The 44,774-nt window shown below is 69.4% G+C and carries 51 protein-coding genes and 3 pseudogenes (1 of these 54 only partly in view); 19 read left to right on the plus strand and 35 right to left on the minus strand.

Annotated features, from left to right (window positions below):
• Positions 1–1,298, minus strand: partial view of an FAD-binding protein gene (locus tag AB0J69_RS24180; protein WP_364121167.1) — the start only. 2,419 nt of this gene lie to the left of the window's left edge; only the first 1,298 of its 3,717 coding nucleotides appear in the window; its start codon is at positions 1,296–1,298; its stop codon lies off the left edge, out of view.
• Between the two features lie 188 nt (positions 1,299–1,486).
• On the opposite strand from AB0J69_RS24180, the gene AB0J69_RS24185 reads away from it, so the two are divergent.
• Positions 1,487–1,657: a hypothetical protein gene (locus AB0J69_RS24185; protein ID WP_364121170.1), complete on the plus strand. Its 171-nt coding sequence runs from the start codon at positions 1,487–1,489 to the stop codon at positions 1,655–1,657.
• A 9-nt stretch (positions 1,658–1,666) separates the two neighbouring features.
• On the opposite strand, the gene AB0J69_RS24190 is transcribed toward AB0J69_RS24185, so the two are convergent.
• From AB0J69_RS24190 to AB0J69_RS24215, 6 genes are all read right to left on the minus strand, one after another.
• A complete protein-coding gene (locus AB0J69_RS24190; RefSeq protein ID WP_364121173.1) occupies positions 1,667–2,050 on the minus strand; it encodes a hypothetical protein in 384 nt (127 codons plus the stop codon).
• Positions 2,051–2,078: 28 nt separating this feature from the next.
• Entirely contained in the window at positions 2,079–3,077 is a 999-nt protein-coding gene (locus tag AB0J69_RS24195; RefSeq protein WP_364121176.1) for a CU044_5270 family protein, read from the minus strand.
• Complete coding sequence (locus AB0J69_RS24200) at positions 3,070–3,660, minus strand: RNA polymerase sigma factor (RefSeq protein WP_364121178.1); 591 nt, start codon at positions 3,658–3,660, stop codon at positions 3,070–3,072. Before AB0J69_RS24200 ends, AB0J69_RS24195 begins: the two co-directional genes overlap by 8 nt.
• Before the next feature lie 321 nt (positions 3,661–3,981).
• A complete protein-coding gene (locus AB0J69_RS24205) occupies positions 3,982–4,206 on the minus strand; it encodes a hypothetical protein (protein WP_364121181.1) in 225 nt (74 codons plus the stop codon).
• 387 nt (positions 4,207–4,593) lie between these two features.
• Positions 4,594–4,737, minus strand: coding sequence for a hypothetical protein (locus AB0J69_RS24210; protein WP_364121184.1), 144 nt, complete (start codon positions 4,735–4,737; stop codon positions 4,594–4,596).
• Between the two features lie 147 nt (positions 4,738–4,884).
• Positions 4,885–6,063 (minus strand): HAMP domain-containing sensor histidine kinase, encoded by a 1,179-nt coding sequence (locus tag AB0J69_RS24215; protein WP_364121187.1) that lies wholly within the window; start codon positions 6,061–6,063, stop codon positions 4,885–4,887.
• A 113-nt stretch (positions 6,064–6,176) separates the two neighbouring features.
• On the opposite strand from AB0J69_RS24215, the gene AB0J69_RS24220 reads away from it, so the two are divergent.
• The 3 genes from AB0J69_RS24220 to AB0J69_RS24230 all read left to right on the plus strand — a co-directional run bounded on the left by AB0J69_RS24220 (position 6,177) and on the right by AB0J69_RS24230 (position 8,001).
• The gene (locus AB0J69_RS24220) at positions 6,177–6,362 is read left to right on the plus strand and encodes a hypothetical protein (RefSeq protein WP_364121189.1); all 186 of its coding nucleotides are present in this window, start codon (positions 6,177–6,179) and stop codon (positions 6,360–6,362) included.
• Between the two features lie 84 nt (positions 6,363–6,446).
• Entirely contained in the window at positions 6,447–7,037 is a 591-nt protein-coding gene (locus AB0J69_RS24225) for an RNA polymerase sigma factor (protein ID WP_364121192.1), read from the plus strand.
• Entirely contained in the window at positions 7,030–8,001 is a 972-nt protein-coding gene (locus AB0J69_RS24230; protein WP_364121195.1) for a CU044_5270 family protein, read from the plus strand. Before AB0J69_RS24225 ends, AB0J69_RS24230 begins: the two co-directional genes overlap by 8 nt.
• 136 nt (positions 8,002–8,137) lie before the next feature.
• On the opposite strand, the gene AB0J69_RS24235 is transcribed toward AB0J69_RS24230, so the two are convergent.
• From AB0J69_RS24235 to AB0J69_RS24260, 6 genes and pseudogenes are all read right to left on the minus strand, one after another.
• Entirely contained in the window at positions 8,138–8,530 is a 393-nt protein-coding gene (locus AB0J69_RS24235) for a hypothetical protein (protein WP_364121308.1), read from the minus strand.
• 385 nt (positions 8,531–8,915) lie between these two features.
• A pseudogene (locus AB0J69_RS24240) lies at positions 8,916–9,248 on the minus strand (hypothetical protein); the annotation flags it as partial.
• Positions 9,149–9,442 carry a transposase gene (locus tag AB0J69_RS24245; protein ID WP_364121198.1) on the minus strand — a complete coding sequence of 98 codons (294 nt, stop codon included), beginning with the start codon at positions 9,440–9,442 and terminating at the stop codon, positions 9,149–9,151. The gene AB0J69_RS24245 and the pseudogene AB0J69_RS24240, both read right to left, overlap by 100 nt.
• Positions 9,354–9,788 (minus strand): transposase family protein, encoded by a 435-nt coding sequence (locus AB0J69_RS24250; RefSeq protein WP_364121201.1) that lies wholly within the window; start codon positions 9,786–9,788, stop codon positions 9,354–9,356. Before AB0J69_RS24250 ends, AB0J69_RS24245 begins: the two co-directional genes overlap by 89 nt.
• Positions 9,789–10,034: 246 nt before the next feature.
• Entirely contained in the window at positions 10,035–10,418 is a 384-nt protein-coding gene (locus AB0J69_RS24255; RefSeq protein ID WP_364121204.1) for a tyrosine-type recombinase/integrase, read from the minus strand.
• Between the two features lie 11 nt (positions 10,419–10,429).
• Positions 10,430–10,528: pseudogene (locus AB0J69_RS24260) on the minus strand (site-specific integrase); the annotation flags it as partial.
• A gap of 55 nt (positions 10,529–10,583) precedes the next feature.
• Between AB0J69_RS24260 and AB0J69_RS24265 the strand changes: the two are divergent.
• Positions 10,584–10,850: a hypothetical protein gene (locus AB0J69_RS24265; RefSeq protein WP_364121207.1), complete on the plus strand. Its 267-nt coding sequence runs from the start codon at positions 10,584–10,586 to the stop codon at positions 10,848–10,850.
• A gap of 433 nt (positions 10,851–11,283) precedes the next feature.
• Positions 11,284–11,466, plus strand: coding sequence for a DUF1918 domain-containing protein (locus AB0J69_RS24270; protein ID WP_364121210.1), 183 nt, complete (start codon positions 11,284–11,286; stop codon positions 11,464–11,466).
• Between the two features lie 331 nt (positions 11,467–11,797).
• Here AB0J69_RS24270 and AB0J69_RS24275 read toward each other — a convergent pair whose 3' ends face one another.
• From AB0J69_RS24275 to AB0J69_RS24285, 3 genes are all read right to left on the minus strand, one after another.
• Positions 11,798–11,962, minus strand: a complete 165-nt coding sequence (locus tag AB0J69_RS24275; protein WP_364121212.1) for a hypothetical protein — start codon at positions 11,960–11,962, stop codon at positions 11,798–11,800.
• Positions 11,963–11,991: 29 nt separating this feature from the next.
• The gene (locus AB0J69_RS24280; RefSeq protein WP_364121215.1) at positions 11,992–12,312 is read right to left on the minus strand and encodes a histidine phosphatase family protein; all 321 of its coding nucleotides are present in this window, start codon (positions 12,310–12,312) and stop codon (positions 11,992–11,994) included.
• 232 nt (positions 12,313–12,544) lie between these two features.
• The gene (locus tag AB0J69_RS24285) at positions 12,545–13,780 is read right to left on the minus strand and encodes a GDSL-type esterase/lipase family protein (protein ID WP_364121218.1); all 1,236 of its coding nucleotides are present in this window, start codon (positions 13,778–13,780) and stop codon (positions 12,545–12,547) included.
• 998 nt (positions 13,781–14,778) lie between these two features.
• On the opposite strand from AB0J69_RS24285, the gene AB0J69_RS24290 reads away from it, so the two are divergent.
• Positions 14,779–16,905, plus strand: coding sequence for a Tn3 family transposase (locus AB0J69_RS24290; RefSeq protein WP_364121220.1), 2,127 nt, complete (start codon positions 14,779–14,781; stop codon positions 16,903–16,905).
• On the opposite strand, the gene AB0J69_RS24295 is transcribed toward AB0J69_RS24290, so the two are convergent.
• A complete protein-coding gene (locus tag AB0J69_RS24295) occupies positions 16,859–18,292 on the minus strand; it encodes an MFS transporter (protein WP_364121223.1) in 1,434 nt (477 codons plus the stop codon). The two genes, AB0J69_RS24290 and AB0J69_RS24295, sit on opposite strands and share 47 nt — an antisense overlap.
• An 89-nt stretch (positions 18,293–18,381) precedes the next feature.
• Between AB0J69_RS24295 and AB0J69_RS24300 the strand changes: the two genes are divergently transcribed.
• The gene (locus tag AB0J69_RS24300) at positions 18,382–18,951 is read left to right on the plus strand and encodes a TetR/AcrR family transcriptional regulator (RefSeq protein ID WP_364121226.1); all 570 of its coding nucleotides are present in this window, start codon (positions 18,382–18,384) and stop codon (positions 18,949–18,951) included.
• 508 nt (positions 18,952–19,459) lie between these two features.
• Here AB0J69_RS24300 and AB0J69_RS24305 read toward each other — a convergent pair.
• A complete protein-coding gene (locus AB0J69_RS24305; RefSeq protein WP_364121228.1) occupies positions 19,460–20,398 on the minus strand; it encodes an RNA polymerase sigma-70 factor in 939 nt (312 codons plus the stop codon).
• Positions 20,399–20,611: 213 nt separating this feature from the next.
• Here AB0J69_RS24305 and AB0J69_RS24310 point away from each other — a divergent pair, with 213 nt between their 5' ends.
• The 4 genes from AB0J69_RS24310 to AB0J69_RS24325 all read left to right on the plus strand — a co-directional run bounded on the left by AB0J69_RS24310 (position 20,612) and on the right by AB0J69_RS24325 (position 23,850).
• Positions 20,612–21,109, plus strand: coding sequence for a carboxymuconolactone decarboxylase family protein (locus AB0J69_RS24310; RefSeq protein WP_364121231.1), 498 nt, complete (start codon positions 20,612–20,614; stop codon positions 21,107–21,109).
• A gap of 15 nt (positions 21,110–21,124) precedes the next feature.
• Positions 21,125–21,883, plus strand: a complete 759-nt coding sequence (locus AB0J69_RS24315; RefSeq protein ID WP_364121234.1) for an NAD(P)H-binding protein — start codon at positions 21,125–21,127, stop codon at positions 21,881–21,883.
• A 153-nt stretch (positions 21,884–22,036) separates the two neighbouring features.
• A complete protein-coding gene (locus AB0J69_RS24320) occupies positions 22,037–22,621 on the plus strand; it encodes an isochorismatase family protein (RefSeq protein WP_364121236.1) in 585 nt (194 codons plus the stop codon).
• Positions 22,622–22,656: 35 nt separating this feature from the next.
• Positions 22,657–23,850 carry a cytochrome P450 gene (locus AB0J69_RS24325; RefSeq protein ID WP_364121239.1) on the plus strand — a complete coding sequence of 398 codons (1,194 nt, stop codon included), beginning with the start codon at positions 22,657–22,659 and terminating at the stop codon, positions 23,848–23,850.
• A 596-nt stretch (positions 23,851–24,446) separates the two neighbouring features.
• Here the strand turns inward: AB0J69_RS24325 and AB0J69_RS24330 are convergent.
• From AB0J69_RS24330 to AB0J69_RS24380, 11 genes and pseudogenes are all read right to left on the minus strand, one after another.
• The gene (locus AB0J69_RS24330; protein WP_364121241.1) at positions 24,447–24,764 is read right to left on the minus strand and encodes a hypothetical protein; all 318 of its coding nucleotides are present in this window, start codon (positions 24,762–24,764) and stop codon (positions 24,447–24,449) included.
• 491 nt (positions 24,765–25,255) lie between these two features.
• Positions 25,256–26,419, minus strand: a complete 1,164-nt coding sequence (locus tag AB0J69_RS24335; RefSeq protein ID WP_364121243.1) for a SagB/ThcOx family dehydrogenase — start codon at positions 26,417–26,419, stop codon at positions 25,256–25,258.
• A 162-nt stretch (positions 26,420–26,581) separates the two neighbouring features.
• Positions 26,582–27,208, minus strand: a complete 627-nt coding sequence (locus tag AB0J69_RS24340; protein WP_364121302.1) for a S8 family serine peptidase — start codon at positions 27,206–27,208, stop codon at positions 26,582–26,584.
• Positions 27,203–27,472: pseudogene (locus tag AB0J69_RS24345) on the minus strand (ATP-binding cassette domain-containing protein); the annotation flags it as partial. The pseudogene AB0J69_RS24345 and the gene AB0J69_RS24340, both read right to left, overlap by 6 nt.
• 253 nt (positions 27,473–27,725) lie before the next feature.
• The gene (locus tag AB0J69_RS24350) at positions 27,726–28,493 is read right to left on the minus strand and encodes a glucose 1-dehydrogenase (RefSeq protein WP_364121246.1); all 768 of its coding nucleotides are present in this window, start codon (positions 28,491–28,493) and stop codon (positions 27,726–27,728) included.
• Between the two features lie 343 nt (positions 28,494–28,836).
• Positions 28,837–31,053: a xanthine dehydrogenase family protein molybdopterin-binding subunit gene (locus AB0J69_RS24355; protein WP_364121249.1), complete on the minus strand. Its 2,217-nt coding sequence runs from the start codon at positions 31,051–31,053 to the stop codon at positions 28,837–28,839.
• Positions 31,050–32,027 carry a xanthine dehydrogenase family protein subunit M gene (locus tag AB0J69_RS24360; protein WP_364121252.1) on the minus strand — a complete coding sequence of 326 codons (978 nt, stop codon included), beginning with the start codon at positions 32,025–32,027 and terminating at the stop codon, positions 31,050–31,052. The genes AB0J69_RS24355 and AB0J69_RS24360 overlap by 4 nt, the downstream gene beginning before the upstream one ends.
• 1 nt (position 32,028) lies before the next feature.
• Complete coding sequence (locus AB0J69_RS24365; protein WP_364121255.1) at positions 32,029–32,703, minus strand: 2Fe-2S iron-sulfur cluster-binding protein; 675 nt, start codon at positions 32,701–32,703, stop codon at positions 32,029–32,031.
• A 61-nt stretch (positions 32,704–32,764) separates the two neighbouring features.
• Positions 32,765–33,787 carry a zinc-dependent alcohol dehydrogenase family protein gene (locus AB0J69_RS24370; RefSeq protein ID WP_364121258.1) on the minus strand — a complete coding sequence of 341 codons (1,023 nt, stop codon included), beginning with the start codon at positions 33,785–33,787 and terminating at the stop codon, positions 32,765–32,767.
• 64 nt (positions 33,788–33,851) lie between these two features.
• Entirely contained in the window at positions 33,852–34,253 is a 402-nt protein-coding gene (locus AB0J69_RS24375; protein WP_364121261.1) for a cupin domain-containing protein, read from the minus strand.
• A 1-nt stretch (position 34,254) separates the two neighbouring features.
• Entirely contained in the window at positions 34,255–34,581 is a 327-nt protein-coding gene (locus AB0J69_RS24380) for a carboxymuconolactone decarboxylase family protein (protein WP_364121264.1), read from the minus strand.
• Between the two features lie 229 nt (positions 34,582–34,810).
• On the opposite strand from AB0J69_RS24380, the gene AB0J69_RS24385 reads away from it, so the two are divergent.
• Positions 34,811–35,740 carry a helix-turn-helix transcriptional regulator gene (locus tag AB0J69_RS24385; protein WP_364121266.1) on the plus strand — a complete coding sequence of 310 codons (930 nt, stop codon included), beginning with the start codon at positions 34,811–34,813 and terminating at the stop codon, positions 35,738–35,740.
• Positions 35,741–35,763: 23 nt separating this feature from the next.
• Here AB0J69_RS24385 and AB0J69_RS24390 read toward each other — a convergent pair whose 3' ends face one another.
• Positions 35,764–35,979, minus strand: a complete 216-nt coding sequence (locus tag AB0J69_RS24390; protein ID WP_364121269.1) for a hypothetical protein — start codon at positions 35,977–35,979, stop codon at positions 35,764–35,766.
• Positions 35,980–36,025: 46 nt separating this feature from the next.
• Here AB0J69_RS24390 and AB0J69_RS24395 point away from each other — a divergent pair, with 46 nt between their 5' ends.
• A complete protein-coding gene (locus tag AB0J69_RS24395; RefSeq protein ID WP_364121272.1) occupies positions 36,026–36,376 on the plus strand; it encodes a cyclophilin-like fold protein in 351 nt (116 codons plus the stop codon).
• Positions 36,377–36,852: 476 nt separating this feature from the next.
• Here the strand turns inward: AB0J69_RS24395 and AB0J69_RS24400 are convergent, their stop codons facing one another.
• Positions 36,853–37,071, minus strand: a complete 219-nt coding sequence (locus AB0J69_RS24400; RefSeq protein WP_364121275.1) for a hypothetical protein — start codon at positions 37,069–37,071, stop codon at positions 36,853–36,855.
• Positions 37,072–37,078: 7 nt separating this feature from the next.
• The gene (locus AB0J69_RS24405) at positions 37,079–38,287 is read right to left on the minus strand and encodes a cytochrome P450 (protein WP_364121277.1); all 1,209 of its coding nucleotides are present in this window, start codon (positions 38,285–38,287) and stop codon (positions 37,079–37,081) included.
• A 103-nt stretch (positions 38,288–38,390) separates the two neighbouring features.
• Between AB0J69_RS24405 and AB0J69_RS24410 the strand changes: the two genes are divergently transcribed.
• The 3 genes from AB0J69_RS24410 to AB0J69_RS24420 all read left to right on the plus strand — a co-directional run bounded on the left by AB0J69_RS24410 (position 38,391) and on the right by AB0J69_RS24420 (position 40,081).
• Positions 38,391–39,053 (plus strand): helix-turn-helix domain-containing protein, encoded by a 663-nt coding sequence (locus tag AB0J69_RS24410; RefSeq protein ID WP_364121280.1) that lies wholly within the window; start codon positions 38,391–38,393, stop codon positions 39,051–39,053.
• Positions 39,054–39,309: 256 nt separating this feature from the next.
• Positions 39,310–39,507 (plus strand): hypothetical protein, encoded by a 198-nt coding sequence (locus tag AB0J69_RS24415; protein WP_364121283.1) that lies wholly within the window; start codon positions 39,310–39,312, stop codon positions 39,505–39,507.
• Positions 39,508–39,781: 274 nt separating this feature from the next.
• A complete protein-coding gene (locus AB0J69_RS24420; RefSeq protein ID WP_364121285.1) occupies positions 39,782–40,081 on the plus strand; it encodes a hypothetical protein in 300 nt (99 codons plus the stop codon).
• A 357-nt stretch (positions 40,082–40,438) separates the two neighbouring features.
• On the opposite strand, the gene AB0J69_RS24425 is transcribed toward AB0J69_RS24420, so the two are convergent.
• Both AB0J69_RS24425 and AB0J69_RS24430 read right to left on the minus strand, forming a co-directional pair.
• Positions 40,439–40,612, minus strand: a complete 174-nt coding sequence (locus AB0J69_RS24425) for a hypothetical protein (RefSeq protein ID WP_364121287.1) — start codon at positions 40,610–40,612, stop codon at positions 40,439–40,441.
• A 25-nt stretch (positions 40,613–40,637) separates the two neighbouring features.
• Positions 40,638–41,699, minus strand: coding sequence for a hypothetical protein (locus tag AB0J69_RS24430; RefSeq protein WP_364121289.1), 1,062 nt, complete (start codon positions 41,697–41,699; stop codon positions 40,638–40,640).
• Positions 41,700–42,036: 337 nt separating this feature from the next.
• Here AB0J69_RS24430 and AB0J69_RS24435 point away from each other — a divergent pair, with 337 nt between their 5' ends.
• Complete coding sequence (locus AB0J69_RS24435) at positions 42,037–42,291, plus strand: helix-turn-helix transcriptional regulator (RefSeq protein WP_364121292.1); 255 nt, start codon at positions 42,037–42,039, stop codon at positions 42,289–42,291.
• 909 nt (positions 42,292–43,200) lie between these two features.
• Positions 43,201–43,767 (plus strand): hypothetical protein, encoded by a 567-nt coding sequence (locus AB0J69_RS24440; RefSeq protein ID WP_364121294.1) that lies wholly within the window; start codon positions 43,201–43,203, stop codon positions 43,765–43,767.
• Between the two features lie 153 nt (positions 43,768–43,920).
• Here the strand turns inward: AB0J69_RS24440 and AB0J69_RS24445 are convergent, their stop codons facing one another.
• Positions 43,921–44,427, minus strand: a complete 507-nt coding sequence (locus AB0J69_RS24445) for a hypothetical protein (RefSeq protein WP_364121297.1) — start codon at positions 44,425–44,427, stop codon at positions 43,921–43,923.
• Positions 44,428–44,774 lie beyond the last annotated feature (347 nt).

Below are 44,774 nucleotides of genomic sequence, written 5' to 3' on the forward strand. Positions count from 1 at the left end.
TCGCGCCCCGACGACATCAGCGACACCAGGCGGTCGCGCTCGGCGTCGGTGACCGCGTGGACGCGGCCGCAGGCGTGCGCGTGGATGATCCGGGTCGACAGCAGGTGCACGTCGGTGAAGGTGGTGATGCCCTCCGGCCCGGCCGGCGCGGGGGCGTCCCGATGATCCAGGGGTGAGTCGCACAGCACATGCAGCACCGTGCGCAGCATGACGGCCTTGAGCTGCCCGCGCCCGGCGGTGCCGCCGCTGGCCGCCGGCGGCAGGCCGACGGCCATGTCCAGGGCGCGATCGGCCATGCCCGCCGGGTCGAGGCAGGCGTCGATCAGCAGGGCGTCCACCCGGCTCGCGCCGGGCCGGCCCTCTTTCAGGAACCGGGTCAGCCGGTCCTGCTCGCCGGGTTCGCTCCCTTGTTTGCGCAGCAGGGCCAGCAGCAGGGCAGATTCCAGCACGCGGCTGCCGCACCGGTCGTCCACGATGCCGCCTGCGTCCACGGCGACGGCCAGGTGTTGCGCGAGTGCGCGCACGCCCCGCTCGTGATCGTCGGCAGTCATGCCGGAGCCTGGCGGGTTGCGGTGGGTTTCTCGCTGCCAGGCCAGGGATCCGTCCCGGACCTGGCGGATCGGCGCGGCCCGATCGCCGCGCGCGGCGCGGTCGAAGTCGTCCATGCGCTCGGCCAGCATGCCCCGGGCCCGCGCCGCGGCCTCCGACCGGCTGCATCGGTGGTGGCGGGCGAGCACGCCGACGAGGTTCTCGGTGCCCTCGTCCAGATCTTGCGGCGCGGAGCGCAGGTCGTTGGTCCAGGCGATGATGTCGGCGGTCGCCTCCCGCAACTCGTCGAGCTCGTCTGCCGGGGGCAGGGTTCGTTCCACGACGGCCAGCAGCGGCAGCAGGGTGATGGTGCGGCGGCGCAGCGTCAGGTAGTCGTCGAGCCCGAGCTGTTCACCGCGGGCGCGCAGCCGCGTCTCGGTGCAGGTGGCCTCGGCGAAGTCCCGGTAGAGGGCGAGGAAGCGGCTGCTCCATCCGGGCCGGGCCGAGACCTTGGTGTGCTGCCACAGATCGGTGAGCGCGCGCACCGCGGGCACCGGGTGCCGGGTTCCGTCCGCGCCGCCGAGCACGTCGAGCAACTGGTCCAGCAGGGCCCGCACCTGCTCCGGCGACTGGCCGTGCCGATCGAAGCCGTCGTCGACCAGCGCGATGTACGCTCCCCACTGCGCGAGCAGAGCCAGCTCCGCCGGCCCGGCCAGCGGGGCCAGCCATCCGGCCATGCGCCCGTGCCCCATCCGGGCCAGTCGCCGCATCTCCTCCTGGCCGGTGATCAGGCCGTGCCGCGCCGACCAGGAACGGGCCTGGCGTTCGGCGTGGACCCAGCCAGGACTGCAAGTAATTTTTTCACTACATTGAGTAATCATTTTTTGGCAGGCTACCAGATGCTGATCGGCTTCAGCCATGCCGTGGTCTGCGCGGTCGGCGAAGGCGTCACCCCTTCATGACCTCCCATGCTGGCCTGGACGAGCTCATCGCCGTGATCAATGAGACTTCCGACGACGTCAATGACCTCCTGCTGCTGGGCGGCAACCCCGGCATCCAGGCTGTGGCTGACGCCCTGGTCGGCGAGGCCGAAGGCGACCTGCTGGCCAGGATGAACCGAGCGGCGTGAGCTGCCCGGCTATACGACGCTGGATGAGATGACCAAGAAGATCCGCACCGAGGTGAATCGCGGGTTCTTCGTGCTGGTGTCCGGCCGGTTGGCGTCGGAGCGCGGGCGAGGTTGGCCCGGCTGCTGCTGGTCGACTCGATCACCCGGCGCAGCGAGTTCGACGGGTTGAAGGACGTGGCGCAGGCCGCGTCGCTCAACAAGTTCAAGGGCCGTCTGGCGTTCCTGCGCGAGCTGGACGGCCTCGGGCCGACCGAGGAGTGGAAGACGCTTTTCGACAGCGTCGGTTGTCATGGGCTGGCCACCGCGGCGGCCGGGGAAGAGCCAGCGGGAGTCCCGATTGGTGGCGGTGGTCAGGTTGAGACGCTGGTCGATCGGGCAGACGGTCCCTGCCATGCCGTCTGCCCGGGCCCCGTCGCGCCGTCTAATCCACGATCGGCGGGCTGTCGGCGACGCTCACCTTCAACTGCGCGCTCGACGACACCACGCTCCCCACCGGAGCATTGGCCAGCTTGGCGTCCACGACCACCCCCCGGCAGCCGAGATAGTCGTAGGTCTTCCGGTCGAAGATGTACTCCTCCCTGACCCCGTTGGGCGACACCATCGCCGCGGCTATGCCCTTGCGCCCCGCGGCGTCCTGCGCCTCCTTCACCGTCACCACCCCGGGAATCGTGGCCGCCGCGCGGAAGAGCGCGGCCCGCTGCGCGGCGGGCAGATAGGACTCCCCGAGCAGCCCGCCGACCCGGTTCCACGCCTCGTAGTCCTGCAACCCGTCGAAGGGCACCTGCGTGTAGAGGTGCCTGCGCATGCCTTCGGTATCGGTCGGCAGCTTGCTGACGTAGGCGTAGTCGTTGCGCAGGAACTCGGCGCGGTCATCGAAGTCAGCGGCCCGTTCAGGACGACTGGGCTTGCCCACCTGCTCCTGCTCCCGCTGCGCCAGCGGCGGGAGCGTGTGCCCCGGATACGGCAGAGGCGCCAAGATCTCATTCTGCAGGAACGCCTTGACCGAACTGCCCTCGACCGGCTGCCAGAACGTGCGCCGGGCACGCGACAGCCAGATCTGCCCTTCCCCTTCGGCCGAGTTCATGCTCTGCGACTGGTAGACGAGGAACTGGCCGGGCGTGGGATGCAGCTCCGGACGGCTGCCGGCGTGCTCGGCCGCCCGGGTCAGCACCTCCACGGCCGCGACCGTGCGGATCATCGGCGGGGGCGGCACCGGGGCGGGCGGGCTCTGGACAACGAACACCGCCACTCCCACCGCGGCCGCCAGACCTCCTGCCCATGTGGCGCGCAGTCCGAGGCGGAGAAAATTGGGGTGCGCCGGCGCGGACATGCCGGCCATCAGGCGCTCTGCTTCGGCCCGCAGGTCCTCCTGCACGGGGACCTCGGAGCGGAAGTTGTTGAGCTGGGCCAGGTCATCCATGGCGAACCTCCTCGATGACGAGTGCTGTGGGGTCGGTCCCGCCCAGTCCCTCGCGGATCTTGGTACGGGCGCGGTTGACGCGTGAGCGGACCGTTCCGACGCGGATGCCGAGCGCCTCGGCGGCTTCGGCGTAGCTGAGGCCGCCCCAGGTCACCAGGAGCAGCACGTCGCGGTACCCGGCGGGCAGCGCGGCAAGCGCGGCGGCCAGGCGCTGCTGTACGGCCTGAGCGCTCAGCCGCTCGTCGCTGCGCGAGGTGAAGGGTTCAGTAACCGGGTCCACACCGGTGCGGGCCAGCAGGTTCAGCTGCCTGGCCTCGGTGCGCTTGTGGCGGCCGATGAGGTTGGTCGCGATGCCGTACAACCAGGGCAGGGCGTTGTGCCTGGCCAGGTCGTAGCGGCCGCGCTGGCGGAAGGCGGCGAGAAAGGTCTCCGCCACCACGTCCTCGGCGACGTCGGGCCCGAGGCGGCGGATAACGAATCTTTTGATCTCGGCTGCGTGTCTGCGGAAGATCTCCGCGAACACCTCGGGCTCCTGCCGGGACCGCGCGATGACGGCGGAATCGGCGGGGCTCGTTTCTGACATGCTCTGGCCTCTCGGCTCACCGATGGGACACCCCTACTTGCCCGCTCGCGGCCGACCGGTTCCCGCCGTCAGGTCCGGCACGACCGCGGTCAGCACGTGTGCGGCTGAGTGGCCCCAGCGGTCGGATGCACAGCGCGGCTGGGGCGGCGGCGAATTCGGGGCGGTTCCCGCGCAGGCGGCTGGAGATCTTCTTCTGAAACAGGACGTCGTAGCCGTCGGCGGTGAGGGCGTCGAGCTGAAGCTGGAGGTTTGGTCGCAGGTGGAGACCGCGCGTAGGCGATGGTGCGGCCATCGGGTCCTCGTGGCGTCGTGGGTAGAGGGTCAGGGCGCCTGGAGGTATTCGTCGAGAGTCGGCAGGTCCTCCCGCGGGTTCTGGCCGACGATGAGGAACAGTTCCGACACCCACCGGGTGAGGCCGCCCTGCCAGGAGGAGAAGTAGATCGCCCCTGGGGGGTCGTCCTGGTCGGGAAGCAGGACGTATCCGTCCTTGCCGTCGACCTGTGCTCGCAAGACCTCCGGTCGCTGGCCGTCGTAGATGAACGTCATGCGATCCCCCGTCCGGAAACGTAAACCCTTTCTGGGCACCCTAGGGACCAGTGGTAACACCGTCCACTGTCCAGAAGTGTTGGCGCGTTGGCCGTGTGGCATCGGGAGGCCGAGTCGGGCGGATGAACATCCTGCTCACCTCTGGCTACCGTGATCGCTATGGGCTTTCTCTAACCGGCAGCGTCACGACGGGGTGCGTACGAGCTGTCGGCGAGGCTCACTCCGCCGGGGGTCGGCCGAGATCCTCCCACCGGCTGAGCCGGTCGTGGATCGCATAGCGGTCGGCTTCTGCACGCGGGAGCATCTGCTCGTGGATGACGGGGTCGCGGTGGGCTCGATCGCCGAGCGTACGAGGGCGGCAAGGATGTCCGGCGGGAGCGCCTCGGCCTAGGTGGTGGCGGTGCCGGAGAAGGAGTGCCGGTCGGTGGCCTTGGGCGGCGTGGTGGGCAGGCGGTAGGTCACCACCTGCTCGGCGGTGACGGCAACCTGCTCGAAGACCACCTCGGCGTCTGCCGCCGCGGCGAACGCCATGACATCCTCTGACCGGCTAGTTCGCTTGACTACCCAGATAACGATGGGTTGCGGCCGAGCTCGGTGACGTCGAGCATGCCGATCTCGGGACGCCGCTGGCGACCGGCGATGTGAGCCAAGATGGCGGGCCGGCGATCAGTCCGGCGGTCAGTCCGCCAAGGGCATGCGCAGCACCAGGCAGGTTCCCTGGCCGGGGTCTTCGATGGTCAGGGTGCCTCGGTGGGCGTGGGCGATCTCGCGGCAGATGGCCAGGCCCAGGCCGGTGCCCTTCGGGTCGCGCTGGCGTGATTCCGGGAGCCGGGCGAAGCGTTCGAAGATGATCTCGCGGTGTTCGGGGGCGATGCCGGCGCCGTCGTCGAAGACCGCCAAGATGGCGGTGTCGTCCTCGGCCCGGACGGTGACGGTGGCGGTGGTGGTGGCGTGGCGCTGGGCGTTGTCCAGCAGGTTGGCCAGCAGCCTGGCGATCAGCAGCCGGTCGCAGCTGACGAGCACGCCCGGCTGCAGGTCGGTGCGGATGGGGACCCGGCCGGGCAGCCGGCGCCGGAGTTCGGTGCGGGCGAGGTCGGCCAGGTCGGTGCGCTGGTGCTGGGCCGACCGGTCGGCGTCCAGGCGGGCCAGGGTGAGGATGTCCTCGGCGATGGCCTGCTGGCGTTCCACGTCGCTGAGCAGCTCTTTGGCCATGCGCGGCCAGTCGACCGTGTCCGGGTCCGTCAGTGCCTCCTCCAGTCGGAGGATGGCGCCGGTGATCGGGGTGCGCAGGTCGTGGGAGGCCTCGGCGGTGAAGCGGCGCTCGCGCCGCAGTGCCGCCTCCAGCAGTTCCAGGGTGTCGTTGACGACGGTGGCCAGGTAGCGGATCTCGTCATGGTGGGCCGGGACGGGCACGCGGTGCCCGAGATCGGTGGCGGTGATCTCGGCGAGCTCGGCGGTCATGTCCTCCACCGGCTGCAAGGTACGGCCGACGAGCTGGTACGTTCCCACGGCCACGATGACCAGCACGATCGCCGAGGCGGCCACCAGCTGCGCGAGCAGCGCTTCGCTCCCGTACCACGGCGGGTCCGGCAGCGCGCTGTAGGCGATCAGGTCGCCGCCGAGGGCGGGAACCCACATCGCCGCGACGATCATGCACTGGCCGGGAAAGCCCGGCACGTCGCACAGCCGCCGATCCATGGCCATCCGCGGCGCCGGCACGAACGTGGCCATCCGCGGCTCTCCGATCACCCGAACGCTCGCCGACACCACCCGCCCCGCGCGATCGACCAGCTGCGTGGCGGCCGTTCCCTCGTCATCCAGCACGGCGGGCGGCGCACGGTGAGCGAACTCATGCATCACCTCCAGATCCGCCCGGTAGACGTGCCTGAGGTCGGATCGCCCGTGGGCGAGATTCCCCCGGGCGACCCGACCTGAGCCGGTGACTCATCTCGTGCTCATGCTGGTGATCCATGATCAGCCACGCCGCGATCACGCACGGCACCACGGCCACCAGGATGGCCGACAGCGTCATCCGGGCGCGGATGGACCACTTCACCGGTTGGAGACAGCCGGCCAGCCGCGATGCGAAGCGCTCGCCGATGCACTGTGCCGCACCCGGCGTCCTGTGTCCGACCCGACCGGATAACGATATGTGACGCATATCACATCTCATAACGTGAATTCGTGGCCGTCGTACGGGCGAAAGCCGACGAACCATTGCGTAAGGACGGGAGCACCATGTGATCGCCGAAGAATCCGGCAGGGCCGACGACGCCGAGTTGATCCGGCGCTCGGAACGCGCCCCGGAGGCCTTCGCCGACCTCTTCGACCGGCACGCGCCCGCATTGCGGCGCTATGTCGCCCGGCGGCTGGGGCCCTCGCTGGCCGACGACATCGTCTCCGACGCCTTCCTGGCCGCCTTCCGGCGCCGCCACCGCTACGACGCCAGCTACCCCGACGCGCGGCCTTGGTTGTACGGCATCGCCGCCCGGCTCATCAGCCGGCATCGGCGGGTGGAGATCCGCCTCTACCGGGCGCTGGTCCGCAGCGGCGTCGATGAGATCACCGAGCCGTACACCGAACGCGTCGATGACCGGGTCGCCGCCCAGCAGGCCGGGCTGGCGGCGGCGCTGGCGAAGCTGTCACCCGATGACCGGGAGGTGCTACTCCTCGTGGCCTGGGCCGAGATGTCGTATGACGACGTGGCCCGCGCGCTGAACATCCCGGCCGGCACCGTCGCATCCCGCCTGCACCGGGCCAGAGCAAAGACACGCCAAGCGCTCGGCGGATCCCACCCTGTGACCACCCGAGAGGAGTCCTTCGATGGATGATGACCTGCGATCGCTGCGTGAGTGGCGTGCCGAGATCCCCGAGCCGAACCAGGAATGGGTCATCCCACAGCGCCGGCGGATGCTGACGCGGATCCAGGGACGCGGGCGGACACTGGGGCGCCGCCTGCTCCTGGTCGGAGCGCTAGGAGCCGCCGCCGCACTCGCCGTGACCACCCTGCGGCCCGAACCGCCCACCCCGCACCCGGCGAACACGCCACCGGTCGTCCAGCTCGACTCCAGCGTGGTGCTCGCCCACGCCGCCGAGGTGGCGGGCAGACGCAAAAGCGCCCAAGTGCCCTTGCCGACACAGTGGCACTACACCAAGACCCTGGACAAACAGGCGAACTCGGACACGGTCAGGACCGGTGAGGGATGGCTGCGCTACGACGGCAGGCAGCGCGCCGACTTCGACGAGGATGGAAAGATGGTCGTCAGCGACATTCCCCCGGATCCAGGTGATGACGACCTGTCGCCGCAGCAGTACGACGCCAAGCTCCGCGCGCTGCCGACCGATCCCAAGAAGCTGCTGGCCAAGGTCACAGCCGATCGACACTGGATCGACTACCCCAAGGAGGAGGGCGTCCCCAAGAGCGCTGAGCCCGACGCCGACCGCGCCTACCGGGTGATCACCCTCTACCTGAGCAGGTACGGCACGATGCCGCCGCGACTGGAGGCGACCATGTTCCGCGCCCTGGCGCTCATTCCCGGCGTCCGGATCGAGCAGGGTGTGCGCGACGCAGCGGGCCGCAGCGGCCTAGGCATCTGGGTGGAGGGAACCGACACGATCTCCCGCACCTACCACATCCTCGACCGGAGCACCTACCGCTACCTGGGAACGCGGGCGGTCTGGTTGCGCGACGAGTTCCTTGGCGGCGAGAGCGAACCCGCCTTCCGCAAGGGGGCGGTGTGGAGCACGGCCCTCCTGTCCTCAATGATCGTCGACCGTCCCGGCCAGCGAGGCTGAGGCTCACCGCACCAACGGGAAGCCTGCGAAACTCGGATTGAGCAGCAGGGGTTCCGGTAGTAGTCGCCGAAGATCCACCTGCAGGAGGCGTCATGTTCTCGGCGTTCTCCCACCGGAAACCTCCACCAGCGAACCCCTAAGATCCTCGCAACACATTCCGTGTTGCGACGATCCCTGGAAACCGCCCCCCGCGCAGGGCCGGGGTGTCGCAGCCGGGGTAGGAGAACGTGATGTCCTCGGCGGCGATCCGGCGAAAGCCGGTCAGGGCCGCGGTGGCGGAGCGCTCGCCGGCCGGGCGGTGCCGGTCGAGGAAGCTGGTGAAATCGGTGAAGTACAGGCCCTCCTCATAGAGGCGGTTGGTGGCGTACATGAGACTGGCCAGCGAGGTCTGCGCGGACTTGATGGCCAGGACGGCGGTTCCGGCGACGGCCAGCGGGATCGCAGCCACCATCAGCAGCAGGCCGAGCGCAACGTAGACGAGCCCCGCGCCGACGCCGCCGATGGCCTCTCCGACAAGCCGCGTGATCATCTGCCGGCGGGCAGCGCACGAGGATGTTCTTGAGCTGCACGGCGGCGCCTGCGGTCAGGTGGTCGGGATCAGACATGATCCAACCGGTGACTTTGCGCGGTTTCGGGGGTGTCGGCGCGGCCGGTGGCGGGTCTGTCCGTTCACGCAGCTGGGCGATGTAGCGTTCGACGGTGCGCAGGCTGCCGCGCCAGCCCAGGAGCTGGATCTCGCGGTGCAGTGCCGTGGCGTTGCAGAGCCCGTCAGCGAAGCGCTGATGCAGGTGATCCATGAACCGGTCCAGACGGCTCGCACGGTTGTTGGCCCTGCCCAGGTGCTGCTCCAGGGGCGTGCCGGCGAAGCGGTAGACGGTGCGCTCGCTGATCCCGAGCTCGCGGGCAGTCTCGGCGCGGGACCGGCCTGCGGCCAGCAGCTCGTGGATCGCGGCGTGGCGTTCTCGATGCCGCCGGGCCAGCGGGTACTCGATCGGCGGATCCGGCTCCGGTTGCGGGCCGACCTCGTCGCGCTGTTCCTCGGCCACGAGGTCTGCTGCCAATGGCGGCTCGGGCAGGCAGGCGACGTGGGCGGAGACAGTCTTCTCCACTGCCGCGCCGAGGTTCGCCCACAGGTGCCACCGATCGGCTACCTCGATGGCATCCGGTGCGCCGACCCGGGCCCGTTCGCGTGGTTCCCGGCGCGGTCCCGACAGATCACCGCGATGCCGGGACGCTCGGCCAACCACGCGGCCAGCGTGTCGGCGTCCCGGCCGGCGAACATATCGATCGGCCGGTGGGTCTCCATATCGATGATCACAGTTCCGTACACGGCGCACTTGCGCAGTGCGAAATCATCGACCCCGATCACCGTCGATGCCGCCGCGGGCGGCTTGGGCAGTGCGCGGACCAGTCGGATCAGCGTGTCTCGGCAGGCTGGCATGCCCAGCTTCGCGGCCAGCCGGGCTCCGGCGCGGCCGGCCAGCACCAGCCCCAATCGCGGCCAGGCGGTCGGTCAGCCCAGCAGTGCGCCGCGCAAACGGCGCGGTCAGGCCGGGTATCTGCTCGGCAAACGTCGCCGCACCACATCCGGGATCATCGCAGCGGAACCGCCGAACGCCGACATCGATCCGCACGGGGCGACCGGAGATCGGCAGATCGGCCAGCCTCCGGCGGTAGCCGCCATGCGTCCTGGCCGACGTCGTGCCGCAGCTCGGGCACGTGGCCGCTGGTATCGCCGAGCCGACCGTGAACACGACCGCATCTTCCTCGACCTGCACGGACTCCACCCGGGCTGCTGCAAGGTGCGGCAGAAGTAACTCAAACTCCTGATTGATGCACGCGGACCAGCATCGCCAACCCGCGCACCTCGACGCGGGAGCGACACGAACCCGATTGGCCCTGCAACAAGATCAGCGCCAGAGCCCGAAAGTGTCAGTAGGTCGCGACACGAAATCGTCAGTAGCCCCTCGCCCGCGTCAGCGTCGGCACTGCCCGGAACTCCTATCGCTTCCGGCCGGCTGCCACTCGGTTGATCAGTGGGTACGGCGGCGTGGCGCCAGGACCTCGGTGACCTTGGCGATGGCCTCAGGTCCGGGTTTGACGTAGCGCATGGCGGTGCGGGGGTTCTTGTGCCGGGTCTTGCCCATGATGAGCTGCAGCGGGATCTCGGCGTCGCCGAGGTGGGTGGCGGCGGAGTGGCGTAGCTGGTGCAGGTCGAGCCCTGCGTGCTTGTCGAGCAGGACGCGTGCGCGGTCGTAGCCGAGGCGGGCGCGGCCGGTGTGCGGGCAGATGCCGGCGGGCGGCGGGCGGGGACGGGGCGGCGTTCGGACAGGAACAGCGGACCACGGGTGCTGCCGTCCGGGAGCCGGAGCAGGCGGGGCAGCAGGTGGGCGGTGCCGCTGTCCCAGTACACCCACTCGACTGTGCCGCCCTTGGAGCGGACGGGGGCGCGCCGGTGCTCCAGGTCGAGGTCCTCGACGTTCAGCGCGAGAATCTCCGCGGCTCGGGCCGCCGTTTCGTAGAGCATCCGCCAGAGCGCCCGCTCCCGAAGGGGGATGTCGCGGCGGGACAGCAGCCGGTGGATGGGGGTCTTGGCCACGGCGCGGGTCTCGTCGGCGCTCTCCTTGCGGCGTTCGACCTCAGCCGGGACCAAGGTGGCGGCCCAGTGCTTCTTGGTCTGGCACCAGAGCAGCCAGGAGGTGATGGCGGCGCGGTTGCGGTTCCAGGTCGCCGGCGCGCTCGACTCCCACAGCTTGGTGAGGGCGGCGCCGATCTCGGCGTCGGTGACGTCGGCGAGTGGCCGGTCGGGGCCGAGCAGGGCGGTGAGGCAGTCGATGGCCGAGGCGTAGGCGCGGTGGGTGTTGGGTTGGGGGTGCGTTGGGTGGCGAAGAAGGCGTCGGCGGCCGCGGCGAGGCTGACGTCTCCACCGCGAAGGGCGGTGATCTTCGGCGCGGTGCTCATGCCGCCCACCAGGCGATGCCGTCGGCGATGTACCGGATGACGTGCCGGAGTCGTGTACCGTCCCGGCGAGGCGTTGTCCTGGTCGCCGTGCCGCCGTGGTCGCTCATGTACGTGATGACCGGCCATTATCACGTACATGGCGCTCCAGTGCTCACCCCCTGATCTTGCCGCCGAACGCGTTCAGCGCTTGCCCGGGGCACCGTTCGCGTTCGGCTGCTACCCGTGGCGCGCGAAGGGACTAGGGGCATCCGACAGCGGGTAACAGTTTGAAGCAAAACGAGCACGGTCCGTGATAATGGCTGTGGGTTGAGGAGTTGTCATATGCAGGCGAACGTTGGCGACACGATCGTGGTGCCGATAGGCAGGGGCCAGGCCGGCGAACAGCGGGGGGAGATCCTCGAGGTCCACGGGGAGGATGGGCGGCCTCCATATCTGGTGCGCTTCGATGACGGACATACGACGCGCATGTTTCCGGGTCCGGACTGCACCGTCGTGCCTGCCTAGCGGGGCCAGTTGGCGGTCGGCGGGGAGCTCCGCCGCCCCCCGATATCCTCCGGCATGACCGGAGGCATATCGGGCCTGAGATCGCGATGGCCGCTCTCAGGCCAGGAGTCCCAGGGTTTCGAGCGCCTCCAGCGATCCGCTGCCGTTCGGGGTCGGATTCCTGGCGCGCGTACGGGTTTGATCAGGTCGGCACAGGTCGGCGAGGGCTTGCCGGTCCTGTTCGGGCAGGCGCTGCAGGAGAAGCCGTCACTGGCTCCAGGGACCTCTGTCGTGTCCTCGGGCGTGATGGCGTCGCCGCCGAGGTCTGCCTGCCCTTTTGCCTGGGCGCGGGTCAGGCGTGGGGGTCCCGAAAGGCGATCAGCCTGGCCACGCCGTGCTCGACGGCCTTCCAGGACCCGTCGAAGTCCAGGACGGCGATCGCGGAGGTGGGGAAGCCGGACCGGTTCATCCGGGCCAGCAAGTCGCCGTCGGCCTCGCCGGCCAGAGCGTCGGCCATGGCATGAATGCCGGGGTTGCCGCCCAGAATCAGAGGCTGTTGACGTCGTCGGAGGTCTCGTTGAGCACGGCGATGAGCTCGTCCAGGTTGGCCTCGTACAGCCGGTCCTCATAAACGGTCTCGGGACGCTGCGCAAGCTCCGAAACGATCAGCTTCCACGTCTCCCGGCTGCGGGCGGCAGTGGTGACGAGGGCGAGATCGGGCGTGATGCCCGCTCCCGCCAGCCAGTGGCCGGCGGCGGAGGCGTCTTTGCGGCCGCGGTCGGCCAGGGGGCGTTCGTGGTCGTTGTCGCCCCACTCGGCTTTGGCATGGCGTACCAGGACGATCCGTCGAAGCGTGTCCACCGACATGATCCCCACCTTAAGTAGTTCTTGGACCACGTAGAGCGGCCGGTGAGGTGAGTCCCCGTGGTTCAATCGCGAACCGGGGTTGAGCGGAAAGCCACCGCCAAGCTCTCTGTTGCAGCCGCACGAGGGGTCGACAAGACCGCTACCGCATACGGCGCCCGCCTCGGACGAGGCGGGCGCCGCATGCGTTCGTTGATGGTGTCGTCGAGGGATTATGTGCAGGCCGTGGAAGGGATCACGTCTGAGTTCTGGGCGTGCCCGCGTCGCAGGGCCGGCTGCTGGGGTTGCGGTAGAGGGACAGCAGGCAGCGGCCGAGTGCCTGCTGGCCGAACGCGTTGGGGTGCATGGCCTCCTGCTGGTGTCCCTGGCTGATCTTCGCGCCGACGGTGCCGTACCGGACCCACTCCATCGTGTCGCCGAGTTCGGCGGCGTCGTCCAGCGTGCCGGATTGGCTTGTGCCCCGCTCGCACAACGCGTGGCCTTCCACGGCGCCCAGCATGCTCAAGAACTCCGCATCGGTCGCGGTGGCGACCCGGCGCAGCATGGCGTCGATCTCGGGTGCCAGGGTGTCGTGCATGAGGTCGAAGTCGGCGTTCCACAGCGGGCAGCCGCCCACGAGCGTACGCGTGGCGGTCTTGCCGCCGCTGCCCTCGCTGTAGCGCACCCGGGCCGAGGAGGGCACCGGAGAGGGATAGGACTGCAGGATCAGCCGGTAGCCGGCGGAACGGGCCGGCGCCTGGCGCATAACCTGGCGGATCTTCTGCACCGCCAGCGTCACCTGCTGCTCCACCGCCGGCAGCGCGGCGAGAAACCGATCGCCCTCACCCGTGGAGGCGCAGGAGCGCTTGTCTGCCGCCATGTACAGCGCGGCGCAGCGGCGCAGCATCCCGGACAGGTTCAGGTCATTGCCGCCGATCGACAGCACGACCACCTCGACCTGACGGGTGGCGGCGACCCGGGCCAGCAGGTCGGCTTGGGAGGTGGTGTTCTCCTTGAACGCCTCGTCGATGATGTGCCGGGTCTCCGCCCCTGAACAGGCCAGGTTGACCGGGGTGAGCCCGGCCTGGCGCAGTCCGGTGATCTCGGCCACATCGGAGCGGTGACATCCGGTGCCCGCTCCGTGCAGGGCCGTGTCGCCGTAGACCCGCTGGGGGTCGTAGCGGCAGATCAACCGCTGGCGATAGGCGGCCCGGTCGGTTCCGCCGCGGGTGCAGCCCGCGGCGGCGGCCACCGTGCTGTTGCCCCACCATCGGCCCGCCTCGCCGGAGATGAAGCTGTCCCCCAAGGACACCGCCACCTGCTCGGCCGCCTGGACCCGGGCCTGGGCTTGGGCCTGGACGGGTGCGGGAACGGCCATGGCGGTCGCGCTCAGCGCCAGGAGTGCCAGGACCCGGCCGGCAGGCCCGGCACGGCGCAGGCGGCGGGAAGCGGCGGGGACACTGCGGGGATGCTGCGGGGTGGTAGCGCTCACTGCTGTTCCTTCACTGTGGGTGGGAAACGCCTTTGAGTCGGACCTCGGGGTGTGGGAGAGCCGGGGCCGGGGAGCGGTGGGCTACGGCGGCGGGCAGATCAGGCGGCCGCTCGGGCGGCATTCAGGACGGCTGGGAGCCGGGGTGGATGGGATGGGCAGGCGCATGACCTTCCTTTTCCGCCGAACATGTGACCACTCAGCGTAGTGTTCCGTAACTATGTGTTGATGTATCGCCGAGGTGAGGAGGCTCTGTCCTGCGACTGGAGAAGCTGGTCGCCGACCTCAAGCACGCCCTGCAGGCAGGCCCGGCGAGCGGAGGGCCGAATCTGGGGGCATCGGCGCGAAGGTAGATCGGCCCAGCCATAGCGGCGCGCTGGCGACCGACCCGCGATGCTGTCCACGGCCCTGCACCTGCGCGAGCAGGACCTGAGTCTGCGCGAGATCGCCGCCCGGCTCGTCATCACCCAGGGCGCCAAGAAGGGCCGGCGCCCGCCGGCGTGGCCGGCTCCTGGGGGCAAGCTCGCCATGACCCCCTCCCGGCTCTGGTGTCCGCCGTGTCTGACGGGTGAACGAAGCTCGATCGTGATGGTGGCCCACCGCGGCGGGCGACCCCATCACCCGGCGCAGCGCGTACGACGGGTTGAAGGACGCGGCGCAGGCGGCGTCGCTCAACAAGTTCAAGGGTCGTCTGGCGTTCCTGCGGGGACTGGATGCCCTCGGGCCGACTGAGGCGTGGCTTGAGGGGATCCCGCCGGGGAAGATCGCGCATTTCGCGGGAGAGGCGCGGGTCACCGATGTCGCGGACCTACGGGAGGTGCTGGATGAGGACAAGCGCCTCACGTTGATCGTGAGCCTGTTGCACACGGTGCGGACCGGGGTGCGGGACGACGTGGTGACGATGTTCTGCAAGCGGATCGCGACGATCCACAAGAAGGGGCGCGACCAGCTGGAAGCCCTGCGGGGAGGCGCACCGGGCCGAGTCCGAACGCCTGCTGGGCGTGTTCGGCGATGTTTTGGACGGCGTCCGCGAGGCGGTCACACCCGCCGAACTCGATGCGGTCGGCCCGCTGCCGGACGGTGCGAGCACCGATCCCGCCGCGAGCGCGGGCTCCGGATCCGGGGATGTGGCCGAGCGAGCGGGCCGGCTGGTGTTGAAGGCGCTGGAGGAGGCCGGCGGCCTGGACGTTTTGGCGGCCGCGCACGAGGCGGTGTCGGCTTATCACGGCAACAACTACCTGCCGCTGCTCGACCAGCACTACCGGTCCCACCGCTCGGCGCTGTTCACCCTGGTTGACTCGATCGACCTGGAGTCGACCAACGCCGAGCGCAGCGTGCTGGACGCGGTGAAGTACCTGCAAGCCCAGCGCAACGCGCGGGCGGTGTTCGTTCCTGGCCGGATCAGCGTGGAGCACGCGGGCCCGGACGGCGCCCCGGTCGCGGTGGAGCTGGTGTCGGACGTGGACGCGTTCGCCTCGGCGGCCTGGCGGAAGATCCTCAAGAATCCGGACCGGCCGGGCCTGCTGGTGCGTCGCCACCTGGAGGTGTGCGTGTTCTCCTATCTGGCTTCGGAGCTGAAGCCGGGGGACATTGCGGTGGCCGGGTCGGACTCTTATGCCAACCTGCACGATCAGCTGATGAGTTGGGAGGAGTGTGAGCCGCTGGTGGAGGGGTTCTGCGCCGAGGCCGGCCTGCCGACCGACCCGCGCGAGTTGACCGGCCACTACAGGCAGCTCCTGGCCGACACGGCGGCCGGGGTCGACTCCGGGTACCCGGCCAACACCGATCCGACCCTTGAGGGCAGACGGCCGGTGCTCAAGCGGCGCAAGGGCGCCGAGCGGACCAAGGAGGCGCTCAAGCTGGAGGAGGCCGTGCACGAACGGCTCCCACGGCGGGACCTGCTCGACATTCTCACCCGCACCGCCTACCAGACATGCTGGACCCGGCACCTCGGACCGGCCTCGGGCTCCGACCCGAAGATCAAGGAAGCGCTCGGCCGGTACGTGCTGATGGTGTTCGCCTATGGTTCGTTGCTCGGCCCGGCCCAGGTTGCCGCGCACATGCGCGGCAAGGTCAGCGCCGCCGAGATCGCCATGACCGCGAACAAGCACTCCACCAGCGACAAGATCTCCAAAGCTTCGAGTGACGTCATCAACGAGTTCAACAAGCTCGACATCGCCTCGGTCTGGGGTGATGGCAAGGCCGTGGCCGCCGACGGCTTCCAGATCGAGACGTGGGAGAACAATCTCCTTGCGGAGATCCAGCCCGACACCATCCATGCGGACACTCAAGGCCAGTCGCTGCCGGTCTTCGGGCTCGCCGCGCTCATGGGCTTCGACCTGCTGCCCCGTATTCGCCACTGGCACGACCTGATCTTCTACCGGCCCACCCCGGGCACCCGGTACCAGCACATCGATTCGCTGTTCGGCGATGAGGTGATCGATTGGACTCTCATCGAGACCCACTGGACGGACCTACTCCGTACCGCGATCTCGATCCGGGAGAACCGGCTGTCCTCAGTGACTCTGCTGCGCCGCCTGGGCAACCACTCTCGCAAGAACCGGCTCTACCGAGCCTTTCGCGAGCTCGGCCGCGCGGTCAGGACGATCACGCTCTTGCGGTATTTGTCGGATCCAGACCTTCGCGAGCAGATCACCCAGGTCACCAACCGAAACGAGTCCTTCCACAACTTCGCCGACTCGCTGATGTTCGGTGGCAAGCTCATCGGCCACAACGACCCCGACTACCAAGAGAAGATCATCAAGTTCAACGAGCTGCTGGCCGACTGCGTCATTTACTCGACCGCTCAGGACATCACGGACGCGGCCAACGCCATCGCCGCCGACGGCCACCCCGTCGACCTCGATGACCTGGCCACCATCTCGCCCTACATCACCCACGTCATCCGCCGGTTCGGCAACGGGATCCTCAACCTGACCCCGCCGGCCGCCAACCCCACCACCCGACTCGACCTCGAGTCCCCAAGTCCTCTTCGCCCCATAACCGGCGGCTCGCTCGCCGCTCCCGGTGTTCTTCGGCACCGGAGGGCTGCGGATGACCCAGCAGGCCTACGCCGAGCGCTCAAGACGTGGGCCGACTGGAGGGGGTTGTCAGCGGCGGCTCACTGACTGCTTGGCCTCCTGACTGTTCGGCCCGGACGCCCCTCGGCGTCCGGGCCGCGGTCAGCCACAGGCCGGTGAACACGGCGCAGGCCAGCGTCACGGCACCCGCCGCGAGGAAGGCGCTGTTGAGGCCGGATTCGAAGGAGGCCCCGCCGGTCTCCCGGGTGTGGACGATCGCCCCGAGCACCGCCACGCCGAGCACCGCGCCGATCTGCCGGGTGGTGCTGCTGACGCCCGAGGCGAGGCCGCCCTCCTGCGGGCTGACCGCCTGGATGGCGGCCCCGGTCAGCGGCGACATGGTGAGAGCGAACCCGGTGCCGGCGACCGCCAGCCGCCACCACACGTTCTCGTAGCCGGTATCGGCGTGGACGAAGCCCAGCGCCAGCAGTCCCACCCCGGCCAGCGCCAGGCCGATGCCGACGACGACACGGAAGCCGTACCTGGCCGCGAACCGGCCCGCGTACGGGCTGACGATCACCATGGCCAGCGAGACGGGCAGGGTTTGCAGCCCGGCGACCAGGATCGAAGTGCCCTGGACGTAGACGAAGAACTGGGAGAAGAAGAACGACGACCCCATCAGCGCGAACCCGACCACGACCATCGCCGTGTTGGACACCGTGAACAGCCGCTGACGGAACAGCCGCAGCGGCAGCATCGGCGTCGGCACACGAGCCTCGACCACGACGAACGCGGCCAGGAGCACCAGCCCGGCGGCGAAGCTGCCCAGGATCACCGGCGAGGTCCAGCCTCGGGAACCGCCCTCGATCAGGCCGTAGGTCACAGCGCCCACGCCAGCGGCGGACAGGACCGTGCCGGGGACGTCGATCGGCGGCGCGCTCGGGTTGCGGGACTCTCCCAGCACGCGCAGCCCGGCCAGCAGCAGGACCGCCCCGATGGGCACGTTGACCAGGAAGATGGCGGGCCAGCCGAAGGACTCCACCAGGATCCCGCCCGCCAGCGGTCCGGCGGCCAGGCCGATGCCGCTGAACCCGGCCCACAACCCGATCGCTCTGACGCGCTCCTGCGGGGCGGGATACGCGGCGGTGAGCAGCGCAAGTGAGGCGGGGCTCAGCGCCGCGGCCCCGACGCCCTGCAGCACCCGCCCGGCGATCAGCCAGCCGATCGAGGGCGCGAGCGCACACACCACCGACGCGGCCGTGAACACCACCACCCCGGCCAGGAACACCCGTCTGCGGCCGAACCGGTCGGCGAAGACGCCGCCCGACAGCAGCAGCATGGCCACCAGCAGCACGTAGGCGTCGACGATCCACTGCAGGCCGGTCAGCCCGGTGTGGAGCCGCTGCTGCATGTCGGGCAGGGCGGCGCCGACGATCGTGTTGTCGAGCAGCACCATGAACTGACCTGCGCAGGTCAGAGCGAGCAACGCTTTCACGTACGGTCCTCCTAAAAGCAGTTTATGACTGCGTTAACATAGGCCCTCGACGGCTCTAACGCAAGTCTCGACTGCGTTAAGGTAGGAGCATGGATGAGCAGGGACGGGCCAGGCGGCCCGGCGGGCGCAGCGCCCGGGTCCGCGCGGCAGTGCACCAGGCCGTCACCGAGCTGGTCAGGGAACGCGGCTACGGAAACTTCACCGTCGGCGACATCGCGGCGCGCGCGGGCGTCGCCGACACCAGCCTCTATCGCCGGTGGGGCAACCTCCAAGCCCTGCTCGGCGATGTGCTGCTGACCCGGCTCAACGCGCAGTCGCCGATGCCTGACACCGGCAGCCTGGCCGGCGACCTGCGGGCCCACGCCGCCAACGTGGCCCGCGAGGTCACCGGACCCGACGGCCTGGCGCTGGTGCGGCTGACCCTCGCGCTGTCAGGCGAGGGTCAGCAGGGCCTTCAGGCGCGCGACGAGCTCCTGGCCGACCGCACCAGGCAGTTGCAGGCCATGCTCGACCGCGCCTGCGGCCGCGGCGAGGACCCGCCTGACGTACTGGAGGTGCTGGACCATCTCCTGGCGCCGATCTACATGCGCGTCCTGTTCGGCGCGGGCCCGCTCACCCCTGACTACCTCGACGGGTTGGTCGACCGGTTGCTCGCCTGATCCAGTCCGTCGCGCTGGGGAACAGCCGGTACCTGTCGACCGCCGTCGGCGAGCTACGCCCCCATCACTACTTGTGGCTGGGGGTCAGTTTCGGGAATAGGATGCCGAGTTGGTTGCGGGATAACGTTCGTTATCTGGCAACCTGGCGGATGGTGGAGGTCGGCACGGTGGATCCGGTCATCGCCAGCTCGCCGAGCACGAGAGGCCCAGGCCTACCCCGAAGCCCTAGCCCAGGCCCGCGCCGACTTCGCCGACCTCCACACCGTCGGGTGACCTCGCGACCTCACGACTACAGCAGCTCCGGCGTGCCCTCGCTCATGGCCCCACCCGCAGGCGATCTCATAGCCCAACCACAGAGTCCCCGCATAGCCGCAGGTAAAGGGCATATCCGACGAAAGTTTCGTCAGGACTACTGGGACCCCGTACGGCCGCGACCACACCGGCCGCGACCGTGCGCGAAGATCTGCGCGTCCAGGATCCCTCGGGTGACAGGTCTACTGACCGGTTCTCAACGGCTCACGGCGGTCTGCTGGTCAATACGCGACAGCTTCTCGGGATTGCGCACGTGGTAGCCGCCGGTGACGTAGCCGTTCTCCACTCGCACCGCCACCACGCCGTCGATCTCCCCGTTGACTCGCACGAGCAGCCCAGGGCCGCCATTGATCTGCACCAGCTCGACCGACGTTTCCGCGTCGCGCTTCCACCAGCCGACGGCCAGCAGGCGAGCAACGTTGTCAGCTCCCACAATGGGCCGCAGCAGGGCATGCTTGACACCGCCGCCGTCGCTCAGGAGGACGACGTCCGGCGCGAGTATGTCGAGCAGACTCTGCAGCTCGCCGGTTTCGACCGCTCGCTGGAAAGCCTGGAGGGCGGCTCGGTGCTCGGCCGGGGAGCCGGTGCCGCGTGGCCGGCGCGCGGCGACGTGTGCCCGTGCCCGATAGGCGATCTGACGGACCGCGGCCGGGCTCTTGTCGACGGCCTCGGCGATCTCGTCGTAATCCAGATCGAAGACCTCGCGCAGCACGAACACCGCCCGCTCAATGGGCTGGAGCGTCTCCAGCACCAGCAGCATCGCCATCGAGACGCTGTAGGCCAGCTCCACGTCCTCGGCCACATCAGGCGCGGTCAGTAACGGCTCGGGCAGCCACGGTCCGACGTAGGACTCCTTACGCCGACCGAGCGCACGCAGCCGGTCCAGCGCCTGCCGGGTGACGATCCGCACCAGGTAGGCACGCTCCTCCCGCACGCTGTCAAGGTCGACGCCCACCCATCGCAGCCAGGTCTCCTGCAGGACGTCTTCGGCGTCGGCGGCCGAACCGAGCATCTCGTAGGCGACGGTGAACAACAGGTTGCGATGGGCAACGAACGCCTCGGTAGCGGAGTCCACGCGATCGGCACGACCGAGCGGTCCCGGTGTGTCCGTCGTTCGCTCGCTCCGCTCACTCATGCCTGGCCCCTGCCTGTCCGCACTCAGCTTTACCACACGCACAAGACGCCGCTGCCGACCGTTTTGTAACACCTGCGATCGGTGATCCACGTCACGTGACAGCGCTGTTACGGGGGGCGGGTGGCCGGCGTCTGGTGTTCGTCAGGATGCCGTGCGAACGATCCGTACGCCATGCGACACCACGAGTTGAGTCTGAGAAGGGAAGCCCTCGCCATGTCTGTACCCACGACGAGCGACCTCCGGTCGCGCATGCCCAACCCCCTCCCGTTCGTCCCGGAGATGGCAGAAGTCGCCGGAGGTTTGCACAAGGTCAGCAAGAACGGTTCGATTCCGCAGGTCACCGTCCACCTGCTGCAGCTGCGCGCCGGGCAGTTGCTCGGCAGCACGTACTTCACCATCAGGGAAACCGGCAACCTCCGCCAGGCAGGGGAATCGGAGGAGCGCATCACCGCCGTGGCGACCTGGCGGGACGCCACCTACTTCACCGACGCCGAACGGGTCGCGCTGGAGCTGGTGGAGGCGGTCCTGACCCCGAACCCGGCCGGGGAGCGAGTCCCCGACGAGCTGTACGCCAAGGCGTCCGCGCACTACGACGACAAGGCGCTCTGGACGCTCATCATGGCGATCGCCCAAATCGGCTTCTTCGCCCCCGCCGCTCTCATCGCCAAGCCGATCCCGGGCATGCCCCCCGGCCAGAACTACAGCGAGTAAGAAAAGGGATAACGCATGAGCATCACCAAGTTCGCGGTGGCAGGAGCGACCGGGCGGCTGGGACGCCACGTCGTCGACGTCCTCACTGAACGGGGGCACCAGATCGTCCCGATGTCCCGAGCCACCGGCGTGGACATCATCACCGGTGAGGGCCTGGCCGAGGCGCTCACCGAGGTGGATGTCATCATCGACGTCGCCTCGTGGCACGCCTCCGAGCAGGAGGCGGCGACGGAGTTCTTCCGCACGTCGGCCCGCAATCTGCACGAGTACGGTCAGAAGGCGGGGGTCGCCCAGATCACCGTGGCGTCCATCATCGGCGTCGACAAGTTCACCGCCGGTTTCCTCGCCGCCAAGAAGGTGCACGAGGAACTCCTCCTGTCCGGCCCGCTCCCTGTCCGCATTCTGCGGGCCGCGCAGTTCCACGAGTTCGTCGGTCAGCTTCTGGACTGGCAGCAGGGCGACGTCGCCTACATCCCGGCCCTGCCCACCCAGCTCGTGGCCTGCCGCACCGTGGCCGAGGAAATGGTCGACCTGGCCCTCGACCCCGGCGAGCCCGCTCCAGGAACGCCGATCCCCGAGATCGCCGGACCCCGAAAGGAGACCATGTCCGAGGCGGCCGCCCTCCTCGGCGCCCGCCGAGGCATCAAGGTCGTCGGCGTCGACGGCTCCGGCATGCCCGACGCCGAGACGGCCGCCGAGGGCGGATTCCTGCCCAGCCCGCACGCCAAACTCGCGGGACCCACCTTCCAGGAGTGGCTCGACACCCAACCCTGAGCCGGCCCTATGACCGCGGCCTGGCCTTGCTCTCGGAGCTCCACGGCCCGGAGCTCCGAGAACAAGGCTTCCTCCGAACCTCGCTCGCCAGCGGCGTTCGGAGCTCAGTTTGACACCTGGACTCATCACCGCATCCCGTAAAGGGGCTCGCTCATGCCCGTCACCACGATCGACACAACGACCGCACTCGTTCTCATCGACCTGCAGAACGCCATCGTCGGCCGCCCCGCAGCTCCTTACAGCGGCGCTGAAGTGGTGGCCCGTGCGGTCGAACTGGCTGACGCCTTTCGCCACCACAGCGCTCCGGTTGTCCTGGTTCGAGTCACGGCCCGCGCGGACGGATCGGATGCCGCTCCAGGACGCACCAAGATTCCGCGCCCGCCTGGCCCCCTGCCCGCAGGCTGGGACGCCATCGTCGGTGACCTGGCCGGCCACCCCGGCGACATCACCGTGACCAAGCGCACCTGGGGCGCCTTCTACGGCACCGACCTCGACCTGCACCTGCGCCGTCGCGGCGTCACACAGGTCGTCCTGGCCGGGATCGCCACCAGCATCGGCGTGGAGTCCACCGCCCGCGCCGCCCACGAACACGGCTACAACGTCACGCTGGTGACGGACGCCATGACCGATCTGGACGCGCAGGCACATCGCCACAGCCTTGAACGGATCTTCCCACTCCTCGGCGAGAGCGCCACCACCGCCGAGATCATCGACCTGCTGGCCAAGACCCGCACCTGACGGTCTCACACGATCACTGGATGAAAGGACTGAAGATGACGAAAGCGCTGGAATTGCCGCTGCACATGCGGCGGAACGGACTCAACCCGGTCGAGGAGCTGGCCCGGACTCGCGACAGCGAGGGCGTGGCGCGGGTGGAGACGCCGTTCGGCTCGCCCGCGTACCTGGTCTTCCGCCACGAGGACGTTCGCCAGGTGCTGGCGGATCCGGCCCGGTTCAGCAGCGCCCTGACACCGTTCCCGGGATCCGGGCAGATGGACGCCGACGAGCTCGCCAAGATGCAGGCCGGGCAACTGATCGGGTTCGACCCGCCCGAGCACACGCGGTTGCGCCGGATGCTCACCCCGGAGTTCACGATGCGCCGGATGCGCAGGCTCGAGCCGCGCATCACCGAGATCGTCCAGGCAGCCCTGGACGATCTGGAGCGGGCCGGAAAGCCGGCCGATCTGGTGACGCACTTCGCGCTGCCGGTGCCCTCGCTGGTGATCTGCGAGCTGCTGGGCGTGCCGCATGCCGACCGCGCCGAATTCCACGAGCGTTCCGTGCGCCTGCTGGACACCTCCTTGCCGATGGACCAGCGCGTCGCGGCGCAGCGGGAAGACCGCGCCTACATGGCCGACCTCGTGGCCCGCGCCCAGGCGGACCCGGGCGAGGACATGCTCGGCATGCTGGTGCGCGAGCACGGCCACGATCTCAGCACCGATGAACTGATCGGCATCGCGGGACTTCTGCTGCTGGCCGGGCACGAGACGACCTCGAACATGCTCGGCCTGGGCACCCTGGGCCTGCTCCGGCACCCGGACCAGCTCGCGATGATCCGCGAGGACCCGGCCCAGGTCGAATCAGCCGTCGAGGAGCTGTTGCGCTGGCTGTCCGTCGTGCAGTCGCTGCCGCCGCGCACGACCACGACAGATGTGGAGATCGCCGGGCACACCATTCCCGCAGGCTCGCTCGTGATCTGCTCGCTTCCCGCCGCCAACCGCGACCCAGCCGTCATCGACGATCCCGACACCCTCGACATCACCCGGGGAGCTGCCGGCCATGTCGCCTTCGGCCATGGGGTGCACCACTGTCTCGGGGCGCCGCTGGCGCGGATGGAGATGCGCATCGCCTTCCCGGCCCTGCTGCGGCGCTTCCCCGGCCTGGCCCTGGCCGATCCGTATGAGCAGGTGGACTTCCGGGTCTTCAGCCTCGTGTACGGCGTGCACACGCTCCGGGTGACCTGGTGAACGGACGGCGCTGAGCGCTGACACCACCCGCAACCAGGAGCAGATCGTCATTAAAGCCTATCCAGGAGGGGCCGGCTCGGCACTTTCTCCAGATCCGGGGTCACCTGCTTGACCAGGTACTCGCGCGCGGGTAGGACAACCGGCCGCGGCCGGTGATGGGGCAGATGTCGGCGGCCGCGGGGACGCGATGGTTATCTTGGGCTATTGGTCTCTTCTCGCAGGTCAGAGCCCGATGATCTTGTCAGGCACGTCAGGCATGTGACCTGGCTCGGAAAGCATGGTGCATCCGTGGCGCGTCCCGGTGCGATCGGCGCTGTGAAGGCGGCAGGGGGCGGATTGCTCCCGCCGTCGGCCCGGGCTGGACTTCCGCCTACCGGATCGCCTGATGGCGTCACATGACTGCCGCATCGGCGTTCTAGGACACAGCGCTACCAATCTAAAAATCTACAATGTAAAGGCGATCGGTTGTTACAAAATCAAGTTGTCATAACTTGAGGCACGGGCTTCGCCCGTACTCATCAACCAAAAAGGTAAGTGCCAGTCGCCGAAGCGTTCCCAGCGGAAGCAGTCCGAGACGATCAGGAGTTCGTCCTGAATCATGTGCCGAGTGAAGCCAGGACCTGGTCCAGGCGCGATTCCAGCCCGGATAGGCGGTTGTCGAGTCGTTGTTCCATCGCCTGCAGATCCTGGCGGGTGGCGAGGGTGGCGCGGCCGGCCATGATCTCGCCGAGCACGGGCTCGGTGTACTCCAGGATCTCCGCGCCGATCGCGGCGGGCAGCTGTTGTAGGGCGGCCTTGATGTCGGTGACGTCACTCTTGATGTCCGCGAGGTCGCCGCCGGAGATAACAGCGAACGACTCCAGTCGCTGAACGCGGTCGGCGAGGTGCTCGCGATGCTGGGGAGGCGGCGTCATCCCCCTCATGCTAGTTGTACTGACCACGGACGTTGGTGACAGGGTTACGAGATTCGCGACTCGCCAATGGGTGAGGACCTGCTGGCGTGGTGTGTAACGACCAAGAAACGCACCACCCGCCGGAGGTCCGATGGTTATCTTGGGTTATTGATCTCTTCTCGCAGGTCACAGCGATATGATCTTGTCTGGCACGTAAGGCACGTTGACCGGCCCCGGCCTGGCCACCGCACGTGACTGGAGGTCCGATTTTCCAGCGCCGCATGCATGACCATGGAACCCGTGCCGCTCGATCGGCCCGGCGGTTTCGTCGCGCCCTGCGGTGTTCGCCGGGGCGCGAGCCCCTGGCATCCCCCGGGAGCACGTCATGTGCTTGATCTTTGCTGTGGGGCTACTTGCCGGGTCCCGTGGTTGGGCGTGCCCGGGCATGGCCGAGACCACGTCCAAGGATGGGCAAGGCGCTGTCCATGGCGTCGCAGGCGAGCTCTGGCCGGTCAGGTCAGCGGGGTGGTGCGGAAGGCGTCCAGTTCTGCGGGGGGAAGAGCGTGTTCGCTGCCGGGGTCGGGGTGGGGGTCGGGGTGTCCGGCGCCGAGGACGTACAGCGGGGTGCGGCTGGTGTTGTCCAGGCCGAGGCGGTCGGCGATGGCGGTGTCGTGGAAGGCGCCGGTCTGGAACGGGCCGAGGCCGAGGGCGGTGGCGGCCAGGGCGAAGGTCTGGCCGAGGTGGCCGGCGTTCAGCAGGCTGACGCGGTAGGAGCGGGGGGTGCGGTATTTGACGCGCGCGCGTTCGATGACGGCGACCAGGATGACCAGGAACGCGGCCTGGCCGAAGTAGTCCTGTCCGGCGCACAGGTGGGTGGCGTCGTCGTGGGTGAAGCCCTTGTCGAGCAGTTCCAGGCTGTGCTGGAGGCTGTTGTAGTGGTAGAGGCCGGCGGGGACGCCGGTGACGTTGGTGATGGCCAGGTAGGCGTCCAGTTCCTGGCGGGCGCCGCCGGCGGGGCTGGTGCGGCGGTAGACCGCGCCGAACTCGCCGGCGTCGATGAAGTCGACTGGGGCGAAGCAGATGCTCAGCAGGCTGGCAAGGGTGTTCAGGTCGACGGGGTCGGTGGTGAAGTGGCGGTGGGTGCGCCGCGCGTACAGTACCTCGGCCAGGGGTGCCCGGAGCCGGTCCTGGTCGAGGGTGGGGTGGCGGGGCAGCAGGATGCGTTCGGCGTCGGGGTGGTCGGTGAAGATCGGCGGTAGCTGCTCGATCTCCAGCTTCTGCCGGGCGGCGGTGGGCTCGGCGGTGGGCTCGGCAGGGGGCTCGGCAGGGGGCTGGGCGATGTGGATGTCTTGGGTGGCGTAGTGGAAGAAGGTGGCTTCCGGCTCCCAGGAACGCCACTGATGGGCGATGGCCGCGTCGCGGTCGGCTTCTGCGCTGCCTTCTTCCAGCACCAGGCCGTGCTTGCGCAGGGTGGTGACGGCTTGGGTGAGGGTGGCGCCGTCCAGATGGGCGAGGGTGGCGGTGGCCTGTTCGGGGGTGGTCCAGTCCTCGAACGCGGACAGGATGGTCGCGCCGACGGCGGGCAGGGTGACGGCGGGCCCGCCGGGGTAGGGGTGGGCGGCGAACGCGCCTTCGTGCCAGTAGCAGACCAGGCAGCGGCGGCGGCGAAGACGCATGGCGAGAGACCTCCAAGACGTGACACGGAAGTAGGAGTTGGGCACGGGCGTGGTTGGTCCGGGCGGGGTGGCGCTGAGGCGGCCATCGGTGCGATGCCGATCGGTCTGGCGTGGCTGATCCGTCTTGGCGCGGTGCCGGCATCAGGCTGCGCGCGGAGGGCTCTAGTCGCCGATCGGGCGGTCGCGCCGGCGGATCGGCCGGACGTCGAACAGGGCCGCCGGCACACCGGCGTCATGGGCCTGTGTTGTGGCCTGGGCCGGTGAGGATGGCTGGCCCGCCACAGTGGCCGGACTTGGCCCGCCGGCAGGCGGCAGGCTGCGGTTGCCTGCCGCGGCGCAGGCCTGCTCGACGGAGCTGGGCGCGGGCTCGGGCGGTGCGGGTGGCAGGTCGGGGAACAGGCGTGCGGTCGCGGCGGGCAGGTCGAGGTAGCCGTTGAGGCAGCGCATCGGCTCGCCGTGGGATTGGTCCGGAGTGCAGGGACGCGCGGTGGCCAGCAGCGCGTCGCGGACCGCGAGCGGGTCGGCGGGCTGGCCGAGGCGGCGTTGCAGACTGACCAGCAGCGCGGCGATGCCGGTGACCAGCGCGACGGCGACGCAGGTGCCCTTTTGGGCCTTGATGCCGCCGTCGCCGGGGGTGGCGCCGAGGACGGCCTCGCCGAGGGTGGTCAGGCCGTGCCCGGCATAGGCGGGGCCGTGGTTGCTGTAGAGGAACATGGCGCCGTCGGCGCGGTGCGCGCCGACGGCGAGCACGCCGGGCAGGATCGCGGGGGCGATGCTGTTGACCACCACCCGCTCGCACAGCGCGGCGACGTCCTCGGTCTGGTGGGTGGACAACACGACGGTACGGCTCTCGCCGAGCCGTGAGACCAGTGCGCGGAACATCATTCGCTGTTCCGGGTCGAGGCCCACGGTCGGCTCGTCGAGAATGAGCAGATGCGGCTCGCCCAGCAGCGCCTGGGCCAGCGAGAGCCGCTGGCGCATGCCGCCCGACAGTTTGCGCACCTTCGTCCTGGCCTGGTCGGTGAGGTCCACCTCGGCCAGCACCCGGCGCACGCTGCACGCGGTGGCCGTGCCGGGGATTGCCTCCGGTCGTCATCACCGATGACCTGGGCACCATCCGCCCTGATCTGCAGACCCCAGGTGGATCACCATCCTTTCGGCGCAGCGGTGAGGCGCGGCACCCGCCACAGGGCGGACAATGCCCGCAACTTGGCGGGCAGGTCAGGCGCGCTGACCTGGGACAAAGCCCGGCAGAGGATCGTTTGCGGCAGCCGCCAGGGCAGGGACGCTCAAAAGGCTCGGCTGGTCAGCGGGCGACGTAGCCGCCGTCGACGGGCAGGGCGACGCCGACGACGAAGCTCGCCCCCGGACTGGCCAGCCACAACACCGCCTGAGCCATCTCCTCGGCGCGGCCGAGCCGGTTGATGGGCTGGTCGGCCTCGGCCTGGGCGCGGTCGAGCTCCCCCTTGGCGATCATGTCGGAGACCATGGGGGTGTCGATGGTGCCGGGGCAGATGGCGTTGATGCGGATGCCGCGGGGTGCGTATTCGAGCGCGGCACTCTTGGTGAGGCCGATGACGCCGTGCTTGGAGGCATGGTAGGCGGCGCGGCCGGGGATGCCGACCAGGCCGCCGAGGGAGGAGCAGTTGACGATCGCGCCGTTGCCCTGGGCGCGCATGTGTCGCAACTCGTGCTTCATGCACGCCCAGACGCCGCGCAGGTTGATGGCGTTGACCCGGTCGAAGACCTCGACCGGCTCGTCGGCGGCGTCGCAGGGCGGGATCTGGATACCGGCGTTGTTGAAAGCCATGTCCAGGCGGCCGAACGTCTCGACGGTGCGGTCGACGGCGGCGGCGACCTGCTCCTCGTCGCTGACGTCGCAGGTGAGGGCGAGCACGCGGTGGCTCACTTCGGTGAGATCTTTCGCGGCTGTCTCCAGCGCCTCGGCGTTGATGTCGGTGAGGGCGACGGCGGCCCCGGACTCGGCGAAGGCGCGGGCGGTGGCCAGCCCCATTCCGGAGCCGGCTCCAGTGACGAAGGCGACCTGGCCGGTGAAGTCGTAGGTGGGATTCATCTGGTGTGCTCTCCTGGCTGGTGATGGTGTCTGGTTGGGTGCCGGTCGGCCCGCGCGTGGAGCGCCGTCCCTGGTCGGGGCCACTACTCGATCACTTCGCGACGAAGCCTCGGCTCGTGGGGTTGTCGGCCGTCCGGACGGCGATCTCGGCATCGGGTGTGGAGAAGCGCACGTGCGTGGCACTCATCTGATCCCCGTCAGGGGTAGCGGTCGCTGTCGCTGCCGCGGTCATGGGTGGTGCTCGGACATCCCTTGACGTCGCGGGCCGGAAGGTGAACTGAATACGATCGCGGTAATGGGTGATGAGAAGTCGCCGGCGCGTGGCGATGACCTCTGCGCGGTGTCACAGGAGGGCCTCGATGGTGATGGGCAGGTCGCGGACGCGGCGGCCGGTGGCGTGGAAGATGGCGTTGGCGATGGCGGGTGCCACGCCGACGATGACGACTTCGGCTAGGCCCTTGACGCCGATGGGGTCGGCGGTGCGGTCGTCGCCGTCGAGGTAGATGGCGTTGACGTCGGGGACGTCGGCGTTGACGGGGACGAGGTAGTCGGCCAGGTTCGGGTTGGCGATGCGGCCGTCGCGGGGGTCGGTGACGGTGTGTTCCAGCAGGGCCATGCCGATGCCGCCGACCAGCCCGCCGATGGCCTGGCTGTGGGCGAGTTTGGGGTTGATGATGCGGCCCGCGTCGTAGACGCCGAGCAGCCGCCGCACCCGGGCCATGCCGAGCCGTTCGTCGACGGCGACCTGGGCGAACACCGCGCCGTAGGCGTGCATGGAATACCGTTCGGCCTCATCGCCGGGGGTGTAGCCGCCGCGCGCCTCCAGCCGGCCGTCCTTGCCGCGCGCCAGCAGATCCCGGTAGCTCTCGCCGCGTCCCGGATCATCGCGCAGATGCAGGCGTCCGTCCCGGACGACGACATCCTCCGGGGAGGCGCCGTGCAAGGGTGAGGCGGGGTCGGCGACGGCCAGCGCGATGGCCTGCTTGCGGAGCTTGTCGCAGGTGTCCTGCACGGCCGAGCCGACACTGGCCATCGTCATCGAACCGCCGTGCGGCGGCGCGAGCGGCATGGCCGAGTCGCCGAGCTCGAAGCGCACCCGGCCGGCCGGGAGGCCGAGGGCGTCGGCGGCGATCTGGGTCATCGAGGTGTAGGTGCCCGGTCCCATGTCGGAGGTCGCGCATTGCACGGTCGCGCGGCCGTCGGCCTCCAGCCTGGCCAGGGCCTGGGCCGGGGCGCGCGCGGTGTGGTAGGTGGCCACCGCCACGCCGGTGCCGATCAGCCAGTGGCCCTCACGCTTCGAGCGCGGCTTGGGGTCGCGTTCGTCCCAGCCGACGGTGCGTGCGCCGATGCGGAAGCACTCGCGTAGCCGACGGGTGGAGAACGGCACCCCGGTGCCCGGGTCACGCTCGGGTTCGTTGCGCAGCCGCAGCTCGATCGGGTCGATGCCGAGTTCGTAGGCCAACTCGTCCATCGCGCACTCGATCGGGAACGCTGCGGTGGCCGCGCCGGGGCCGCGCATCCAGGTGGGGGTGCTGACATCCAGCGGGATCGACCGATAGCTCTGGCGGACGTTCGGCGTCGTGTAGGTCATCTGCCCCTGGGTCAGCAACGCCTCCCGGTAGTCCTCGTAGGTGGAGGTCTCGGCGCGGATGTCGTGCACCGCGGCGGTGACCCGGCCGCGCTCGTCGGCGCCCAGGGTCAGCTTGTACTCGGTGAGCGGGCGAAAGCCTGTTCCGGTGAACATCTGCTTGCGGGTCAGCATGACCTTGACCGGGCGGCGTACCTGGCGGGCGGCCAGCGCGGCGACGGCGACGTGCGGCCAAGCCCGCAGCCCGCTGCCAAACGCGCCGCCCACGAACGGTGAGATGACGTGGACCGACTCGGCACCGATGCCGAACACGGCGGCGAGTTCGCCCCGGACGGTGCGGACGAACTGGCTCTTGTCCCACACGGTGAGCCGGTCGCCGTCCCAGCGGGCGATGGTGGCGTGCATCTCCATCGGGTGGTGGTTCTCGCGGGTGAGGCGGTAGGTGCCCTCCACCCGGGTGTGCGCCTGCCGCAGCGCCTGATCGGCGTCGCCGCGCTGGTAGTTCTCGCTCTGGTTGGGGTCGGCGGCCGGGGCGTCCAAACTGGTGGCGGGCCGCTCGGCGGCGTAGGTGACCTGCACCAGGCTGGCGGCGTGCTGGGCGGCTTCCAGGGTTTCGGCCACCGCGACCGCGACCGGCTGGCCGAAGAAGCGCACCCGATCGTCCTGGAAGACATGCAGCCGCTCGCCGCTGGCGGGGTCGGAATCTCCGCGGTAGGGCCGGTAGGGCAGCTTCGGCGCGTTCAGGTGGCTGATCACCGCGAGCACGCCGGGCTGGGCGGCGGCCTGCGCGGTGTCGATCCCGGTGATCCGTCCCTTGCCGGCGGTGCTGGTGACGATCACGCCGTGCACCGCGCCGCGGACCGCCCCCAAGGCGTCCTGCTCGGCGGCGTAGGCGGCCCGGCCGGTCACCTTCAGCCGCCCGTCCACCCGGGACAGCGGCGCGCCCGCCACCGGCCGTGCCTGCTGGGTCATCGGGTGCCTCCCACCGTTTGTAGTTGCCGTTCGACGGTGCGTTTGAGCAGTTCGGTCTTGAAGGCGTTGTGGCGCAGCGGGCGGGCGCCCTCGGCGGCCACGGCTGCGGCCTGCTCCCAGAGCCGTTGCGACGGGCGCTCGCCGGTCAGGCGTCGCTCCACCGCGTTCAGCCGCCACGGCACCGTGCCCACGCCGCCGGCGGCGACCCGCGCCTGGCGGATCACGCCGCCGGTGAGGTGCAGCACCACCGCCACCGAGGTGAGCGCGAACTCATACGACTGCCGGTCGCGCACCTTCAGATAGCCCGACCGCAGAGGCTTAAGGTGCGGCGGGATCTCCACCGCCGTGATCAGCTCGCCCGGCCGCAGGTCGTGCTCACGCTCAGGCGTATTCCCCGGCTGCAGCAGGAACTCGGTCAAGGCGACCTCGCGCTCCCCGTCCGGGCCCAGCAGGTGCACGCTCGCGTCCAGCGCCGCCAGCGCGACGGTCAGATCGGACGGATGGGTCGCCACGCACGCCTGCGACGTGCCCAAGATCGCGTGCGAGCGGTTGTAGCCGTCCAGAGCGGCGCACCCGGACCCGGGCCGCCGCTTGTTGCAGGCGGCGGAGACGTCGCGGAAGTAGGTGCAGCGGGTGCGCTGCAGGATGTTGCCGCCGATGGTGGCCATGTTGCGCAACTGCGCCGAGGCTGCCAGCTCCAGCGACTGCGTCAGCACCGGGTAGGCCGCGCGCACGCGCGGGTGGGCGGCGACGTCGGCCATCCGCGCCAGCGCGCCGATGCGCAGCCCGCGCACCGTGTCCCGTACGTCCTCCAGGGGCAGGCCGCTGATGTCGACCAGCGTGCCGGGACGTTCCACCGTCTCGCGCATCAGGTCGACCAGCGTGGTGCCGCCGGCGATGTAGCGGCCGCCGCGCGCCCCGGCGGCCAGCGCGGCGGCGGTGTCGGCGGGCTTGGTGTAGGCGAAGGGGTACATGTCAGCTCCCGCCCTGGCGTGCGGTCTGCGCGACCGCGTTGACGATCTTGACGTAGCAGCCGCAGCGGCACAGGTTGCCGCTCATCCACTCCCGGATCTCCGCCCGGGAGCCGGTGTGGCCCTCGCGGATGCAGCCGACGCCGGACACGATCTGCCCGGGGGTGCAGTAGCCGCACTGGAAGGCGTCCTGCTCGATGAACGCCTGCTGCAACGGATGCAGCTCACCATCACCGGAGCCGCCGCCGGCGGCCAGGCCCTCGATCGTGGTGACCTCGGTGTCCTGGCAGCGCACCGCCAGCGTCAGGCAGGCGTTGACGCGGCGGCCGTCCAGCAGGACCGTGCACGCCCCGCACGCGCCCTGGTCGCAGCCCTTCTTGGTGCCCGGCAGGGCGAGCCGTTCGCGCAGCAGGTCAAGCAGCGAGGTCCGGTTGTCGATCGTCACCTGGTGGCGGCGCCCGTTCACCGTCACCGACAGCGCGCTGCTGTGCTCATCGCCTGCCCCGGCCAGCCCGGCTGCCTGTTCGGCCTGCTCGGCGGGGACAGCGCATGCCAGAACGCCGGCTGCCGCGCCGCCGAGCGTGGTCGTCGACAGGAAGGCCCGCCGGGACCATCCGGACGTTTCCTCGCCATCGCCGTGCCCATCGCCGTGCTCGTGGCTGGAGAGCTCGTCGGACATGAAGCCTCACTTCTCCTTCATCAGCAGGAGGAACGGACGGAAGGCCGGCTCGAACCGCCGGTCAGGGCTGCAGGAGGACCTTGATCGCGCGGCGTTCGTCCATGGCCTGGTATCCCTCGGCCGCCTGGTCAAGCGGGAGGGTGAGGTCGAAGACCTTGCCGGGGTCGATCTTCCGTTCCCAGATCAGCTCGATCAGCTCGGGCAGGAATCGGCGCACCGGGGCCGGGCCGCCGAGCAGGCTGACCTGGGCGAAGAACAGCTCATCGCCGCTGAGGGCGACGTCGTGGTTGACGCCCACGAAGCCGACGTGCCCGCCGGGGCGGGCGGAACCGATGGCTTGGCGCATCGATTCCTGGGTGCCGACCGCCTCCACGACCGAGTGGGCGCCCAGCCCGCCGGTCAGGTCCTTGATCTGGGCCACGCCGGCCTCGCCGCGCTCTGTGACGATGTCGGTGGCGCCGAACTCGCGTGCAAGCTTCTGGCGGGTGGCGTGGCGGCTCATCGCGATGATCCGTTCGGCGCCGAGCTGCTTGGCGGCCAGCACCGCCATCAGGCCGACCGCGCCGTCGCCGACGACCGCGACCGTCTTGCCGGGGCCGGCCTGCGCGGCGACCGCGCCGAACCAGCCGGTGCCCAGCACGTCGGAGGCGGCCAGCAGGCTGGGGATCAGCTCCGCGCCGGGCATGCCCGGGGTGGCCACGAGGGTGCCGTCGGCCAGCGGGATGCGGGCGCGCTCGGACTGGGTGCCGACCTCGTTCATGAACACCCGGTGCACGCACGAGGAGGGGTAGCCGGAGCGGCAGATCTCGCAGGTGCCGTCGGCGGCGACGAACGAGCCGACGACGAACTGGCCGGGCCTGACGGTGGTGACCTCGCTGCCGACCTCTTCCACGACGCCGACGTACTCGTGCCCCATCACGGCCGGCCCATCGAGCTTCTCCACGCCTCGGTAGGGCCACAGGTCCGAGCCGCAGATACACGTCGCCGACAGGCGGATGATCGCGTCGGTCGGCTCGACGATCGCCGGCTCCGGGCGGTCCTCGACGCGCACGTCGCCAGGGGCGTACAACACTGCTCCACGCATGGGTGGGTCTCCTCAATTCCGCATCAGATGTGTCGTGTTGGGACCGACCGGCAGGCAGCCGAGTTCAGCCGCGCGGGCTGGAGCGGGCCGCCCCGTACTCGGCGTCGCCGACGTGCTCCAGCCAGGTGGTCTCGTCGCCCTCCCACAGCGCCAGATGGACCATGAAACGGTCGGGGGCGGCGCCGTGCCAGTGCTCCTCGCCGGGCGGGGTGTGCACGATGTCGCCCGGGCGGGCCTCGATCAGCCGCCCGCCGCGCGCCTGAACCAGCGCGACGCCTTCGACGATGCAGAGCGTCTGGCCCAGCCTGTGAGAATGCCACGCGGTACGCGCGCCCGGCGCGAAGCGCACCATGTTCGCCCGCGCCCGCGACGGCTCCTCGCCCCGGTAGATCACGTCCCACCAGACGTCCCCGGTGAACCACTCGGCCGGGGCCTTGCTGGTCGGCGGCTGCTCGATCAGGTGCACGTCAGCTCCCCTCTTCGACGATCTTCTTCAGCTGGGTCATGGCGGTCATCGCGTTCGGCCAGCCGGCGTAGAACGCCAGATGGGTCATCGCGTGCTTCAGCTCCTCGGCGCTCAGCCCGTTGTCCAGCGCCGTCTTCAGATGGAAGGGCAGCTCGTTGCCCCGGTACAGGGCCACCAGAGCCGCCACCGTCACCAGGCTCCGGTCCCGCCGTGACAGGCCCTCATCCGGCCACACCTCGCCGAACAGCACCTCATCGGTCAGACGCACCAGCTTCGGCGCGAAATCCCCGAACATGGCCTGGGCACCCGACGGCTTGTCGTTCGACATCGGCATCTCCCTTTCTTGCCTTACTGTCCGAAAACGGGCCGGATGGTCTGCAGCCGGGGACAAGATGACCTACTCCCCGGGATTGCTTTGCCCTGCCTCTCCCGCAAGCACGGCGCCGCGTTTGACAACACCCAGCCAACCCGCCCCATCTCACCTGCGGGAGGTCGCGTTTATCGGGGGGACAACCGCTACCCCCTTACGCCGCCGCCACCTCCCTACAGTGGGGAAGGTGGACAACCGAGACGAGATCCGCGACTTCCTCACCAGCCGGCGCGCCAAGATCACCCCGCAGCAGGCCGGGCTCGCACCCGGCGGCCGCCGCCGGGTGCCGGGGCTGCGCCGCGAGGAGGTCGCCGTCCTGGCCGGGGTGAGCACCGACTGGTACACGCGTCTGGAGAAGGGTCACATCAGCGGCGTCTCCGAAGACGTGCTGAACGCCGTCGCCCGCGCCCTGCAGCTCGACGACGCCGAACGCGCCCACCTGTTCGACCTGGCCCGCGCCGCAGGCGCCGGGCACCGCCCCCGACGCCCCGCCCACAGGGTCCGGGCCGGGCTGCAGCGGATGCTGGACGCCATGACCGACGCCCCGGCCATCATCCGCAACGGCCGGATGGACATCGTGGCCGCCAACCGGCTCGGCCGCGCCATGTACTGGCCGGTCTTTCAGACCTCGCGCACCGGCCAGGGGCCGGCCCGCACCCGGCCGGCCAACATCGCGCGCTTTCAGTTCCTCGACCCGGCCGGGCCCGACTTCTTCCCCGACTGGGACACCGCCGCCGACATCACCGCCGCCCTGCTGCGCACCGAAGCCGGCCGCGACCCGTACAACAAGGACCTCACCGATCTGATCGGCGAGCTGTCCACCCGCAGCGCCGACTTCCGCAGCCGCTGGGCCCAGCACAACGTCCGTCTGCACCACACCGGCACCAAGACCTTCCACCACCCCGCCATCGGCGACCTCACCCTGGACTACGAGTCCATGGACCTGCACGCCGACCCGGGCCTGAACCTGACCGTCTACACCGCCGCCCCCGACACCCCCTCCTCAGATGCCCTGCGCCTGCTCGCCAGCTGGGCCGCCACCCTGGAGGCCGACGCCCAGGACACCGCTTCCCGACGCACGCACGACGATCGGCTCCAGCACGGCCAGGAGCAGTAGGCCCACAGCCGGACCTCACCGGCTCACCCGAACACCTCCATCGACACCCGCCTGAAAGGAACAGGCCCCTTGCCGCCGAAGGCTCCGCTCGCCGGTCTGACCGCCATGCTCCTGGCCCTGTCCGGCTGCGCCACCACAAGTTCCGGCCCCGCCGCTTCCGGGCCACGCACCTCGGCCCCCGCGGCCTCCACGCCCGCGTCCACCACCTCGGCGAGCACCCCGAACACCCCGAGCACCACGCCGCCTCACACCGCCTCCGCAGCGCGTCAGGTCGAAGGCAGCATCGTGCGCTTCTCCGCAGGCGACACCTCTGTCGACGTCGTCATCGGCGCCGACAACGCCACGACCCGGGACTTCTTGTCGATGCTTCCGCTCACCCTGCCCTTCGAGGAGTTCAACGGCCGGGAGAAGGTCGGCTACCTGCCCCGGAAGCTGAACACCACCGGCTCACCCGGGTCCGACCCCGAAGATGGCGACCTCGTCTACTTCGTCCCCTGGGGCAACCTCGGCTTCTACTACAACGCCGCCGGCATCGGCCATGACGACCAGGTGATCCATATCGGCACCTACCAGGCCACCGCCGAACAACTGCGGCAGCTCGAACGAGACGACGTCACCATCACCCTGGCCCGCTAAAGGCTGCGGCAGGCGCTCAGTCGTCGGCGGACACGGGTCGCGGCGGACATCCATCAGCCACGATCACCCCTCGGCCAGCGACAAAGGACGCAGCAGCCTACGGCCGACATATCTCATGAGCGGCGTCCACCGCGTCGGCCCATCGCCGCCACCCTGACCACCCTGCTCACCACCCCGCTCACGCTGGCCGCCAGCATCGGCCGCGGCTATCTGGCCGCCATGTTCGTGATGCTGTTCAGCTCCCAGATCATCGGGGCCCTCGGCTTCGGCACCTGCTTTCCCTACTCGGTGCCCGGCCTGTACGCCGGAATCGCCGGCCTCGACCAGGACACTGGGCATCGCGCTGGTGCCGGCCACCGCAACGGCCGGAGTGCTCCTGACCATCGCGTGGTGGCGCCGGGCCGACCTCACCCGCCGACGTGCCATACCCATGGACACGGCAGCCCGGCCGCCCCGTTCAGACGCCTCAGCGATGTTCACGTGGAACGCGGACAAGCCTCACCCTCGATCGGCAGGTCTCCCGGCTGATCTTCGGCGATCAGCCTGCCAGCGCTTGGCAGACGCTCCCGCTGTTGCTCTGTCAGTCCGCCGACCCGGCGCTTCTCAGCCACCCCCGACACGGCCATCAGCGCCGCGACCCTCGTCGGCCCGTAACCAGGAACGATGCAGACGGTGGTGTCCGCGGTGATCCGCATGCTCCGCCTACCAGGTGACAGGCAGCTCGTGGATGCCGTACGCGAGATTGCCGTGCTTGTAGGGCAGCTCGTTCACCGGCACGGCGACGCGCAGGGTGGGGATGCGCTCGAAGAGGGTGGAGAAGGCGATCTCCAGCTCCGCCCGGGCGAGGTTCTGCCCGAGGCACTGGTGCACGCCGTAGCCGAAGGCGACGTGGTGCCGGTTGCCGCGGTGAACGTCGAGCCGCTCGGGCTCGGGGAACACCGCGGGATCCCAGTCGGCCGCGGCCAGCAGGGCGAAGACTCCCTCGCCCGCGCGGATCCGGGTGCCGCTGAGCTCGGTGTCCTCGGCCGCGATCCGGGTGGTGACGAGGTCGGCGATGCTGAGGTAGCGCAGCAGCTCTTCGATGGTGTCGGGGAGCAGCTCGGGGTTCTTCCGCAGGGCGGCGAGCTGGTCGGGGTGCTCCAGCAGCGCCACGGTGCCCAGCGAGATCATGTTCGCCGTGGTCTCGTGGCCCGCGTTGAGCAGCATCAGGCACATCATCACCAGGTCATCCCGGCGGAGCTCGCCGACGGGCTCCAGGTGCTCGGTGACCAGCTTGCTCAGCAGGTCGTCGCCGGGCTCCTGCTGCTTGCGGGTGATCAGGCTGTCCATATAGGTGCGCAGCTCACCCAGCGCGGCCGCGACCTGCTCCGCGGTGCTCGTCCCTGACACGCCGACCTTGCTCCTGCTCTGGAAGAACTCGTGGTCGTCGTAGGGCACGCCGAGCAGCTGGCAGATGACCAGTGACGACACCGGGAGCGCGTACGCCTCGACCAGGTCCACCGGCGGGGTCCTGGTGAGCAGGTCGTCGAGCAGCCGGTCGACGGTGGCCTGGATGCCGAGCCGCATCGTCTTGATGCGTTTGAGGGTGAACTCCTGGATGAGCATGCGCCGGTAGAAGCTGTGCTGCGGCGGGTCCATGCGGATGAACGGCGGGCGCTGCAGGACCTGCGCCTGTCCCGGGAGGAGCGTGGGGAAGCCGGGGCGGGTGCCGTCGGCGCTGAACGCCGGGCTGCTCAGCACGGTCCGGACATCCTCATACCGGGTCACCAGCCAGGCGGTGCCGCCGGTGGGCAGCCGCACCTGGGAGACCGGTTCCTCGGCGCGCAGCCGGTCGTACTCCGGCGGTGGGGCGAACGGGCACTGCCGCGGGAGCGGGAAGCTCCGGCTGTCAGGAGTCGTGGTCTGGGACATCAGCCTCTCCCTGATAAGTGGAGGATAATCCTTCGCTTGCTGTTGAGGGTAAGCTAACACAACCGAAGGGATTCCCTCCACATCTCAAGGAGATGGGTACCGGTTGACCGAGAACACGACCCGACTGCGGGCGGACGCCCGCCGCAACCGCGAGCAGATCATCATCACGGCCCGCGAGGTCTTCCTCGAGCAGGGCATCCACGCGCCGCTGGAGGAGATCGCCCGCCGCGCCGGCATCGGCATCGCCACCCTCTACCGCCGCTTCCCCGACCGCCACACGCTCGTCCAGCAGGTCGCCCTGGACAACCTGACCCTGGTCGGTGCGGAACTGGACCGCGCCACCGCCGCGCACCCCGACGCCTGGGGCGCGCTGGCGCAGCTCATACGCCGCCTGGTGGAGTTGCGGCTCAGCGTCATCATGCCGGTGCTGCTCCCCGGTCTGGAGCAGGACGCGCGCAGCGAGGGGGGAACGCTGAAGGCGCGACGCGACCAGCTCTTCAAGCAGATGGAGCAGCTCACCCGCACCGCCCAGCAGGACGGGCAGCTCCGCCAAGGCATCAACCCCATCGACATCTGGCTCGGCGTCATCAAGCTGTCCCGCCCGCTGCCCGTCATCGGTCCCGAACTGAACGAGCTGATTACTGGCCAGCAGCTGGAGCTGTTCCTCGGCAGCCTCCACGCCACGGCGCTGGACGCCTCCGAGCCGCTGCGCCGACAGCCACTGACCCTCGACGAGCTGGACCGCTACCTCAAGATGGCGGAGTAGCCAGCGCCGTTCTTCTCCTCTCTGCTGGCCATTCAGGCCCGGGGAATTGCCTGGACGAGACGCCGGCGAAGGTCTGCGGCCACACCACCAGCGCGGACGTGGACCGCAGCTGGCGGGAGTATCAGGACCCTGGTTCCCAGGAGCTCTTTGAACCCAAGTCCTGGTAGCGCCCTCCGCCGGTACTCGTCCTTCGCTTCGCGCCTGAGGACCCTTCAGAATTCACGAACCCACGGGAGATGATCCGCAGGCATGGCGTATGACGCTGCACGGTGCATACCAGGTGCTGCGGCCCGGCGGGCAGCTTATCTTCGAGACGCGCGATCCGGCGCAACGGGTGTGGGAGGAGTGGGCGGAGTGGACGCGCGAGACCACGTACCGCATCACGGACATCCCGGGCGTCGGCCACGTCGAGACGTGGGCCGAGCTGACGGACGTGAGCCTGCCGCGCTGGTGAGCTTCCGGGGGACGCACGTGTTCGCTGCGAACGGGGACGTACTGACCTCGGAATCGACACTTCGCTTCCGCGAACGTACGGAGATCGAGCGGGACTTGCACGAACACAGCTTCGTCGTCGAGGACGTACGCGACGCACCCGACCGGCCGGGCCGGGAATTCGTGTTCGTGGCGCGGCGCGATACCGCGGAGCCCGTCCCTCCCGGAATGCCCTAGGAAGCGTGCGCACCCACACAGCGCCGGACAGACGGGACTTTGAAGACATCGCCGCCAGCGTGTCCGACAGCGCCGCCGGATTACCTCTCCTGACCACAGTCGCCGCAGCTCAGCCCACCTCCAGGGCCTGGGCCGACAGCGCCTACCGCACCACCGTCATCGACGGCGCCGCCGAGGCGGGCATCGACGTCGAAGTCGTCACCCGCAACCCTGACACCAGGGGCTTCACTCCGCTGCCCCGCCGCTGGGCAGCCGAGCGCACCCTCGGCCGGCTCATGCTGGGGGGCAGCCCAAGTACGAGAGAAAGGGATAGTCATGTCGCTGCGCAGACTTCCGAGGCGCGGGCGCCGCACACGTAGGCGGTCTCAACAGCACCCGATCCCGCAGCCGGTCCAACGGCAGGTCTTTACGCGGCCGCCGCGAGCAGATCACCGCGAGCAACATGCTCGCGACAATTCGTGAACCGGGATGACAACGGCATGCACGTCCGGGATTTCGTGTCGGCGGTGCTTGCTTATGGTCTGCATGGCCGGCTCCAAGCCCTTCAATGGTGGCGGTGGTCACGCCGGGTTCATGCGGCTGCCTGCGCATCGCCGCTCGTGCTGGCTCGGCCCCGTGCAGTAGTGGCGCGAAAGCTCGACAGCAGCCGTTGGATGACCCCAGACCTTGTTCCGGCGGCCTGGCAGGAGGCTACGCCGTCATCCGCATGACGTGCATTAGGCATGATGACCTGCTGCGATGCCACGACGATCGTCGTGTTCTGCCTTTCCTGCCGTCAGCTCCGACGTGCTGGCGGCGCTGAGATCATCAACATCGGCGTTGGTCAGGTGGTCCGCGGGCGCGCCGATGATCACATTGAAGAGCTCACGTGGGGCAAGGTCGGGATCCAAGGGCACGCCGCTGTCGAGGAGGTAGTCAAGCGCGCTGGCCAGGACGGGCGGCGCGACGAGGTGGCCTCGGGCGTACAGGACCCGCCACGGTGAGGGCGGCAGCGGCGGCAGCCCCCAGAGCAGGTCGTCGGGACCGTTGTCGGAGGAGACCAGGACCCCGATATCTTGCAAGAAGGCCAGCAGTTCGGCCATGGTGTCCACAGGCGGGTCGTCGCAGGCCTCGACCAGGGTGGCGAAGCCGGCGCTCCCAGGCCTGGTGGTCATCGGTGAGGTGCCGGCGCAGCACCTGGATGGCGGGCTGCTCATCGAGGTCGGATGCTGCTCCGGGGGCGGGCAGGACGAGGTCGGGAGGTCGGATGCCGTCCCAGATGCTGGATTCGAGCCATTCCTCGCCGCAGGCCCAGCGTTGCGGCGTCCGGTAGGAGGCGAGTTCAGCAAGCTCGGCGACGGTGCCGTGGGGGCAGGTCAGCAGGGCATCGATGATCTCGGCCGAGCGGGGGCACAACATCGGCCAGCCGCTGTCGTGGAAGGCGAGCATCGCCTGATCGTCGCGGTCAAGCTCCAGGCCGGGACGGCCGTCGAGCGGCGCTACCTTGCGCGGCCGCACCGGGGGGCTGGGTAACTCCAGCCGGTCAGGGCGGCGGCCGTACCGGTCGGCCCAGCGCGCCGCCAGCTCCACGCGCTGCTCCTCCAAGGCGTCCTGGAGGGCTTGCATGCGCCGGTCCTGGGCGGCACGCAGGATGTCGCGGCGCTGTCGCTCGGCGGGGGTGAGGTGGACGGCGCAGTGGGCCGAGCCGATGCCGGTGACGATCGTCTTGGTGCAGCGCTGATGCTTGAGCGTGGTGCCGGCGCATTGCGCGTCAGGCTTGGGATCGTCGCACCGGGCCGCCTCCACGTCGGCGACGATCTGCGCATCGATGGGCGGCCCGCCGATGTCCAGACCGGGCCGCACATCGGCGGGGTCGGTGCCGGCCTCGCGGGCCTGGGCGAAGATGGAGCGGCTGCGCGGTGGGCCGCTGCCCCAGGCGGGCGCGAGCGGCAGCCGGGCTTCCACGATCGCGGTGGCGTGCGCGGCGTTGAGCAGCATGTCGCTCGCTTCGGGAGTTCTTCGCTGAGGTTGAGCCGCATACCGTTGATCAGCTGCAGGGTGTTGCGGATCTCCCAAGACAGCTGGGCGGCCTGGATAAGGAGCCAAGGCGGGGGAGATGCCGCCCTGGCGGCCGTGGCGCGGCGGCGTGACGGTGCGGGGCGCAGTGGCGTTCCTGTCGTGAACGGGTCATGCGTCCTTCTTGGCGGGAGGCGTCGGCAACGGTGCACCAGGGGTGCGGTCGGATACTTGCACGTCACCGGGGCGGGCTCAGGCCCCTCTACCGGTACCAACGTTGGTACAGACCTTTGGTGATCATGCAGGCCGCCGTGGTTGAGTGCCCGAACCGATCACGCCGCGCCTGGCTGAGCTGCGCAGACAGTTCGGCCTTCGGCTGCGTGAACTTCGCGAAAGGCACGGACTCACGCAGGAGCAACTCGGCGAACGCGCCGAGGTCGACCGCAAGACGATCAACCGCATCGAGAACGGCATGTACAGCCCGCACCTGGACAAGGTGTTCCAGATCGCCGACGCGCTGAGCATCGCACCCAGGGACCTGTTCGAGTGGGATGGCGCCTCAAGCAGCCGCTAACCACGCCGCGTTGTCCCCCCATCGTGCTGCGCGCTCCGGCACACCGCACAGGTCAGCCACGTACCTGTGGGGTGGCCACCGCTTTATCCGCCTCCGCCCCAAGGGCCGCAGGCGGCCTGGAATGGAACGGCTCACCTGCCCCGAGGCGACACCGGCCCGTCGCCTCCGTGGGCTCCGTCGGCTCCGTCCACACCTGCACGCCGCCCCATCGGCCAAGGGCCGGTCCGAACCCGGACGCCGGGCGGGGCCAGGCGCGCGCAGAGGCGCTCGATGACGTGCCGCCGAGCCAGCGCCGCTGACTCCGGCTCCGTGAAGGGCTGCTCACCCCATGGTTCCCATAAACGCAAATAATTGGAGCCCATCTCTGGAGATACCTTCCAGGAAAGATTGGGTCCGCGCCGGTGCCGAACCAGATATCAAACAGTTCTCAGGCCCCTGATATTGCATATTAGACATCATCCGCGTCAACTGCCACTTTCTCCACAAGTCATATCCGTTGGTGGAGAACCGCAGGACAATGCCTTTCCATAAACACAAAGCTCAAGAGAGCACGGTGCATGCCGCGACAACGAGGGGCCGCTCGCTGGGGTCGAGGGAGAGTTGTCGGCTGGAGGTGGCGGGTCTCCGTAGACCGAAGCGCCGGTGGCCAGCGGGGCGGTGAGAGCGTGCCGCTGGCGGGCGTCGTTCTGCTTGTTGGTGGAGTGCCGCAGATAGGAGCAGCCCAAGTACGGGAGATCTGGCGACGGCGCCGAACTCGCCGCCAGCCTACGCCATGTAGAGGATAGGACAGCCGCTTGTCAAGAACTCAGGACACCAGACCAATGCGTCTTTGTGCGATGAGCCGAGGATGAGGCTCCCTCACAGTGTTCCGGGGGTCCGGACCGACACATCATCGAGGGGAACCAGCGAATGTTCAGCACCAACACGGGTCGTCGCATGCTCAGAAGCGCGAGTATGGCCCTGGGATTCGTCACCGTTCTGTTCACCGGCGCCGTGGCGCTGGCCGGACCGGCGTCGGCGGCCACCGTCACCGCGCAACTCGACAGCGGCAGGATCCTCGTCAACGGCAGCTCGGTGGACGACGGGATCGAGATCAAGCTCAACGCGACGGGCACCGTGGTGACCATCAGCAATACGCTCGGCTCGGTCGCGGCCGGCTCTGGATGCACGCAGGCCGGGGGCGAGGCGCAGTGTCCGGCCGGTGGAATCGATCGCGTCGACGTGTTCGCGGGGGACGGCCTCGACGCGATCCGCAACAACACGAACCTGCCGAGTACACTCTCCGGCGACAACGGCATCGACACCGTCAACGGCGGCTTTGGCGCCGACATCCTGTTCGGCGGTTTCGGTGACGACACGCTCAACGGCCGCGGGGGCAATGACCGCTTGATCGGCAGTATCGGCACCGACACGCTCAATGGCGGTGCCGACACCGACCGCTGCGACGGTGAAGTCGAGACCAACTGCGAGCTTTAGGCGCCCACACGACCGCCCCCGCCGGACGGACCGGCGGGGGCGGTTGCCGTTCGTCGCGGCCTCGCCTGTCCAGCATTGACCAGACAACGTCGCAGCAAGATCAACGCCGTTCGGGGTCCGTCCTGCCGTTGTTCTGGACGGCGCGACCTGTGGTCAACAGGCTGATCGGAGGTTCGCCTCGGTGCCGCGGTGCAGCCGGAACCGCGATGGCTGCTCGGGCTGCTTGTCGCTGCTCCACGAACCGTCGGGATTGGTGACTTCCAGGGTGGCGGTGATGCTGATCTCGTCTCCGCCCGCCCAGGTGGCGTCGAGGCGCTCCAGGTGGATACCAGGAGCCCGGGTGTCGGGGTGGGGGTAGCTGTCCAGGGTGAAGCGGCTGGCGTTGCGGTCGGCCACCTCGCCCGAGAGCCGGTAGTCGATGGATCGCCCCGCGGCGCACACCCTGGCTTCGCCCTCGAGGTCGTCGGAGCATCGGGAACACCTCGTCGCACGTAGCTGCATGGCCACCGGCCGCTGGTCGCCTCGCCCGAAGGACATCTCGCCATACCAGTAGCCGGGCAGCGTGGGCCGGCCGGTCAGCGACAGGGCCCACGGGCTGAACAGGACCTGCCCGAGATAGGGCAGGGCGGAGGCGACGATGACCATGATGACGACAGCCACCGCCCAGCGCCATGTCTTCGATATCCGGCGTCTGGGCATGGATGGCGCCCGGCCATCTCGCCCCTGGCCGGATCCCCATCCCGGCAGGCCGGCGCGACTCTTCATCATGGTCCGGTACCTTCCTTCCGCCCGTCGTTCGACAACGGACCTGGCAGAGGGGGTTCATCGGCGCTGGCCGAGGGTTATGTCCTTGTGGCGTCGCTGTTCATCGCGGCCTGCGTCCACCCGCTTTGGGGGCGTGGTGGCATGTGTGGGCCCTGTTGGGTCGGATCGGGCCACCACCGGCATGCGGTGGCGGCGATCGCGCCGGCTAGAGGTGCCGGCCCGAGCCGACCCGGGAGGTTTTC

The sequence above is a fragment of the Nonomuraea sp. NPDC049709 genome, assembly GCF_040674815.1.
In the GTDB taxonomy this organism is placed as follows: Bacteria; Actinomycetota; Actinomycetes; order Streptosporangiales; family Streptosporangiaceae; genus Nonomuraea.

What these genes read in the sequence shown, in the direction of transcription:
- AB0J69_RS24185 (WP_364121170.1), top strand. Translation starts at nt 1,487, where the DNA reads ATGACCTCCCATGCTGGCCTGGACGAGCTCATCGCCGTGATCAATGAG.
- AB0J69_RS24190 (WP_364121173.1), bottom strand. Translation starts at nt 2,050, where the DNA reads ATGGCAGGGACCGTCTGCCCGATCGACCAGCGTCTCAACCTGACCACC.
- AB0J69_RS24195 (WP_364121176.1), bottom strand. Translation starts at nt 3,077, where the DNA reads ATGGATGACCTGGCCCAGCTCAACAACTTCCGCTCCGAGGTCCCCGTG.
- AB0J69_RS24200 (WP_364121178.1), bottom strand. Translation starts at nt 3,660, where the DNA reads ATGTCAGAAACGAGCCCCGCCGATTCCGCCGTCATCGCGCGGTCCCGG.
- AB0J69_RS24205 (WP_364121181.1), bottom strand. Translation starts at nt 4,206, where the DNA reads ATGACGTTCATCTACGACGGCCAGCGACCGGAGGTCTTGCGAGCACAG.
- AB0J69_RS24210 (WP_364121184.1), bottom strand. Translation starts at nt 4,737, where the DNA reads ATGGCGTTCGCCGCGGCGGCAGACGCCGAGGTGGTCTTCGAGCAGGTT.
- AB0J69_RS24215 (WP_364121187.1), bottom strand. Translation starts at nt 6,063, where the DNA reads ATGCATGAGTTCGCTCACCGTGCGCCGCCCGCCGTGCTGGATGACGAG.
- AB0J69_RS24220 (WP_364121189.1), top strand. Translation starts at nt 6,177, where the DNA reads ATGATCAGCCACGCCGCGATCACGCACGGCACCACGGCCACCAGGATG.
- AB0J69_RS24230 (WP_364121195.1), top strand. Translation starts at nt 7,030, where the DNA reads ATGGATGATGACCTGCGATCGCTGCGTGAGTGGCGTGCCGAGATCCCC.
- AB0J69_RS24235 (WP_364121308.1), bottom strand. Translation starts at nt 8,530, where the DNA reads ATGATCACGCGGCTTGTCGGAGAGGCCATCGGCGGCGTCGGCGCGGGG.
- AB0J69_RS24245 (WP_364121198.1), bottom strand. Translation starts at nt 9,442, where the DNA reads ATGCCAGCCTGCCGAGACACGCTGATCCGACTGGTCCGCGCACTGCCC.
- AB0J69_RS24265 (WP_364121207.1), top strand. Translation starts at nt 10,584, where the DNA reads ATGGGGGTCTTGGCCACGGCGCGGGTCTCGTCGGCGCTCTCCTTGCGG.
- AB0J69_RS24270 (WP_364121210.1), top strand. Translation starts at nt 11,284, where the DNA reads ATGCAGGCGAACGTTGGCGACACGATCGTGGTGCCGATAGGCAGGGGC.
- AB0J69_RS24275 (WP_364121212.1), bottom strand. Translation starts at nt 11,962, where the DNA reads ATGGCCGACGCTCTGGCCGGCGAGGCCGACGGCGACTTGCTGGCCCGG.
- AB0J69_RS24280 (WP_364121215.1), bottom strand. Translation starts at nt 12,312, where the DNA reads ATGTCGGTGGACACGCTTCGACGGATCGTCCTGGTACGCCATGCCAAA.
- AB0J69_RS24300 (WP_364121226.1), top strand. Translation starts at nt 18,382, where the DNA reads ATGGATGAGCAGGGACGGGCCAGGCGGCCCGGCGGGCGCAGCGCCCGG.
- AB0J69_RS24305 (WP_364121228.1), bottom strand. Translation starts at nt 20,398, where the DNA reads ATGAGTGAGCGGAGCGAGCGAACGACGGACACACCGGGACCGCTCGGT.
- AB0J69_RS24310 (WP_364121231.1), top strand. Translation starts at nt 20,612, where the DNA reads ATGTCTGTACCCACGACGAGCGACCTCCGGTCGCGCATGCCCAACCCC.
- AB0J69_RS24315 (WP_364121234.1), top strand. Translation starts at nt 21,125, where the DNA reads ATGAGCATCACCAAGTTCGCGGTGGCAGGAGCGACCGGGCGGCTGGGA.
- AB0J69_RS24320 (WP_364121236.1), top strand. Translation starts at nt 22,037, where the DNA reads ATGCCCGTCACCACGATCGACACAACGACCGCACTCGTTCTCATCGAC.
- AB0J69_RS24325 (WP_364121239.1), top strand. Translation starts at nt 22,657, where the DNA reads ATGACGAAAGCGCTGGAATTGCCGCTGCACATGCGGCGGAACGGACTC.
- AB0J69_RS24330 (WP_364121241.1), bottom strand. Translation starts at nt 24,764, where the DNA reads ATGACGCCGCCTCCCCAGCATCGCGAGCACCTCGCCGACCGCGTTCAG.
- AB0J69_RS24335 (WP_364121243.1), bottom strand. Translation starts at nt 26,419, where the DNA reads ATGCGTCTTCGCCGCCGCCGCTGCCTGGTCTGCTACTGGCACGAAGGC.
- AB0J69_RS24350 (WP_364121246.1), bottom strand. Translation starts at nt 28,493, where the DNA reads ATGAATCCCACCTACGACTTCACCGGCCAGGTCGCCTTCGTCACTGGA.
- AB0J69_RS24355 (WP_364121249.1), bottom strand. Translation starts at nt 31,053, where the DNA reads ATGACCCAGCAGGCACGGCCGGTGGCGGGCGCGCCGCTGTCCCGGGTG.
- AB0J69_RS24360 (WP_364121252.1), bottom strand. Translation starts at nt 32,027, where the DNA reads ATGTACCCCTTCGCCTACACCAAGCCCGCCGACACCGCCGCCGCGCTG.
- AB0J69_RS24365 (WP_364121255.1), bottom strand. Translation starts at nt 32,703, where the DNA reads ATGTCCGACGAGCTCTCCAGCCACGAGCACGGCGATGGGCACGGCGAT.
- AB0J69_RS24370 (WP_364121258.1), bottom strand. Translation starts at nt 33,787, where the DNA reads ATGCGTGGAGCAGTGTTGTACGCCCCTGGCGACGTGCGCGTCGAGGAC.
- AB0J69_RS24380 (WP_364121264.1), bottom strand. Translation starts at nt 34,581, where the DNA reads ATGTCGAACGACAAGCCGTCGGGTGCCCAGGCCATGTTCGGGGATTTC.
- AB0J69_RS24400 (WP_364121275.1), bottom strand. Translation starts at nt 37,071, where the DNA reads ATGCGGATCACCGCGGACACCACCGTCTGCATCGTTCCTGGTTACGGG.
- AB0J69_RS24405 (WP_364121277.1), bottom strand. Translation starts at nt 38,287, where the DNA reads ATGTCCCAGACCACGACTCCTGACAGCCGGAGCTTCCCGCTCCCGCGG.
- AB0J69_RS24415 (WP_364121283.1), top strand. Translation starts at nt 39,310, where the DNA reads ATGACGCTGCACGGTGCATACCAGGTGCTGCGGCCCGGCGGGCAGCTT.
- AB0J69_RS24430 (WP_364121289.1), bottom strand. Translation starts at nt 41,699, where the DNA reads ATGCTGCTCAACGCCGCGCACGCCACCGCGATCGTGGAAGCCCGGCTG.
- AB0J69_RS24440 (WP_364121294.1), top strand. Translation starts at nt 43,201, where the DNA reads ATGTTCAGCACCAACACGGGTCGTCGCATGCTCAGAAGCGCGAGTATG.